At 69.1% G+C, this 55,464-nt stretch carries 52 protein-coding genes and 1 tRNA gene (2 of these 53 cut by a window edge); 29 read left to right on the top strand and 24 right to left on the bottom strand.

Annotation, left to right across the window (positions count from 1 at the left end; genetic code table 11):
• A protein-coding gene (locus tag ACEN9J_RS28680) for a valine--tRNA ligase (protein WP_413762689.1) crosses the window boundary here: on the top strand, positions 1-1,109 show its 3' portion. The gene continues 1,801 nt to the left of window position 1, outside the view; the window shows 1,109 of its 2,910 coding nt (coding positions 1,802-2,910); its start codon lies beyond the left edge, outside the window; it ends in the stop codon at positions 1,107-1,109.
• A gap of 146 nt (positions 1,110-1,255) precedes the next feature.
• Positions 1,256-2,146: a UTP--glucose-1-phosphate uridylyltransferase GalU gene (gene galU / locus ACEN9J_RS28675; RefSeq protein ID WP_413762688.1), complete on the top strand. Its 891-nt coding sequence runs from the start codon at positions 1,256-1,258 to the stop codon at positions 2,144-2,146.
• Between the two features lie 77 nt (positions 2,147-2,223).
• Here galU and ACEN9J_RS28670 read toward each other — a convergent pair whose 3' ends face one another.
• The 3 genes from ACEN9J_RS28670 to cysM all read right to left on the bottom strand — a co-directional run bounded on the left by ACEN9J_RS28670 (position 2,224) and on the right by cysM (position 4,019).
• On the bottom strand, positions 2,224-2,451 hold the full coding sequence (locus tag ACEN9J_RS28670; protein WP_057592910.1) for a sulfurtransferase TusA family protein: 228 nt from the start codon (positions 2,449-2,451) through the stop codon (positions 2,224-2,226).
• A 2-nt stretch (positions 2,452-2,453) separates the two neighbouring features.
• Positions 2,454-3,035, bottom strand: coding sequence for an NUDIX domain-containing protein (locus ACEN9J_RS28665; RefSeq protein ID WP_296737057.1), 582 nt, complete (start codon positions 3,033-3,035; stop codon positions 2,454-2,456).
• 75 nt (positions 3,036-3,110) lie between these two features.
• Positions 3,111-4,019, bottom strand: a complete 909-nt coding sequence (cysM, locus tag ACEN9J_RS28660) for a cysteine synthase CysM (protein ID WP_057592908.1) — start codon at positions 4,017-4,019, stop codon at positions 3,111-3,113.
• A gap of 129 nt (positions 4,020-4,148) precedes the next feature.
• Between cysM and ACEN9J_RS28655 the strand changes: the two genes are divergently transcribed.
• Positions 4,149-4,233: transfer RNA gene (locus ACEN9J_RS28655), tRNA-Leu, on the top strand.
• Positions 4,234-4,282: 49 nt separating this feature from the next.
• Here ACEN9J_RS28655 and ACEN9J_RS28650 read toward each other — a convergent pair.
• Positions 4,283-5,215: an NAD-dependent epimerase/dehydratase family protein gene (locus ACEN9J_RS28650; RefSeq protein WP_413762687.1), complete on the bottom strand. Its 933-nt coding sequence runs from the start codon at positions 5,213-5,215 to the stop codon at positions 4,283-4,285.
• A 64-nt stretch (positions 5,216-5,279) separates the two neighbouring features.
• Here ACEN9J_RS28650 and ACEN9J_RS28645 point away from each other — a divergent pair, with 64 nt between their 5' ends.
• On the top strand, positions 5,280-6,344 hold the full coding sequence (locus ACEN9J_RS28645) for a CDP-6-deoxy-delta-3,4-glucoseen reductase (protein WP_413762686.1): 1,065 nt from the start codon (positions 5,280-5,282) through the stop codon (positions 6,342-6,344).
• Between the two features lie 73 nt (positions 6,345-6,417).
• Positions 6,418-7,401 carry a Bug family tripartite tricarboxylate transporter substrate binding protein gene (locus ACEN9J_RS28640; RefSeq protein WP_209547380.1) on the top strand — a complete coding sequence of 328 codons (984 nt, stop codon included), beginning with the start codon at positions 6,418-6,420 and terminating at the stop codon, positions 7,399-7,401.
• 84 nt (positions 7,402-7,485) lie between these two features.
• Here ACEN9J_RS28640 and ACEN9J_RS28635 read toward each other — a convergent pair whose 3' ends face one another.
• From ACEN9J_RS28635 to ACEN9J_RS28600, 8 genes are all read right to left on the bottom strand, one after another.
• On the bottom strand, positions 7,486-8,262 hold the full coding sequence (locus ACEN9J_RS28635) for an ABC transporter ATP-binding protein (protein WP_057595015.1): 777 nt from the start codon (positions 8,260-8,262) through the stop codon (positions 7,486-7,488).
• A gap of 1 nt (position 8,263) precedes the next feature.
• Positions 8,264-9,040 (bottom strand): ABC transporter ATP-binding protein, encoded by a 777-nt coding sequence (locus ACEN9J_RS28630; protein ID WP_057595043.1) that lies wholly within the window; start codon positions 9,038-9,040, stop codon positions 8,264-8,266.
• 17 nt (positions 9,041-9,057) lie between these two features.
• Complete coding sequence (locus ACEN9J_RS28625) at positions 9,058-10,266, bottom strand: branched-chain amino acid ABC transporter permease (protein WP_296740943.1); 1,209 nt, start codon at positions 10,264-10,266, stop codon at positions 9,058-9,060.
• A 14-nt stretch (positions 10,267-10,280) separates the two neighbouring features.
• Entirely contained in the window at positions 10,281-11,210 is a 930-nt protein-coding gene (locus ACEN9J_RS28620) for a branched-chain amino acid ABC transporter permease (RefSeq protein WP_057595017.1), read from the bottom strand.
• Between the two features lie 241 nt (positions 11,211-11,451).
• The gene (locus ACEN9J_RS28615; protein WP_057595018.1) at positions 11,452-12,744 is read right to left on the bottom strand and encodes a replication-associated recombination protein A; all 1,293 of its coding nucleotides are present in this window, start codon (positions 12,742-12,744) and stop codon (positions 11,452-11,454) included.
• A gap of 28 nt (positions 12,745-12,772) precedes the next feature.
• A complete protein-coding gene (lolA, locus tag ACEN9J_RS28610) occupies positions 12,773-13,411 on the bottom strand; it encodes an outer membrane lipoprotein chaperone LolA (RefSeq protein WP_057595019.1) in 639 nt (212 codons plus the stop codon).
• 155 nt (positions 13,412-13,566) lie between these two features.
• A complete protein-coding gene (locus tag ACEN9J_RS28605; RefSeq protein WP_413762685.1) occupies positions 13,567-16,002 on the bottom strand; it encodes a DNA translocase FtsK in 2,436 nt (811 codons plus the stop codon).
• A gap of 136 nt (positions 16,003-16,138) precedes the next feature.
• Positions 16,139-16,813 (bottom strand): Crp/Fnr family transcriptional regulator, encoded by a 675-nt coding sequence (locus tag ACEN9J_RS28600; RefSeq protein WP_057595021.1) that lies wholly within the window; start codon positions 16,811-16,813, stop codon positions 16,139-16,141.
• Positions 16,814-17,001: 188 nt separating this feature from the next.
• On the opposite strand from ACEN9J_RS28600, the gene trxB reads away from it, so the two are divergent.
• The 3 genes from trxB (at position 17,002) to rpmG (ending at position 18,615) form a co-directional block, all read left to right on the top strand.
• Positions 17,002-17,961, top strand: coding sequence for a thioredoxin-disulfide reductase (trxB, locus tag ACEN9J_RS28595; protein ID WP_057595022.1), 960 nt, complete (start codon positions 17,002-17,004; stop codon positions 17,959-17,961).
• A gap of 235 nt (positions 17,962-18,196) precedes the next feature.
• Complete coding sequence (rpmB, locus tag ACEN9J_RS28590) at positions 18,197-18,430, top strand: 50S ribosomal protein L28 (RefSeq protein ID WP_028251282.1); 234 nt, start codon at positions 18,197-18,199, stop codon at positions 18,428-18,430.
• Positions 18,431-18,441: 11 nt separating this feature from the next.
• Entirely contained in the window at positions 18,442-18,615 is a 174-nt protein-coding gene (rpmG, locus tag ACEN9J_RS28585) for a 50S ribosomal protein L33 (RefSeq protein ID WP_007830291.1), read from the top strand.
• A gap of 142 nt (positions 18,616-18,757) precedes the next feature.
• Here the strand turns inward: rpmG and ACEN9J_RS28580 are convergent, their stop codons facing one another.
• The 3 genes from ACEN9J_RS28580 to ACEN9J_RS28570 form a co-directional block, all read right to left on the bottom strand.
• Positions 18,758-19,972, bottom strand: coding sequence for a fatty acid desaturase (locus ACEN9J_RS28580; RefSeq protein ID WP_057595023.1), 1,215 nt, complete (start codon positions 19,970-19,972; stop codon positions 18,758-18,760).
• A gap of 133 nt (positions 19,973-20,105) precedes the next feature.
• The gene (locus tag ACEN9J_RS28575) at positions 20,106-21,377 is read right to left on the bottom strand and encodes an RsmB/NOP family class I SAM-dependent RNA methyltransferase (RefSeq protein WP_261215652.1); all 1,272 of its coding nucleotides are present in this window, start codon (positions 21,375-21,377) and stop codon (positions 20,106-20,108) included.
• Positions 21,378-21,405: 28 nt separating this feature from the next.
• Positions 21,406-23,259, bottom strand: coding sequence for a M48 family metallopeptidase (locus tag ACEN9J_RS28570; protein ID WP_057595025.1), 1,854 nt, complete (start codon positions 23,257-23,259; stop codon positions 21,406-21,408).
• A gap of 70 nt (positions 23,260-23,329) precedes the next feature.
• On the opposite strand from ACEN9J_RS28570, the gene ACEN9J_RS28565 reads away from it, so the two are divergent.
• Positions 23,330-23,569: a DUF1653 domain-containing protein gene (locus ACEN9J_RS28565; RefSeq protein WP_413762684.1), complete on the top strand. Its 240-nt coding sequence runs from the start codon at positions 23,330-23,332 to the stop codon at positions 23,567-23,569.
• A gap of 15 nt (positions 23,570-23,584) precedes the next feature.
• Here the strand turns inward: ACEN9J_RS28565 and ACEN9J_RS28560 are convergent, their stop codons facing one another.
• Both ACEN9J_RS28560 and purN read right to left on the bottom strand, forming a co-directional pair.
• Entirely contained in the window at positions 23,585-23,854 is a 270-nt protein-coding gene (locus ACEN9J_RS28560) for an I78 family peptidase inhibitor (RefSeq protein ID WP_413762683.1), read from the bottom strand.
• 82 nt (positions 23,855-23,936) lie between these two features.
• Complete coding sequence (gene purN, locus ACEN9J_RS28555) at positions 23,937-24,533, bottom strand: phosphoribosylglycinamide formyltransferase (protein WP_413762682.1); 597 nt, start codon at positions 24,531-24,533, stop codon at positions 23,937-23,939.
• A gap of 186 nt (positions 24,534-24,719) precedes the next feature.
• Here purN and ACEN9J_RS28550 point away from each other — a divergent pair, with 186 nt between their 5' ends.
• The 4 genes from ACEN9J_RS28550 (at position 24,720) to ACEN9J_RS28535 (ending at position 29,306) form a co-directional block, all read left to right on the top strand.
• The gene (locus ACEN9J_RS28550; RefSeq protein WP_261215643.1) at positions 24,720-25,901 is read left to right on the top strand and encodes an acyl-CoA dehydrogenase family protein; all 1,182 of its coding nucleotides are present in this window, start codon (positions 24,720-24,722) and stop codon (positions 25,899-25,901) included.
• 12 nt (positions 25,902-25,913) lie between these two features.
• The gene (locus tag ACEN9J_RS28545) at positions 25,914-27,029 is read left to right on the top strand and encodes an acyl-CoA dehydrogenase family protein (protein WP_413762681.1); all 1,116 of its coding nucleotides are present in this window, start codon (positions 25,914-25,916) and stop codon (positions 27,027-27,029) included.
• 94 nt (positions 27,030-27,123) lie between these two features.
• Positions 27,124-28,503 (top strand): alpha/beta fold hydrolase, encoded by a 1,380-nt coding sequence (locus ACEN9J_RS28540; protein ID WP_413762680.1) that lies wholly within the window; start codon positions 27,124-27,126, stop codon positions 28,501-28,503.
• Positions 28,504-28,520: 17 nt separating this feature from the next.
• Positions 28,521-29,306, top strand: coding sequence for an enoyl-CoA hydratase (locus ACEN9J_RS28535; protein WP_413762679.1), 786 nt, complete (start codon positions 28,521-28,523; stop codon positions 29,304-29,306).
• A 4-nt stretch (positions 29,307-29,310) separates the two neighbouring features.
• Here the strand turns inward: ACEN9J_RS28535 and ACEN9J_RS28530 are convergent, their stop codons facing one another.
• The gene (locus ACEN9J_RS28530) at positions 29,311-29,871 is read right to left on the bottom strand and encodes an HNH endonuclease (RefSeq protein ID WP_057595044.1); all 561 of its coding nucleotides are present in this window, start codon (positions 29,869-29,871) and stop codon (positions 29,311-29,313) included.
• A 168-nt stretch (positions 29,872-30,039) separates the two neighbouring features.
• On the opposite strand from ACEN9J_RS28530, the gene ACEN9J_RS28525 reads away from it, so the two are divergent.
• From ACEN9J_RS28525 to ACEN9J_RS28475, 11 genes are all read left to right on the top strand, one after another.
• Complete coding sequence (locus tag ACEN9J_RS28525; RefSeq protein ID WP_057595033.1) at positions 30,040-31,152, top strand: bifunctional riboflavin kinase/FMN adenylyltransferase; 1,113 nt, start codon at positions 30,040-30,042, stop codon at positions 31,150-31,152.
• A gap of 122 nt (positions 31,153-31,274) precedes the next feature.
• On the top strand, positions 31,275-34,127 hold the full coding sequence (gene ileS, locus ACEN9J_RS28520) for an isoleucine--tRNA ligase (RefSeq protein WP_057595034.1): 2,853 nt from the start codon (positions 31,275-31,277) through the stop codon (positions 34,125-34,127).
• Positions 34,127-34,639 (top strand): signal peptidase II, encoded by a 513-nt coding sequence (lspA, locus tag ACEN9J_RS28515; protein ID WP_057595035.1) that lies wholly within the window; start codon positions 34,127-34,129, stop codon positions 34,637-34,639. The genes ileS and lspA overlap by 1 nt, the downstream gene beginning before the upstream one ends.
• Positions 34,640-34,791: 152 nt before the next feature.
• Positions 34,792-35,811, top strand: a complete 1,020-nt coding sequence (locus ACEN9J_RS28510; protein ID WP_057595036.1) for a LacI family DNA-binding transcriptional regulator — start codon at positions 34,792-34,794, stop codon at positions 35,809-35,811.
• Between the two features lie 51 nt (positions 35,812-35,862).
• Positions 35,863-36,876, top strand: coding sequence for an ABC transporter substrate-binding protein (locus ACEN9J_RS28505; protein ID WP_057595037.1), 1,014 nt, complete (start codon positions 35,863-35,865; stop codon positions 36,874-36,876).
• Between the two features lie 15 nt (positions 36,877-36,891).
• Positions 36,892-37,743, top strand: coding sequence for an ABC transporter permease (locus ACEN9J_RS28500; protein WP_412179952.1), 852 nt, complete (start codon positions 36,892-36,894; stop codon positions 37,741-37,743).
• Positions 37,744-37,750: 7 nt separating this feature from the next.
• Positions 37,751-38,551, top strand: a complete 801-nt coding sequence (locus ACEN9J_RS28495; protein ID WP_203204726.1) for an ABC transporter permease — start codon at positions 37,751-37,753, stop codon at positions 38,549-38,551.
• Positions 38,541-39,614, top strand: coding sequence for an ABC transporter ATP-binding protein (locus ACEN9J_RS28490; protein ID WP_057595039.1), 1,074 nt, complete (start codon positions 38,541-38,543; stop codon positions 39,612-39,614). Before ACEN9J_RS28495 ends, ACEN9J_RS28490 begins: the two co-directional genes overlap by 11 nt.
• The gene (locus ACEN9J_RS28485; protein ID WP_057595040.1) at positions 39,611-40,471 is read left to right on the top strand and encodes a phosphodiesterase; all 861 of its coding nucleotides are present in this window, start codon (positions 39,611-39,613) and stop codon (positions 40,469-40,471) included. Before ACEN9J_RS28490 ends, ACEN9J_RS28485 begins: the two co-directional genes overlap by 4 nt.
• 93 nt (positions 40,472-40,564) lie before the next feature.
• Positions 40,565-42,226 (top strand): Na/Pi cotransporter family protein, encoded by a 1,662-nt coding sequence (locus tag ACEN9J_RS28480; protein WP_057595041.1) that lies wholly within the window; start codon positions 40,565-40,567, stop codon positions 42,224-42,226.
• A 638-nt stretch (positions 42,227-42,864) separates the two neighbouring features.
• Positions 42,865-43,995 (top strand): IS481 family transposase, encoded by a 1,131-nt coding sequence (locus tag ACEN9J_RS28475; protein ID WP_413762117.1) that lies wholly within the window; start codon positions 42,865-42,867, stop codon positions 43,993-43,995.
• Positions 43,996-44,136: 141 nt separating this feature from the next.
• Here the strand turns inward: ACEN9J_RS28475 and ACEN9J_RS28470 are convergent, their stop codons facing one another.
• The 4 genes from ACEN9J_RS28470 to ACEN9J_RS28455 are packed head-to-tail and all read right to left on the bottom strand — an operon-like array spanning position 44,137 to position 48,624.
• Positions 44,137-45,786, bottom strand: a complete 1,650-nt coding sequence (locus ACEN9J_RS28470) for a rhodanese-related sulfurtransferase (RefSeq protein ID WP_413762678.1) — start codon at positions 45,784-45,786, stop codon at positions 44,137-44,139.
• Positions 45,783-46,415, bottom strand: a complete 633-nt coding sequence (locus ACEN9J_RS28465) for a cysteine dioxygenase (protein WP_413762677.1) — start codon at positions 46,413-46,415, stop codon at positions 45,783-45,785. The genes ACEN9J_RS28470 and ACEN9J_RS28465 overlap by 4 nt, the downstream gene beginning before the upstream one ends.
• Entirely contained in the window at positions 46,412-47,392 is a 981-nt protein-coding gene (locus ACEN9J_RS28460) for an ABC transporter substrate-binding protein (protein ID WP_413762676.1), read from the bottom strand. The genes ACEN9J_RS28465 and ACEN9J_RS28460 overlap by 4 nt, the downstream gene beginning before the upstream one ends.
• Positions 47,389-48,624, bottom strand: a complete 1,236-nt coding sequence (locus ACEN9J_RS28455) for an acyl-CoA dehydrogenase family protein (protein WP_413762675.1) — start codon at positions 48,622-48,624, stop codon at positions 47,389-47,391. Before ACEN9J_RS28455 ends, ACEN9J_RS28460 begins: the two co-directional genes overlap by 4 nt.
• Positions 48,625-48,765: 141 nt before the next feature.
• Here ACEN9J_RS28455 and ACEN9J_RS28450 point away from each other — a divergent pair, with 141 nt between their 5' ends.
• From ACEN9J_RS28450 to ACEN9J_RS28435, 4 genes are all read left to right on the top strand, one after another.
• Complete coding sequence (locus ACEN9J_RS28450) at positions 48,766-49,887, top strand: LLM class flavin-dependent oxidoreductase (protein ID WP_413762674.1); 1,122 nt, start codon at positions 48,766-48,768, stop codon at positions 49,885-49,887.
• Positions 49,888-50,037: 150 nt separating this feature from the next.
• Positions 50,038-50,859, top strand: a complete 822-nt coding sequence (locus ACEN9J_RS28445; protein WP_057597846.1) for a class II aldolase/adducin family protein — start codon at positions 50,038-50,040, stop codon at positions 50,857-50,859.
• Between the two features lie 25 nt (positions 50,860-50,884).
• Complete coding sequence (locus ACEN9J_RS28440; RefSeq protein WP_261210847.1) at positions 50,885-51,886, top strand: ABC transporter substrate-binding protein; 1,002 nt, start codon at positions 50,885-50,887, stop codon at positions 51,884-51,886.
• A gap of 13 nt (positions 51,887-51,899) precedes the next feature.
• Positions 51,900-52,880, top strand: a complete 981-nt coding sequence (locus ACEN9J_RS28435) for an ABC transporter substrate-binding protein (RefSeq protein ID WP_413762673.1) — start codon at positions 51,900-51,902, stop codon at positions 52,878-52,880.
• Here the strand turns inward: ACEN9J_RS28435 and ACEN9J_RS28430 are convergent, their stop codons facing one another.
• Entirely contained in the window at positions 52,881-54,377 is a 1,497-nt protein-coding gene (locus ACEN9J_RS28430) for a PLP-dependent aminotransferase family protein (RefSeq protein ID WP_413762672.1), read from the bottom strand.
• A 103-nt stretch (positions 54,378-54,480) separates the two neighbouring features.
• Between ACEN9J_RS28430 and ACEN9J_RS28425 the strand changes: the two genes are divergently transcribed.
• On the top strand, positions 54,481-55,227 hold the full coding sequence (locus ACEN9J_RS28425) for a GNAT family N-acetyltransferase (protein WP_413762671.1): 747 nt from the start codon (positions 54,481-54,483) through the stop codon (positions 55,225-55,227).
• A 6-nt stretch (positions 55,228-55,233) separates the two neighbouring features.
• On the opposite strand, the gene ACEN9J_RS28420 is transcribed toward ACEN9J_RS28425, so the two are convergent.
• On the bottom strand, positions 55,234-55,464 hold the 3' portion of the coding sequence (locus tag ACEN9J_RS28420; protein WP_413762670.1) for a LysR substrate-binding domain-containing protein. The gene runs 687 nt beyond the window's last position; the window shows 231 of its 918 coding nt (coding positions 688-918); the start codon falls outside the window, past its right edge — the gene reads right to left on this strand; it ends in the stop codon at positions 55,234-55,236.

Below are 55,464 nucleotides of genomic sequence, written 5' to 3'. Positions count from 1 at the left end.
AGAACACGCAGAAGGAATTCCCCGAGGGCATCCCGGCCTTCGGCGCCGACGCGCTGCGCTTCACCTTCGCTTCGCTGGCCTCGCTGGGCCGCAGCATCAACTTCGACAGCAAGCGCTGCGAGGGCTACCGCAACTTCTGCAACAAGCTGTGGAACGCCACCCGCTTCGTGCTGATGAACTGCGAGGGCCAGGACTGCGGCCTCAAGGAGCACACGAAGGAAGAGTGCAAGGTCGGCGGTCCGGCGCACGGCTACCTGAAGTTCAGCCGCGCCGACTACTGGATCGTCTCGCAGCTGCAGCGCGTCGAGGCCGAGGTCGCCAAGGGCTTCGAGGAGTACCGGCTCGACAACGTCGCCAACGCGATCTACCAGTTCGCCTGGGACGAGTTCTGCGACTGGTACCTCGAGATCGCCAAGGTGCAGATCCAGACCGGCGACGATGCCCAGAAGCGTGCCACGCGCCGCACGCTGATCCGCACGCTCGAAACCCTGCTGCGCCTCGCGCATCCGGTGATCCCGTTCATCACCGAGGAGCTGTGGCAGAAGGTCGCGCCGGTGGCGGGCCGCACGGGCGAATCGGTGATGGTGGCGGCCTATCCGCAGAGCCAGCCCGAGCGCATCGACGAGGCCGCCGAGGCCTACGTGGCGCGGCTCAAGGCGCTGGTGGACGGCTGCCGCACCCTGCGCGGCGAGATGAACGTCTCGCCCGCGCTGCGGCTGCCGCTCTATGCCGTGGCCGACGACGCCGAGGGCGCGGCCTTCCTGCGCGAGGCCGCGCCGGTGCTGCAGGCGCTCGCCAAGCTCAAGGAAGTGCGCGTGTTCGACGACGAAGCCGCCTGGGCCGCGGCCGCCGAGGTCGCGCCGGTGGCCGTGGTCGGCAATGCCCGCCTGTGCCTGCACATGGAGATCGACAAGGTGGCCGAGCGCGCGCGCATCGGCAAGGAGATCGCCCGCATCGAGGGCGAGATCGCCAAGGTCAACGGCAAGCTCGGCAACGAGGCCTTCGTGGCCAAGGCGCCGCCGGCCGTGATCGAGCAGGAGCGCAAGCGCCTGGCCGACTTCACGGCCACGCTGGAGCGCCTGCGCGACCAGCTTGTGCGCCTCGGCTGACATACGGGCTTGTCCGCAGGCCGGTAGGATGGGTGGCCGATGCAGAATCGGCCAGGCGGCGGACCGGTTCCGCCGCCGCAGTTCCGGACGGCCCCCGCGGCCCTCACTCCTTCCTTCATCCTGAACGAACCGACACCGAATTGCCCATGTCCACCTCCCCGACGCGCATCCGCAAGGCCGTATTCCCCGTTGCAGGCTTCGGCACCCGCTTCCTGCCGGCCACCAAGGCCCAGCCCAAGGAAATGCTGCCGGTGGTCGACAAGCCCCTGATCCAGTACGCCGTCGAGGAAGCCTATGCCGCGGGCATCCGCGACATGATCTTCGTGACCGGCCGCAACAAGCGCGCGATCGAGGATCACTACGACACCGCCTACGAGCTCGAGAGCCAGCTCGAGGCCAGCGGCAAGGATGCGCTGCTGAACATCGCACGCTCGGTGATGCCCGACGACATGACCTGCTCCTACGTGCGCCAGCCGCGCATGCTGGGCCTGGGCCACGCGGTGCTGTGCGCCGAGCACCTGGTGGGCAACGAGCCCTTCGCCGTGCTGCTGGCCGACGACCTGATGGTCGGCCCCACGGGCGGCGAACCGGTGCTGGCCCAGATGACCGCGGCTTTCGCGCGCCTCGGCGGCTCGCTGCTGGCGGTGCAGGAAGTGCCGCTCGAGCACGTGAAGCGCTATGGCATCGTGGCCGGCGACGCCATCGAGGACGGCCTGGTCAAGGTCAACCGCATGGTCGAGAAGCCGAAGCCCGAGGACGCTCCCTCGCGCCTGGGCGTGGCTGGCCGCTACATCCTCACGCCTGGTGTGTTCGCCGAGATCCGCGAGCAGCCCAAGGGCGCGGGCGGCGAGATCCAGCTCACCGACGGCATCGCCGCGCTGATGAAGAAGGAATCGGTCTACGCCTATTCCTACAAGGGCGTGCGCTACGACTGCGGCAGCAAGGAAGGCTTCCTGCAGGCCAGCGTGGAGCTGGCGCTCGCGCATCCGGAAGTGGGCGGGCAGTTCCGCGAGTACCTCAAGAGCCTGAAGCTCTGAACCGGGTCGCTCCAAATCGAAAGGCCGGGCAGCGATTCCCGGCCTTTTTGCTTTTCGATGCCGTGTCGCGCGCGGCCTCAGCGCCGCTTCAGCACATGGATGAAGTCGGTGCCAACCGTCTGCTGTTCCATCAGCGCATTGCCGGTCTGGCGCGCGAAGGCCTGGAAGTCGCGCACCGAGCCGGGGTCGGTCGAGACCACGCGCAGCAGCTGGCCGCTGGCCATGTCGTTGAGCGACTTCTTGGCCTTGAGGATGGGCAGCGGGCAGTTGAGCCCGCGGGTGTCGATTTCGCGGTCGACGTCCATGCTCAGGCTCCCTTGCCGACGGGCGGCTCGGGCGGCAGATTCAGGCCGCGGCGGCGTTCCTCGTTCTCGGCCGCGGTGAAGAACACCGGCTCATGGCCGCGCGTGCGCAGCCAGTCGGCCAGCGCATAGCCCGTGCCGGCGGGCCAGCACTTGAGGTCGGGCAGGTCGTAGAGGCGGTAGTCGACCAGCTCGGGCGAGAGCCTGACCTCGCCATCGGCCACCACGTGGTAGGCGATGATGACCTGGTTCATGCGCTGGAAGTCGTAGGCGCCGACGATCTTCGTCGCGCTCACGTCGAGGTTGGTCTCTTCCTTGACCTCGCGCGCGATGCCTTCCTCGGGCGTCTCGCCGGCCTCCATGAAGCCGGTGATCAGCGCGAACATCTTGCCGGGCCAGGCCGCGTTGCGCGCCAGCAGCACCTGGCCGCGGTATTCGACGATGGCGGCCAGCACCGGCGTCGGATTGTTCCAGTGCGTGTGGCCGCAGTTGGGGCAGCGCAGGCGCTCCTTGGGACCGCCGTCTTCCATCAGCGCGATCCATTCGAGCGGCGTGGCGCAGGCCTGGCAGAACTTGGGATGGGGCATGGGGTGGCTCTTGTTCTTTCTTGTCTCGTTCCGGGGAACCGCCGGCGCGCCGCGTGGCGCACCGGGGTGCTGGCATCAGGCGGGGAAGACGCCGGTCGACAGGTAGCGGTCGCCGCGGTCGCAGACCACGAACACGATGGTGGCGTTCTCGACCGTGTTGGCGACCTGCAGCGCCGCCCACAGCGCGCCGGCGGCCGAGATGCCGCCGAAGATGCCCTCCTCGCGCGCGAGGCGCCGGCACATCTCCTCGGCATCGTCCTGGCTCACGCTGATCTCCTGGTCGACACGGCTCGGGTCGAAGATCTTCGGCAGGTATTCGGCCGGCCACTTGCGGATGCCGGGAATGCGCGAGCCCTCGGCCGGCTGCGCGCCGACGATGCGGATCGCGGGGTTCTTCTCCTTGAGGAAGCGCGACACGCCCGTGATGGTGCCGGTGGTGCCCATGGCGCTCACGAAGTGCGTGACCTTGCCCTGGGTGTCGGCCCAGATCTCGGGGCCGGTGGTCTCGTAGTGGATGCGCGGGTTGTCGGGGTTGGCGAACTGGTCGAGCACGCGGCCCTTGCCCTGCGCCACCATCTGCTCGGCGAGGTCGCGCGCGTATTCCATGCCGCCGCTCTTGGGCGTGAGCACGAGCTCGGCGCCGAAGGCCTTCATGGTCTGGGCGCGCTCGATCGAGAGGTCCTCCGGCATGATCAGGACCATGTGGTAGCCCTTCACGGCCGCGGCCATCGCGAGCGCGATGCCGGTGTTGCCCGAGGTGGCCTCGATCAGCGTGTCGCCGGGCTTGATCTCGCCGCGCTCCTCGGCGCGCTTGATCATCGAAAGCGCCGGACGGTCCTTGACCGAACCGGCGGGGTTGTTGCCCTCGAGCTTGCCGAGGATCACGTTGTTGCGCCGCGCGTTCTCTTCGGCGTTGATGCGCTGCAGCGCGACCAGCGGCGTGCGGCCGATGGCGTCTTCGATGGTGGGGTACTTGTGGGTCATGACTGCGTCCGGTCGGCCGCGCGGAAGGCGCTGGTTGCCGCCCCGGAGGGTAGCGGATATGCAAAAGAATCAGCTTCGGGACGGTTCATCATTCCACTGTGCCATAATTTTGGGCTTCCTTCCTGCCGTGCCCGGGTGGTGAAATTGGTAGACGCAGGGGACTCAAAATCCCCCGCCGCAAGGCGTGCCGGTTCGATTCCGGCCCCGGGCACCACACACGGCGCCTTCTTTTCCGGTGTCCTTCGCGGACTCCGCCTCCCCTCTCAGATTTCCTCGCGCAGCCCGGTATGCACCGTCGGATGCGCGAGCCGCACGCGCAACTCGCGCTTGAGCCGCGTGTTGTCGAGTCGGCGCGATTCGCCCATGAAGCTCAGCAGTTGCAGCGGCAGCTGGCGCTCGGCCTCCTCGCGCGCCACGCGCGGCGGGCGCGGCATGCCGTAGAGGTCGGCCGCGAGGTCGATGTAGTCGCCCATGCGCAGCTCGGTGTCGTCCGAGGCATGCACGATGCGCTGCGGCCGGCCGCGGAACAGCGCCGCGATGCAGGCGCGCGCGAGGTCGTCGGCATGGATGTGGCTGGTGTAGACGTCGTCCTCGCGCCGCAGCACCGGCGTGCCGCGCTGCAGCCGCTGGCGCGGCGTGCCGCCTTCGCGGTCGGGCGCGTAGATGCCCGGGATGCGCAGGATGCTGGCGCGCACGCCCGTGCGGGGGCCGAACCCGCGCACGGCGCGCGCGGCATCGACGCGCCGATGGCTGCGCGGCGTGTCGGGGCGCACGGCGCGGGTCTCGCTCACGCGCGCGCCACCGCAATCGCCATAGACGCCGCTGGTCGAGCCGTAGACCAGCGCGTCGGGCAGCGCGCGCAGCCGCAGCGCGCGCACCAGCGCGGCGGTGCGCTGGTCGCGCCACCAGGCCGAGCCGCTGTCGCGCGGCGGCGGCGCCAGGTGCAGCACGCGCGTGCCCAGCGCCGACAGGCGCCGCAGGGTCTTCGGATCGTCGAGATTGCCGATCAGCGGCCGGATGCCCGCGGCGCGCAAAGCGCTCACGCGCTCGGCCGAGGAGGTGAGCGCCACCAGCGACACGCGCCCACGCAGATCGCGCGCCACGCGCTGGCCGACGTCGCCGCAGCCGACGATCAGGAGACGCGTCCGGCGGAAGCGCGCCGGCAGCGCGCCGGAGGGGCTATGGATTGAAGGCAAAATTCGGGTTCCCTTTTCTTTTTCAGCCCCCATGTAACGGGCTGATCCAAGCCGAAGAATACCGATGACTGTTGCAGCGCCGCATGAGGCGGGCTTTTCCATCACCGTCGAACCCAGCGGCCGCCATTTCGTGGCGCAAGGCGACGAAACCATCCTCGCTGCCGGCATCCGCCAGGGCATCGGCCTGCCCTATGGCTGCAAGGACGGCGCCTGCGGCTCGTGCAAGTGCCGCAAGCTCTCGGGCGAGGTCGAGCTCGGCCCGCACCAGAGCAAGGCCCTGAGCGCGGAGGAACAGCTCGCGGGTTTCGTGCTGACCTGCTGCGCCCGCGCGCGCAGCGACGTGGTGCTCGAATCGCGCCAGGTGACCGAGGCCGGCGCCCATCCGATCCGCAAGATGCCGGTGCGGGTGCTCGCGCTCGCGCGCAAGTCGCACGACGTGATGCAGGTGCGCCTGCAGCTGCCGGCCGGCGAGCCGCTGCAGTTCTACGCGGGGCAGTACGTGGAATTCATCCTGCGCGACGGCGCGCGCCGCAGCTACTCGATGGCCAATGCGCCGCACACGCTGGGCGAGCCGGGCACGGGCATCGAGCTGCACCTGCGCCACCTGCCGGGCGGCAAGTTCACCGACCACGTGTTCCTCACCATGAAGGAAAAGGAGATCCTGCGCATCGAGGGCCCCTACGGCAGCTTCTTCCTGCGCGAGGACTCGGACAAGCCGCTGATCCTGCTGGCCTCGGGCACCGGCTTCGCGCCGATCAAGGCGCTGCTCGAACACATGAAGTTCAAGGCCATCGACCGCCCCGCCACGCTCTACTGGGGCGGCCGCCGGCCCGAGGACCTCTACATGGACGACTGGGTGCGCGAGCAGCTCGCGCAGATGCCGAACCTGCGCTACGTGCCGGTGATCTCCAACGCCACGCCCGAGGACAACTGGACCGGCCGCACCGGCTTCGTCCATGCCGCCGTGCTGGAAGACTTCGCCGACCTCTCGGGCCACCAGGTCTATGCCTGCGGCGCGCCGATCGTGGTGGACTCGGCCAAGCGCGACTACGTGGCGCTCGCGGGCCTGCCCGAGGAAGAGTTCTTCGCCGACGCGTTCACCACCGAGGCCGACAAGGCACTGCCCTGAGCGTGGCCGGGCGGCGCGCCGGCTAGGGATAGCCACGCTGCAGACGCAGCGCGGCGCGCCGACAATCCGGGGCATGACAACCCGCAAGACCTTCCTCGCCACCCTCGCCCTCTCCACGCTCGCCCTGGCCACCGGCGCCCCCGCCCTGGCCCAGCAGCAGCGGCCGATCCGCCTCGTCGTGCCCTACGCGGCCGGCGGCCCCATCGACGTGACGGCGCGCGCGCTGGCCGAACGCGTGCGCGACACGCTCGGCGGCCCGGTGATCATCGACAACAAGCCCGGCGCGGGCGGCAACATCGGCGCCGACATCGTCGCCAAGGCCGCGCCCGATGGCCTGACCATCGGCATCGCCGCCACCGCCACCAACGCGGTGAACCCCTGGCTCTACAGCAAGATGCCCTTCAACGCGGCGACCGACTTCGCGCCGATCACGCAGATGGTCCGCGTGCCCAACGTACTGGTGATGAACGCCGAGACCGCGCAGCGCCTGAAGATCGCCACGCTCAAGGACCTGATCGCCTACGCCCGGGCCAACCCCGGAAAGCTCAACTACGGCAGCGGCGGCAACGGCAGCGCCGGCCATCTGGCGGGCGAGATGTTCAAGAAGGCCGCCGGCATCTTCGCGGTGCACATCCCCTACAACGGCGGCAACCCGGCGCAGTTGGCGCTGGTGTCGGGCCAGGTCGACTTCAACTTCGACAACCTCGCCACCGCCGCGCCCAACATCCGCTCGGGCAAGCTCAAGGCGATCGCCGTGACCACCCTGCAGCGCAGCAGCGCCCTGCCCGAGGTGCCGCCGGTGTCGGACACGCTCAAGGACTTCTCGATCGACACCTGGTGGGGCCTGGTCGCACCGGCCCACACGCCGCCGGACGTGATCGCCAAGCTCAACCATGCCTTCGTCGACGCACTGAACGCGCCGGAGACGAAGTCGCGCTTCGCGCTGCTGCTGGCCGAACCGGTGGCCAGCACGCCCGCGCAGTTCGGCGCCTTCATGAAGAGCGAGCTCGGCAAGTACGAGCAGGTGGTGAAGGCCACGGGCGCGAAGGTCGACTGAGCTCGCACCCACAAGACAAAGGGCGGCCGGTGCCTCGCACCGCCGCCCTTTTTTTGCGTGGCCTCGAAAGGCCAACCGTGCCGCTTACTCGCCCAGGTACGCCGCGCGCACCTTCGGATCGCTGAGCAGGCCCTTGGCATCGCCCGACATGGTGATCAGGCCCGACTCCATCACGTAGCCGCGGTCGGCCAGCTGCAGCGCGCGGTTGGCGTTCTGCTCGACCAGCAGGATGGTCACGCCCTGCGCGGCAACGGCCTGCACCACCTCGAAGATCTTGTCGCACATGATCGGCGACAGGCCCATGGTGGGTTCGTCGAGCAGCAGCACCTTGGGGCGTGCCATCAATGCGCGGCCCATGGCCAGCATCTGCTGCTCGCCGCCCGACATCGTGCCGGCCAGCTGGTCCTTGCGCTCGCGCAGCCGCGGGAAGGTCACGAAGACGCGCTCCATGTCGCTCGCGATGCCGGCCTTGTCCTTGCGGATGTAGGCGCCGATCTGCAGGTTCTCGGTGATCGTCATGCGCGTGAACACGCCGCGGCCCTCGGGCACCATCACCAGGCCCTCGCCCACCAGGTCCCAGGCGCCGCGGCCCTTGATGCTGCGGCCCAGGAACTCGATGTCGCCCGCGCCCGCGGGCAGCGTGCCGGTGATCGCCTTCATGGTGGTGGTCTTGCCGGCGCCGTTGGAGCCGATCAGCGAGACCAGCTCGCCCTCGCGCACCTCGAAGTCCACGCCCTTGACGGCCTGGATGCCGCCGTAGCCGACCTTCAGGCCGCTGACCTTGAGCAACACCTTGCCCGCGGCCTTGCGTTGCGAAGCGCCCGCCGCGACTTCCTCTTGGGTTTGCACTGCTGCGCTCATCTCAATGTCCTCCGGTGCCGAGGTAAGCCTCGATCACCTTTTCGTTCTTCTGTACATCCGCCGGCGTGCCTTCGGCGATCTGCTTGCCGTAGTCGAGCACCGTGACGCGGTCGCACAGGCCCATGATCAGCTTCACGTCGTGCTCGATGATCAGGATGGTGCGGTCGTCGCGGCGGATGCGGTCGATCAGCTCGCGCAGCTGGACCTTCTCGGTCATGTTCATGCCGGCCGCGGGCTCGTCGAGCGCGATCAGCTGCGGGTCGGTGGCCAGGGCGCGCGCGATCTCGAGGCGGCGCTGGTCGCCGTAGCTCAGGGTACGCGCCTTGTAGTCGGCGAACTTGCCGATGCCCACGTAGTCGAGCAGTTCCTGCGCGCGCTGGGCAATGGCCTTCTCCTCGGCCTTGAAGGCGCCTGTGCGCAGCATCGCGCCGACCACGCCGGAGCGGGTGCGGATGTGGCGACCGACCATCACGTTCTCGAGCGCCGTCATCTCGGCGAACAGGCGGATGTTCTGGAAGGTGCGCGCGATGCCGGCCTTGGCCACCTCGTGCACGGCCGTGGGCTGGTAGGGCTTGCCGGCGAGCTCGAAGCTGCCGCTGTCGGGCGTGTACAGGCCGGTGATGACGTTGAAGAAGGTGGTCTTGCCGGCGCCGTTGGGGCCGATCAGGCCATAGACCTGGCCGCGCTGGATGGTGATGCCGACGTCCGAGAGGGCCTGCAGGCCGCCGAAGCGCTTGGAGATGCCGCGGACGTTGAGGATGGTGTCTGCCGTGCTCATGGGATGCGTCTCCTGGCTCACGGATTGATCGACATGGAACGCGAGGCGCCACCGGGCACTTCGTCGGCCGGCGAATCGACGCCGGGCGCGTGGGTCTGCAGCGAGCCGGGCGCGACCGCAGCATGGGCCGGGTCGACCGCCGCGGCGCCCTTGCGCTGCAGCGTCTTGCCATGCTCGGGCGAGGGCCACAGGCCGCGCGGACGCACCAGCATGATGACGATCATGGCCAGCGCGATGAACAGCTGGCGCAGGATGGAGGCGTCGAGGCGGCCGTCGGTCAGCGCCTGCAGCGGGCCGGCGACGTAGCGCAGCACCTCGGGCAGGGCCGCGAGCAGCACGGCGCCCAGGATCACGCCGGGCAGGTGGCCGATGCCGCCGAGCACGACCATGGCGACGATCATCACCGACTCCATGAGGCTGAACGACTCGGGCGAGACGAAGCCCTGGAAGGCCGCGAACATCGCGCCCGACACGCCGCCGAAGCTCGCGCCCATGCCGAAGGCCAGCAGCTTCATGTTGCGGGTGTTGATGCCCATCGCCTTGGCGGCGATCTCGTCCTCGCGGATGGCCATCCAGGCGCGGCCGATGCGCGAGACCTGCAGGCGGTGCGAGATCACGATGGTGACCACTACCAGCGCGAGGAACAGGTAGTAGTACAGCGTGACCGAGGAGATCGTGAAGCCGTCGAACTTCAGCGCCTTGCCCAGGTCGAGGCCCCAGAACTTGATCGAGTCGATCGAGGTGATGCCCTTGGGACCGTTCGTGATGTTGATCGGCTGGTCGAGGTTGTTCAGGAACACGCGGATGATTTCGCCGAAGCCCAGCGTCACGATCGCGAGGTAGTCGCCGCGCAGCTTCAGCGTGGGCGCGCCGAGCAGCACGCCGAGCAGCGCGGCCAGCACGAAGGCCAGCGGTATCACGATCAGCAGCGAGGTGTGCATGCCGTTCGGGAAGGTGGCCTTGAACCACTCGAAGGTCTCGGACAGGTGGCCCGAGCCCATGAGCGCGAACAGGTAGGCACCGACCGCGAAGAAGGCGACGTAGCCCAGGTCGAGCAGGCCGGCGTAGCCGACCACGATGTTCAGGCCCAGTGCCAACAGCACGTAGAGCAGTGCGATGTCGGCGATGCGCACCCAGGCATTGCCCTGGCTTTGCAGCAGCAGCGGCAGCGCGAGCACGGCGATGACGCCGACCAGGTAGAGCGCGAGGTTCTTGCTGTTCTTCATGATGGCAAGTTCCTTCAGGCGCGGTCGGCCACACGTTCGCCGAGCAGGCCGGCGGGGCGCAGCGTGAGCATCACGATCAGCACGATGAACGCGAAGATGTCGCTGTAGTTGCTGCCGAGCACGCCACCCGTGAGGGTGCCGATGTAGCCCGAGCCGATGGCTTCGATGAGCCCCAGCAGGAGGCCGCCGACGACCGCTCCCGCGAGGTTGCCGATGCCGCCGAACACGGCCGCGGTGAAGGCCTTGAGGCCGGGAAGGAAGCCCATCGCGTGCTGCGCGATGCCGTAGTTGGAGGCGTACATGACGCCCGCGATGGCCGCGAGCACGGCACCGATGATGAAGGTGGCCGAGATGACCATGTCGGGGCGGATGCCCATCAGCGCGGCCACGCGCGGATTCTCGGCGGTGGCGCGCATCGCGCGGCCGAGCTTCGTGTAATTGACCAGCCACATGAGGATGGCCAGCGAGACCGCGGTGACGCCGAGGATCATCACCTGCGTCGGCGAGATGACGGCGCCGGCGATGTGGATGGGGTCCGAGGGCAGCAGCGTCGGGTAGGCCTTGTTGGTGGGCTTCCAGATGATCATCGCCAGCGTCTGCAGCAGGATCGACATGCCGATGGCAGTGATCAGCGGTGCGAGCTTGGGCGAGTTGCGCAGCGGCCGGTAGGCGACCTTCTCGATCACGAAGTTCAGCGTGGCGGCGACGACGCACGCGATGACCAGCGCGATGATCAATATCAGCCAGCCCGGCGTGCCGGGCATCGACGACTGCATGAGCCCGATGATGGACCAGCTCGTGAGCGCCCCCACCATGAGCACTTCACCGTGCGCGAAATTGATCAGATTGATGATGCCGTACACCATGGTGTAGCCCAAGGCTATCAAGGCGTACATGCTGCCGAGAACCAGACCGTTGATGATCTGCTGCAGCAAGATGTCCATAAAGAAGATTCCTCTGTGTTGCACCGTTGCGGGGTGCCATTCACCCACCGTGGCACCGGTTTGGCGCCTTGGCTTGACAAGCAAAAAACCAGCCAGCATGTGGTGGCTGCCGATTTAGTGGGCGGGATTGTAGTCACGGGCCAGCGCCGATTTGGTGCGCATCGACGGGGGTTTACCCGCTGACGTCATGCGCTTTGCGCTTGTATCCATGCACGCCTTGCGTGCACGCCGCAAGGGCGTATCAGTCGCCCTGTTCGGCGTTCCGGCGGCGCAGTTCGCGCAGCTTCTCGCCGATGCGGATCTCGAGTCCGCGATCGACCGGTTCGTAGAAGACCTGACCCTGCAGGCCATCGGGCAGGTACTGCTCGCCGGCCGCGAAACCGCCCTCCTCGTCGTGCGCGTAGCGATAGCCCTTGCCGTAGTCGAGCTCCTTCATTAGCTTGGTCGGGGCATTGCGCAGATGCATGGGCACGGGCCGCGTGCTGTCCTTCTTGACCAGCGCGCGCACCGCGTTGTAGGCCGTGTAGACCGCGTTCGACTTGGGCGCCATCGCGAGGTAGACCACGCACTGGGCCAGCGCGAGTTCGCCCTCGGGCGTGCCCAGGCGCTCGTAGACCTCGGCCGCGTCGAGCGCGAGCCGCAGCGCGCGCGGATCGGCCAGGCCGATGTCCTCGCTCGCCATGCGCACCAGCCGGCGCGCCATGTAGCGCGGATCGGCGCCGCCGTCGAGCATGCGCACGAACCAGTAGAGCGCGGCATCTGGATCGCTGCCGCGCACCGACTTGTGCAGCGCGCTGATGGTGTCGTAGAACTGCTCGCCGCCCTTGTCGTAGCGCCGCATGCGCTCGCCGAGCACGCGCAGCAGCCATTCGTCGCCGATGGCCTCGAGCTTCTCGGCGCGTGCCGCGACGGCCAGCGTCTCGAGCGTGTTGAGCAGCCGGCGCGCATCGCCGTCGGCATAGGCGATCAGGCGCTCGAGCGCGGCGTCCTCGATGGCGGGCAATGCGTCGATGGCCTGCGCCTTCGCGACGATCTGCTTGAGGTCGGCTTCGCCGAGCGACTGCAGCACATACACGGCGGCCCGCGAGAGCAGCGCCGAGTTGACCTCGAACGACGGGTTCTCGGTGGTGGCGCCGATGAAGGTGAAGAGGCCCGACTCGACGTGCGGCAGGAAGGCGTCCTGCTGGCTCTTGTTGAAGCGGTGCACCTCGTCGACGAAGACGATGGTGCGCCGCTGCTCGAGCCCGTCGCGCGCAGCGGTCGCGCGCTCGACCGCCTCGCGGATGTCCTTCACGCCACCGAGCACCGCGCTGATGCTCAGGAACTGCGCATCGAAGGCATCGGCCATCAGCCGCGCGATGGTGGTCTTGCCGGTGCCCGGCGGGCCCCAGAGGATGCACGAATGCGGCTGGCCCGACTCGAAGGCGATGCGCAGCGCCATGCCGGGTCCGAGCAGGTGCTGCTGGCCGATGACTTCACCGAGCGTGCGCGGACGCAGGCGCTCGGCCAGGGGTTGATGCGAGCTGACGGCCAAGGACGAAACGTTCGGGTGAGAGGGTGGATTACTGCTTGACGACGTCCGCGCCGGTGGGCACCTTGAAGTCGAAGGTGGCGGCGGGCAGCGCGGGATTGACCTCGACCTTGCTGAACTTGAGCACCGAGCGCTGGCCGAAGCTGTCGAGGATCTCGAGCGCCGCGAGCGCGTCGCCCTGGAAGCCGACCTGCACGTTCTGCAACTGGCCGTCCTTGTTCTTCGGCGTGGCCTTGACCCATTGCAGGCCGTCGCGCTCGGGCACCGCCTCGAGCGCGAAGTCGGCCTGCAGCGCGCGCAGGTCGGGCGCGGCGGCGATCAGGGCCGCGGGCGTCGAACCCAGGGCCTGCGCCTGCGCGCGCTGCGTGACCTGGTTGAGGTCGGCGTCGTAGAGCCACAGCGTCTTGCCGTCGGCCACGATGCTTTGCGCGAAGGGTTTCTTGTAGTCGAACTTGAAGCGGCCGGGTCGCTGGAATTCGAAGGTGCCGCTCGAGGTCTTGACGCGGCCGGCCTGGCCGTCGCGCGGCGGCGCGGTCACGGTCTGGGTGAAGTCGGCGCGGCCGGACTTGGCGGACTTGACGAAAGCCTCGAGGCTTTCCATGCCGCCGGCCCATGCATGGGCACCGCACGCGAGGAGAAGGCCCGCGAGGAGCCAGGGACGAGTCTTCATTCTTTCAAACCTTCGAAGCTGAACACCGCATCGACCTTACCCCGGCGGCCATGGCCGTCCTTGTAGGGCTTGATGAAGATTTGCAATGGGCAGCGAGCTTGTGCAAGCCGTATCTCAACACGTAACGGAACGGACACGGGATCGCGTGGGCGTGCCTATTCGGCGCGCGCGGGCACGAGGATCTCGCGCTGGCCGCTGCCGCTCATGGCGCTCACCAGGCCGGCCTTCTCCATGTCCTCGACCAGCCGCGCCGCGCGGTTGTAGCCGATCTTCAGGTGGCGCTGCACCAGCGAGATGCTGGCCTTGCGGTTCTTGAGCACCACCTCGACCGCCTGGTCGTACATCGGGTCCTTCTCGCTGTCGCCGCCGCCGCCGAGCAGGTCGCCGTCACCGTCGCCGTCGACCGTGCCGCCTTCGAGCACGCCCTCGATGTAGTCGGGCTCGCCCTGGCTCTTCAGATAGGCCACCACGCGGTGCACTTCCTCGTCGCTCACGAAGGCACCGTGCACGCGCACCGGCAGGCCGGTGCCGCTGGGCATGTAGAGCATGTCGCCCATGCCGAGCAGCGCCTCGGCACCCATCTGGTCGAGGATGGTACGGCTGTCGATCTTGCTCGAGACCTGGAACGCGATGCGGGTCGGGATGTTGGCCTTGATGAGGCCGGTGATCACGTCGACGCTAGGGCGCTGCGTGGCCAGGATCAGGTGGATGCCGGCGGCGCGCGCCTTCTGCGCGAGGCGGGCGATCAGCTCTTCGATCTTCTTGCCGACCACCATCATCAGGTCGGCCAGCTCGTCGATCACCACCACGATGTGCGGCTCGCGGCGCAGCGGCTCGGGATCGTCGGGCGTGAGGCTGAAGGGGTTGTAGATGAACTCCTCGCGCGCCTTGGCCTCGTCGATCTTGGTGTTGTAGCCCGCGAGGTTGCGCACGCCGAGCTTGCTCATGAGCTTGTAGCGGCGCTCCATCTCGGCCACGCACCAATTGAGGCCGTGCGCGGCCTGGCGCATGTCGGTGACCACGGGTGCGAGCAGGTGCGGGATGCCTTCGTAGACCGACATTTCCAGCATCTTGGGGTCGATCATGAGCAGGCGCACGTCGCGCGCCTCGGCCTTGTAGAGCAGGCTCAGGATCATCGCGTTGATACCCACCGACTTGCCCGAACCGGTGGTACCGGCCACCAGCACGTGCGGCATCTTCGCGAGGTCGGCGACCACGGGGTTGCCGATGATGTCCTTGCCCAGGCCCATCGTGAGCATCGACTTGCCCTCGTTGTAGACCTGCGAGCCGAGGATCTCGCTGAGCTTGATCGACTGGCGCTTGGCGTTCGGCAGTTCGAGCGCCATGTAGTTCTTGCCCGGGATGGTCTCGACCACGCGGATCGACACCAGCGAAAGCGAGCGCGCGAGGTCCTTCGCGAGGTTGACGATCTGCGAGCCCTTGACGCCGGTGGCGGGCTCGATCTCGTAGCGCGTGATGACCGGGCCGGGCGAGGCGAGCACGACGCGCACCTCGACGCCGAAGTCCTTGAGCTTCTTCTCGATCATGCGCGAGGTCATCTCGAGCGTGTCGGAGGAGACGGTCTCCTGGCGCGCCTGCGCGGCATCGAGCAGGTCGACCTGCGGCAGCTTGTTGTCGGGCAGTTCCTTGAACAGCGGCTTCTGGCGCTCCTTGGCGACACGGTCGCTCTTGGGCACCTCGGTCATCGCGGGCTCGATCTGCACCGGCGGCGATGCGGGGCGGCGCTTGGCGCGCGGCTCGATGCGCAGGTCGTCCATGTCGGGCACGGCGGCGGACTGATGCTCGCCATCGATCGAGGGCTCGACGGCGCCGCGCGGCACATAGGCCGGCTCGTCGTCGACCTCGGCGCGGCGCTCGCGCACGGCCTTCTTGCCCAGTGCGATGTCGGCGGCGACCTCGCGCTTCTCGCGCCGCGATTCGAACAGCGAATACACGCGCGCGCCGATGCGCTCGGCAATCTGGCTCCACGAGAAGCGGAACACCAGCGCCGACCCGATCACGCCGCCGGCGATGGCCACCAGCGCCGAGCCCGTGAAGCCCATCCAGCGCACGCTCGCGGGACCGACCAGCAGGCCGATGGCGCCGCCGCCCGAGCCAGGCAGGTGCGACTCGAGCCGGTACAGGCGCGACCACTCGAGCATGGTGCTCGCGCACAGCAGCAGCACGAGCCCGAACCAGAAGGCCAGGCGGCTGCGGTTGAAGCGGCCGCGCGGCGCGGGATCGCCCCGGGGGCCCTCCTCGCCGCCGCGCATCCAGCTCGCGAGCGAGGACAGCCAGGCGCGCAGCCCGGCTGCCAGGCACCACCAGACCGAGTAGCCGGCAAGGAAGTAGCTGCCGTCGGCCACCCAGGCGCCGATACGGCCGCCCCAGTTCTTGATCTCGCCGCCGGTGCCCGAGGTCGACCAGGCCGCATCGGAGGGCGTGAAGCTCAGCATGGCGAGCAGCCAGAACAACAGCGCCGCGAAACCGGCGATCAGGGTGATCTCGTGGGCGAAGCGCATGGCCCGCACACGCACGGGCGCACCTTCGCCGGCCGTGGAAGAGTGAAGCGTATTGAGCGAATAGGTCATGAAATACTGGCGGCCAGACCGGCGGGACGCGGGTCTGGCGGCACGAACACTACAACGAAAAGGGCCGCGGCTATTCTGCCGCGTCCACGGGCCGCGGCAGTTTCGCTCACACCTTCTTTCACGCCCTCGCGCCGGCTCAGGCCAGCGACAGCAGGCGCTCCTTGACGATCATCGAGCCGTCCTCGAGGGTCTGCACGAAACCGCGCTCCTCGAGATCCTTCATCACGCGGCTCACCATCTCGCGCGAGGCACCGACCATCTTCGCGAGGTCCTGGCGCGAAATCTTCTCGCGCACCTTGAGGTTGCCGGCGCCATCGTCGACCGCGAACTCGAGCAGCGAGCGCGCGACACGGCCGTAGACGTCCATCAGCGCGAGCGACTCGATCTTGCGGTCGGCATGGCGCAGGCGCTGCACCAGGCCGCGCATGATGTTGTAGGCCATCGAGGAGTTCTCGGGCAGGCAGCGCGCGAAGGCTTCGCGGCCCAGCATCAGCACGTCGCACTGGATCTCGGTGCGTACCGTGGCCGAATGCGGCTCGTCGTCGATCAGGCTCATCTCGCCCAGATAGTCGCCGGGATGCAGCGTGGCGAGGATGACCTCGCGGCCGCGGCTGTCGGCACTGGTCACGCGCGCTCGCCCGGTCAGGATGATGTAGAGCGCATCGGACTTCTTGCCCTGCTCGACCACGACCTCCGCGCGCTTGAAGCGCTTCTTGATGATCGCATCCGCAATGCTTGCGGACTGCGAAGGAGTCAGCGACGCGAACAGCGGAACGCGCCGGAGCAATTCAAGGTTGGACAGCATCGACATTCATTCAATCCCTGGTACCGCGCGCTCCTGCGGTCGGGCCATCGGCGCGCCGATGGATTACTACAATCGCGCGCATTGAAAACACCGTGCACTCGGTGGTTGATCCGAGCGGCGATACTCCCCATGTATCGCTACCACCCTCAAAATGTACACGCTGAATCAGCGCAATTCCTAGGTTTTTACGCACCATGTCCGCTTCCCAACATGCCAAGGTTTTAATTCTGGGCTCAGGTCCCGCCGGTTATACGGCCGCCGTTTATGCGGCGCGTGCAAATCTTCAGCCTTTGCTGATTACCGGCATGGCCCAGGGCGGGCAATTGATGACGACCACCGAGGTCGACAATTGGCCGGCCGATGTGCATGGCGTGCAGGGGCCCGACCTCATGCAGCGTTTCCTGGAGCACGCCGAGCGCTTCAAGACGCAGATCGTGTTCGACCACATCAACAAGGTCGACCTGAGCAAGCGCCCCTTCACGCTCACCGGCGACAGCGGCACCTACACCTGCGACGCGCTCGTGATCGCCACCGGCGCGTCGGCCAAGTACCTGGGCCTCGAATCCGAACAGAAGTTCATGGGCCGCGGCGTGTCGGGTTGCGCCACCTGCGACGGATTCTTCTATCGCGAGCAGGAAGTCTGCGTGATCGGCGGCGGCAATACGGCGGTCGAGGAAGCGCTTTATCTTTCGAATATCGCCAAAAAAGTAACGCTGGTGCATCGCCGCGACAAATTCCGCGCGGAACCCATCCTGATCGACAAGCTTCATGAAAAAGAAGCCGAGGGCAAAATCGAGTTGAAAGTACACAATACGCTCGACGAAGTTCTGGGCGACGATTCCGGCGTGACCGGCATCCGCATCAAGAACACGCAGACCGGCGCGACCGAACAGATCGACCTCAAGGGCTGCTTCATCGCGATCGGCCACCACCCGAACACGGACATCTTCCAGGGCCAGGTCGACATGAAGGATGGCTACATCGTCACGCGTTCGGGCCTGCAGGGCTTCGCCACCATGACCAGCGTGCCGGGCGTGTTCGCCGCCGGCGACGTGCAGGATCACATCTACCGCCAGGCCATCACCAGCGCCGGCACGGGCTGCATGGCCGCGCTCGATGCGCAGCGCTTCCTGGAGCAGGACGGCACGCTCTGAGTCGCCAGGCTCCTCGACGAGGCGGGCCTTGCGCCCGCCTTTTTCATGGCCCCGCCTTCGGCTTCCCTGCCGGTCCGCCAAAAGGGCTATAATCCGAGGCTTTGCCGAAATCGCACCCTCCTGGGGCCAGCGGCAATCCGGGGTACCGCCACCCGTTTCTGGCGAGGTCAAGCTGCAAAACACCCTCGGCCACTGCCGTCGAGCCGGTGCCAGCTGTTCAAGAAAGAGTGTCCTCATGGCACGCGTATGTGAAGTCACGGGCAAGGGCCCGATGGTGGGAAACAACGTTTCCCACGCCAACAACAAAACCAAGCGCCGGTTCCTGCCGAACCTGCAATACCGTCGTTTCTGGGTCGAAACGGAAAACCGCTGGGTTCGCCTGCGTGTTTCGAGCGCTGCCCTGCGCCTGATCGACAAGAACGGCATCGACGCCGTGCTCGCAGACCTGCGTGCACGCGGCCAAGCTTAAGGAGCTGAATCATGGCAACGAGCAAAGGCGGACGCGAAAAGATCAAGCTGGAATCCACCGCGGGTACCGGCCACTTCTACACGACCAGCAAGAACAAGAAGACGATGCCTGAAAAGATGTCGATCATGAAGTTCGACCCCAAGGCACGCAAGCACGTCGAATACAAGGAAATCAAGCTGAAGTAATTCAGCCTGAATTCTTTCTAAAAAGCCCGCAGCGCAAGCCGCGGGCTTTTTTATTTGTCTGGAATTTCGATCAACGGGCAAATGCGACGGGCACAAAAAAGCCGGCCACGAGGCCGGCTTTTTGACGAGAGAAAAGGCTCCCTCAGGCGCGCGCCGAGCGCAGCCGCGTCGAGAACTCGCGCAGGCCTGCGATGCCGCTGGCTTCCGCGCGATGGCACCAGGCCGCCAGGTCGGCCGCCAGTTGCTCGCGCGAGTGCGAGGTGTTGAGCCAGAGCTGGCGCAGTTCTTCGCGCATGGTCGCCATCTTGTCGAGTACCGGGTGAGCGGCACGGGCCTGCACCACGTGCGAGCGGGCCGAGGCGGGCACCTTGTCGTCGTCGCGGTGCATCCAGCGCTTGGCGGCCTTCAGCGCCGAGAGGTCGGCGCCCTTGCTCTTGAGCGCGGCGATTTCCTCTTGCGTGGCGCGGCGCATCTCGCGCGCGAAACCAGCCATCACTTCGTAGCGGTTGGCGATCACGGCCTCGAGCGTCTTCTCGTTGGCCACGGGCTGGATGTCGCCGATCAGCATCTTCGGCGGCACCTTCTTGACCTTGGCCCAGCCGATCTTCTGCATCATCTGGATGTAGATCCAGCCGATGTCGAACTCGTACTTCTTGACCGAGAACTTGGCCGAGGTCGGGTAGGTGTGGTGGTTGTTGTGCAGCTCTTCGCCGCCGATGATCAGGCCCCAGGGCATGATGTTGCGGCTGGCGTCGGGCGCCTCGAAGTTGCGGTAGCCCCAGTAGTGGCCGATGCCGTTGATGATGCCGGCGGCGGTGATCGGGATCCACAGCATCTGGACCGCCCACACGGCCATGCCGAGCGTGCCGAACAGCGCCAGGTTGAGCACCAGCATCAGGCCCACGCCCTGCCAGCTGTAGCGCGAATACAGGTTGCGCTCGATCCAGTCGTCGGGCGTGCCGTGACCGTAGCGCTCCATCGTTTCCTTGTTCTTCGACTCCGCGCGGTAGAGCTCGGCGCCGCGCCAGAGCACTTCCTCGATGCCCTTGACCTGCGGGCTGTGCGGATCTTCCTCGCTCTCGCACTTGGCGTGGTGCTTGCGGTGGATCGCGACCCACTCCTTCGTCACCATGCCGGTGCCGATCCAGAGCCAGAAACGGAAGAAATGCGACGGGATCGGACCGAGGTCCATCGCCCGGTGCGTTTGCGTCCGGTGCAGGAAGATCGTCACGGCGGCGATCGTGATGTGCGTGGTGACGAGCGTGTACAGCACGATCTGCCACCAGGTGAGATCCCACAGGCCGTTTCCGAGCCAGTCGATGGCCGCGCTCAGGATGGCGGAGTCAGGAAGCAACATTGAGTCAGGTACTCCATAACCGCACGAAGGTGCGGCTTCCAGGTAACTCGCAATTTTAAAGCCGGGGGTCAGGAATCACTCACCTTTCACCCCATGGTTTGCGCAGATTTACCCTAACTTTGGAGCCCCGTACCTATTTGCGGTTCCACACGGCGGCAAAGAAACCGTCGGTGGCGTGCAGATGGGGCCACAGGCGCAGGTAACGCCGTCCGTCGGCGCCGCCCGCGACCAGGCTGTCGCCCTGCTCCACCTTGAGGCCCTGCAGCAGTTCCGCCGCGTCCACGGGCACGAAATCGGGATTCGCGGCGCCGAAAGCCTCCGCGATGGCCTCGTTCTCTTCGGGCAGCACGCTGCAGGTGGCGTAGACCAGCCGCCCGCCCGACTTCACGAGCCGGGCCGCGCTCTGCAGGATCGCCGCCTGCTTCACGGTCAGTTCTTCCACCGATTGGGCCGATTGGCGCCATTTGAGGTCCGGATTGCGCCGCAGCGTCCCGAGCCCCGAGCACGGCGCGTCGACCAGCACGCGGTCGATCTTGCCCGCCAGCCGCTTCACCCGGTCGTCGCGCTCGTGCGCGATGGCGGCGGGATGCACGTTCGAGAGCTTGCTGCGCGCCAGCCGGGGCTTGAGCGCGTCGAGGCGGTGCGCCGAGGTGTCGAAGGCGTACAGCCGTCCGGTGTTGCGCATGCCCGCGCCGATCGCCAGCGTCTTGCCGCCGGCGCCCGCGCAGAAATCGACCACCATCTCGCCGCGCTTGGCGTCCAGCAGCAGCGCCAGCAGCTGCGAACCCTCGTCCTGCACCTCGATGGCGCCGCGCACGAAGGCATCGAGCTTGGTCAGCGCGGGCTTGCCTTCGAGGCGCAGGCCCCAGGGCGAATACGGTGTTGCTTCCGATTTGATAGCAGCCTTGGCAAGCTCCGCCTTCACATCGGCTCGCTTGTCGTGCAAGGAATTGACGCGCAGGTCGAGCGGTGCCGGCTGCTGCAGGCTCTGGACCAGCGGCCAGAAGCCGTCGCCGAGCTGGCTCTTGAGCGGCGCCACCAGCCATTCGGGCAGGTTGTGGCGATGGCGTTCGAGCAGGTCGGCCTCGCTGACCGCGTCGCAGTTGTCGAGCCAGCGCTTCTCGGTGTCGTTGAGCGCGCTCTTGAGGAAGTCGCGCGGGCCATGGAAGCCCAGGATCGCCATCCGGCGCTCCTTCGGGCCGCTGCCCGAGGGCGAAAGGTGATCGAACAGCAGCTTCTTGCGCAGCACGGTGTAGACCGTCTCGGCCAGGGTGGCGCGCTCGCGCGGACCGAACTCGCGGTGGTCGCGGAAGAAGCGCGAAACCACCTGGTCGGCGGGATGATCGAATTTCAGGACCAGGCCGACCAGATCGGCGGTGGCCTCCAACAGGGCTTTGGGGTGCATGCCCCGATTGTCTCAGCCGCCGTCCGCCTCAGGCGCCGCGCGTCCAGACCGGACCGAAAGCCTGCCGCTCGATGTCCGCCAAGGTCGGCGAATGCCCGGCCCACAGCACCAGGGCCACGCCGGGCAGGCTCAGCGTCTGCTCGAGCTGGCGGCACAGCTGCCAGCGCTCCTCGTCGTCCAGGCCCGGCAGCTCGACGAAGACGACGAAGGCGCGGCGCCACGGAAACTCGCGCAGGTTCTTGCGCACCAGCCAGGCGCGCGACACCGGCAGGTTGCGCACGAGGTCGGCCCGCAGCTCGTCGAGCTCGTGTTCGTTGAGGTCGTGCCGGCCGATCTGGGCGAAGCACGGCGTCTCGGTCAGTTCCTCCCAGGCGCGCGCCTCGGCCTCCTCGGCCTCCTTCAGGCGGCCGCGCCAGTGCTTGAGGCCCGCCTCGTCGTGCGGGCCGGCATCGGGGTTCTCGAGCACCGCCACCGCATTGCGCGCCGCCCACCAGCGGCTGGCGGAGCCCGATTCGTGCAGCCGCTCGAGCACCGCGAGCCGCGCCTCGCGCTCGGTCGGCGGAATCATCTGCGCCAGGCCGCGCAAGGCACCCGGATGCTCGGGCGCGATCCGCAGCGCGCGCTCGTAGTGCTCGCGCACGGGCGCCGAGGTGTCGAGGCGGCGCTCGGCATCGGCCCACTCGACCCACTCGTCGGGCGTATTGCGCTCGCCGCGCGCCGCCAGCACGGCGATGCGCTCGCGGATGCGCGAGCGGTGCGCGTGATGCTGCTTCCAGTCGGCGGCATGGGCCTGGCGCCACTGGGCGTCGAAGTGCGCGATCCAGCGCGGGCCGTCGACCAGCATCTCGAGCGCCGGCCGCTTCGACCAGGCCGGCACCGTCGCCTTCTGGCGCAGCGCCTCGAGCCGGTCGCGCAGCACCGGATGGGTGTCTTCCAAATCGCTGACGCGGCGCATCGCCTCGCGCAGCGCCTGGCGCGCGAACTCCGGCCCCGGCGGCGTCGCGACGCATTCGCGCAGCCCCGCGAAGGGCCCCGGCGGCAGCGGCTCGCGCTCGGCCCGGGCCCAGTGCCAGGGCCAGAACTCGTTCGCGTACCAGCTGGCCTTGATCGAGATCTCGGTCAGCGCCGCGGCCGCCACCGAGGTGCCGAGCAGCCGGCCCGAGATGCGGTCGGCCTCGTACTCGTCCTGCCGCGCGAGCGCGAAGGTCTTGGCCGCGAAGCGCGGGAAATACCAGCGGAAGAAGGCCTGCGAGACGATCGCCATCACGCCTTCGTTGCGCTGCAGGTTGGCATCGAGCTTGAGCCACGACAGCCGCGTGCGGTAGATCCAGGCGCTGAGCTTGCCGTGGTTGCCGCGCAGGTGGCCGTACTCGTGCGCGAGCACCGACAGCAGCCGCCGCCGGTCGAGCATCATCAGGAGCGGCAGCCCGATGCTCAGCGAATTGACCGCGCCGCCGAAGAGCCCGAAGCGCGGCACCTGGCGGATGCTGGCGTTGAAGTCGTCGTCGAGGTAGACATGGTGGACCGGCGGCCCCTTGATCTTGCCGCGGATGCGGTCGAGCGCCTCGAACAGCTGGGGCGCGTCCTCGCGCGAGAGCTCCAGGCCGTGCGGCTCGTCGAAGCGCACCCACAGCGCCCGCACGGTGGCCCACAGCAGGCCCAGGCCGAACAGCAGCAGCCAGCCGCGCGAGACGCTGAACCCGCCGTCGCCGAGCGACACGGCGACCCAGACGATCAGCCCCATCGCCAGCCCGAGACAGGCCAGCACCCACAGATAGCCCAGCGCCGCGAACGCCGCCACGCCGCGGCGGTAACGCGCGCTGTCCTCCGCGCTGGCATGCTCGCTCAGCCGGACGAGGTGGACAAAATCAGCGCGATCCATTCCGGTATTTCCGCCGGCCCCGGCATGCCTGCCGGCGGCCCCGACTCCTGACAAAGAAAGAAACGACCCCGTGACCGACGACGACCTGCCGCCCCTGATCGAAACCCCGCCGGGCCGCTACCGCCACTACAAGGGCGGGGAATACGAGGTGCTGGGCACCGTGCGCCACAGCGAGACCCTGGAACCGATGACGCTCTACCGCGCGCTCTACGGCGCCCGGGGCCTGTGGGTACGTCCGGCCGCGATGTTCGGGGAAACCGTGGACATCGATGGCCGGCCGCGGCCGCGCTTCGCGCGGATCGACGGCTGAAGCGGCACGGACCGCTCAGCCGCAGCGGACGTCGGTCACCCGGTTGCGGGCATCGACGTCGAGGTTCAGGCGCCCGCCATCGAGTTCGGTGGTCGCGGCATCGCCGGGCTTGAGCACGCGCACCGTGCCGGCGCCCGCGCGCACCTTGGCGGCGGCTTCGAGCTGCGGCGTGAGCTGCTGGCCCACGGCGAAACGGGCACCGTCGGCTCCGCACTGGAACACCGGGGCGGGCGGCGGCGCCGGCGCGGCGGGCGGCGGCGGGGCCGGAGCGGCACAGCCTGCCATCAGGGCGGCACCGGCGATCGTGGACAGTAGCGATTGGGTTTTCACTGCGACTCCCGAAAACCCGCGAATATAAACAAGTTCTTTACGGATTGTGTCCTGATGTATCCATCAGCCACTGGGCGATGGCGCGTGGATACAACTGGTGCTCCTGCGCGAGCACCCGGCCGGCGAGCGCCGCCGCCGTGTCGTCGGGCAGCACCGGCACCACGGCCTGGGCCAGGATCGGGCCATGGTCGAGCTCGGTCGTGACCTGGTGCACCGTGACGCCCGCCACCTTGCAGCCCGCATCGATCGCTCGCTGGTGGGTGTGCAGGCCCGGAAACGCCGGCAGCAGCGAGGGATGGATGTTCACCAGCCGCCCGGCATAGCGCTCGACGAAACCGGGCGTCAGGATGCGCATGAAGCCCGCGAGCACCACCAGTGCCGGTGCGTGCGCGTCGACCGCCGCGGCGAGCGCCTGGTCGAAGGCTTCGCGGCTCTCGAAATCCTTGTGCGGCACCACCGCGGTCGCGATGCCCTGCGCCCGGGCCAGCGCCAGGCCGCCCGCCTCCGCCTTGTTGCTGACGACGGCGGCGACGCGGGCGCCGAAACGCTCGGCCCAGCGGTCGCGCGCCGCGGCGCGCACGATGGCCTCCATGTTGGAGCCGCCGCCGGAGATCAGGATCACGATGTTCTTCATGGGAGGCGGGATTATCCGTGCCCGCGCACGGCGCCTTTTCCGGCCCCGCCCCTTGCCGCGCAAGGTCCGCGCACCCAGACTTGTCGCCGCGCGGACAGCAATTTGCAGCACGACCGTGCTAAAACTCATGGCTCCGGAGACACGCCGCGTCTGCGGTGCACCGACGATCAACACAGCGAGGCACGCATGGATTTGAGCTTCACGCCCGAAGAACAGCAGTTCCGCGAAGAGATTCGCGCATGGGTCAAAGAAAACCTTCCCAAGGAAATCTCCACCAAGGTCCACAACGCGCTGGAACTCACGCGCGACGATATGCAGACCTGGGCCAAGATCCTCGGCAAAAAGGGCTGGCTGGGCTACGGCTGGCCCAAGGAATTCGGCGGTCCCGGCTGGACCGCCGTGCAGCGCCACCTGTTCGAGGAAGAGACCGCGCTGGCCGGCGCGCCGCGCATCGTGCCCTTCGGCCCGGTGATGGTGGCCCCGGTCATCATGGCCTTCGGCAGCCCCGAGCAGCAGAAGCGCTTCCTGCCCGGCATCGCCAGCGGCGAGGTCTGGTGGAGCCAGGGCTACAGCGAACCGGGCTCGGGCTCCGACCTCGCCTCGCTCAAGACCAAGGCCGAACGCCAGGGCGACAAGTACATCGTCAACGGCCAGAAGACCTGGACCACGCTCGGCCAGTACGGCGACTGGATGTTCAACCTCGTGCGCACCAGCAGCGAGGGCAAGCCCCAGACCGGCATCAGCTTCCTGCTGCTCGACATGAAGTCGCCCGGCGTCACCGTGCGCCCGATCAAGCTGCTCGACGGCGGCCATGAAGTCAACGAGGTGTTCTTCGACAACGTCGAGGTGCCGGCCGAGAACCTGATCGGCGAGGAGAACAAGGGCTGGACCTACGCCAAGCACCTGCTCTCGCACGAGCGCACCAACATCGCCGACGTCAACCGCGCCAAGCGCGAGCTCGAGCGCCTCAAGCGCATCGCGAAGACCGAGGGCGTGTACGACGACGCCCGCTTCCGCGACGAGATCGCCAGGCTCGAGGTCGACATCGTCGCGCTCGAGATGATGGTGCTGCGCGTGCTGTCGGCCGCCACCTCGGGCAAGAACTCGCTCGACGTGGCCGGCCTGCTCAAGATCCGCGGCAGCGAGATCCAGCAGCGCTACAGCGAACTGATGATGCTCGCGGGCGGTCCGTATTCGCTGCCGCTGATCCGCGAAGCCATGGCCGCCGGCTGGCAGGGCAACTTCCCGGGCGGCAACCCGGCGCTCGCGCCGCTGTCGTCGACCTTCTTCAACATGCGCAAGACCACCATCTACGGCGGCTCGAACGAAGTGCAACGCAACATCGTCGCGCAGACGGTGCTGGGCTGAGGAGACAAAGACATGGATTTCAATTTCACCGACGACCAGGAACAACTGCGCGACGCCGTCCGCAAATGGGTCGACAAGGGCTATGACTTCGAGCGCCGCCGCGGCATCGAGGCCAAGGGCGGCTTCTCGCGCGAGGCCTGGGACGAACTGGCCGAGCTCGGCCTCGGCGGCCTCTACATTTCCGAGGACGACGGCGGCCTGGGCATGGGCCCGGTGGCCGGCATGGTCGTGATGGAAGAACTGGGCCGCGGCATCGTGCTCGAGCCCTTCGCGCAGACGCTGATCGCCGGCGCCGTGCTCGGCGGCTACGCGGGCGACGCGCTCAAGAAGGCCTGGCTGCCGCGCATCGCGGGCGGCGAGGCCATCGTGGTGCTGGCCTACCAGGAACGCAAGGCGCGCTACCGCCTCGACGTCTGCGAAGCCCAGGCGGTGAAGGCCGGCGAAGGCTGGAGCCTGACCGGCGCCAAGAGCCTGGTGGCCATCGGCGACCAGGCCGATGCCTACCTCGTGCCCGCCCAGGCCGACGGCAAGATCGCCCTGTTCCTCGTCGAGCGCAGCGCCAGCGGCGTGGAAGCACGCGGCTACGGCACGCAGGACGGCAGCCGCGCCGCCGAGGTGGTGTTCGACAAGGCCGACGCCACGCTGGTCACGGCCGATGGCCTCGCGGCCCTCGAATACGCGGTCGACGTCGGCATCGCCGCCACCTGCGCCGAAGCGGTGGGCGTGCTCGACAAGACGCTGGACGTGACGGTCGACTACATGAACCAGCGCAAGCAGTTCGGCGTGGTCATCTCGAGCTTCCAGGCGCTGCGCCACCGCGTCGCCGACATGAAGATGCAGCTCGAGCTCGCGCGCTCGATGAGCTACTACGCCACGCTCAAGCTCAACGCCCCCGCGGCCGAGCGGCGCCAGGCGCTGGCGCGCGCCAAGTACCAGCTCGGCGTGTCGATGCGCTTCGTGGGCCAGAACTCGGTGCAGCTGCATGGCGGCATCGGCGTGACCGACGAATACATCGGCAGCCACTACTTCCGCAAGCTCACGCAGCTCGAGATGAGCTTCGGCGACAGCTTCCACCACCTGGGCGAGGTGTCGGCGCGCATGCAGGACACGGCCGGCGTCTTCGCCTGACGCCGCTTTTCTCTTAGCATCCAGCGCCCGCCCGCCTTCGCGCCGGCGGGCGTTTTTCATTCGGAACGGCCGCCGCCACGCAACCACAACGACCATGCCATCCCGCCGCACCCTCCTCCTCGGCGCACCGCCGGTCCTCGCCGGGCTGCTCGCCTCTCCCGCCCTCCTGTTGACCGCCTGCGCCAACGCGCCGACCGCCATGCCCTCGCTCGCCGACCGCCCGCCCATCGTCTTCGTGCACGGCAACGGCGACTCGGCCGCGCTGTGGCAGACCACGTTCTGGCGCTTCGAGTCGAACGGCTGGCCGCGCGAGCGGCTGTTCGCCTTCGACCAGCCCCTGCCGCTGGCGCGCGACGACGACGGCGTGGCCCAGGCCGGGCGCAGCTCCACGGCCGAATCGGCCGCCTTCCTCAAGGAACGGGTCGAGCAGGTGCTGCGCGCCACCGGCGCGGCCAGGGTCGTGCTGATCGGCAACTCGCGCGGCGGCAACACCATCCGCAACTACGTGCAGAACGGCGGCGGCGCGGCCGTCGTCAGCCACGTGGTGCTCGGCGGCAACCCGGCGCACGGCATCTGGGCCGTGCCGGGCCTGCGCGAGAACAACGAGTTCTCGGGGCTGTCGCCCTTCATGCGGCAGCTCAACGCGCCCAAGGGCCCGAACGGCGACGAGGTGACGCCCGGTGTGAAGTGGCTCACGCTGCGCTCGGACAACAACGACAAGTTCGCCCAGCCCGACGGCCTGTGGGTCGGCTCGCCCGGCAAGCCGACGAACATCGGCTTCGACGGCCCGGCGCTCAAGGGCGCGACCAACATCGTGCTGCCGCGCGTGGACCACCGCGAGACCTCGTTCTCGCCCGCGGCCTTCGCGGCGACCTGGCAGTTCCTCACGGGCGAGGCGCCACGTAGCCTGGAGATCATTCGCGAGGCCAACGTGGTGCTCGACGGCCGCGCGATCGGCGCGGAGAACCAGTCGCTGGCCGGCGCGCAGGTGCTGGTGTACGCGGTCGATCCGGCCACGGGCCGGCGGCTCGGCGAGCCCGTGCACCGCAAGACCGTCGGCGCCGACGGCCGCTGGGGCCCCTTCGGCGCGCGCCCCGATGCGGCCTACGAATTCGTGCTCGATACCCCGGCCGGCATCACCCACGTCTACCGCAGCCCGTTCCCGCGCGGCAGCAGCCTCGTGAACCTGCGGCTCGACCCGATCGTGGCGGCCGACGGCAGCGCCAACGCCGTTGCCGTCTTCACGCGGCCGCGCGGCTACTTCGACGCCCAGCGCGACACCATGCGCTTCGACGGCCAGAGCCCGCCGGCCGGGGTTCCGCCCAAGGGGGCCGGCGTGTCGAGTTCGCGCCTGCGCGACACGGGCGCCGGGCCGCAGCGCGCGGTCACTGGCGAATTCAACGGCGAGCGCCTCACGGGGCTCACCTGGCCGGCGGCCCAGCGCCATGTCACGGTGCTGGAACTGACCTACTGAAGAAAAGGCGGCATGCGATGAACGACAGCTCCCCCTTCGTGCTCGAGGCCCGCGACGCCCGCGGCGTGGTCACGCTCACGCTCAACCGCCCGGGCGCGTTCAATGCGCTGTCCGAGGGCATGCTGGGCGCCCTCGAGGACGCCATCGCCGGCATCGCGGCCGACGACACGGTGCGTGCCGTCGTGATCGCGGGCGCCGGCAAGGCCTTCTGCGCCGGCCACGACCTGAAGGAAATGCGCGCCGCGCCCGCGCTCGACTACTACCAGCGCCTGTTCGCGCGCTGCGGCGAGATGATGCTGTCGCTGCAGCGGCTGCCGGTGCCCGTCATCGCGCGCGTGCACGGCATCGCGACGGCCGCGGGCTGCCAGCTGGTGGCGGTGTGCGACCTCGCCGTGGCCTCGAGCGAGGCGCGCTTCGCGGTCAGCGGCGTCAACGTCGGGCTGTTCTGCGCCACGCCGAGCGTCACGCTGTCGCGCAACCTCGGGCGCAAGGAAGCCTTCGAGATGCTCGTCACCGGCGAATTCATCGGCGCCGAGGAGGCGCGCGAGAAGGGCCTGGTCAACCGCGTGGCGCCGCCGGACCAGCTCGATGCCGCGCTCGAGGCACTGCTGGCCAGCATCGTCGCCAAGCCGCGCACCGCGCTGGCGCTCGGCAAGGCGCTGTTCTACCGGCAGCTCGAGACCGGCATCGCACCGGCGCTGGCGGACGCCAGCCAGACCATGGCCTGCAACATGATGGATGCGAGTGCGCTCGAAGGCGTGCAGGCCTTCATCGAGAAGCGCCCGCCTTCCTGGAAAGCCTGAGCAGCTAGCTGTCGTGCAGCCGCGAACTCTGCGGCAGGTGCGCCATCAGGAACTCCATCTGGTCCGCCAGGATGCGGCGGTTGCGCAGGATGAAGTCCTCCCAGAGGCTGGGCACGTAGGGCGCGTAGAGCAGCGGCATGTTGGCCTGCTCGGGGGTGCGGCTGCTCTTGCGGTGGTTGCAGGGCTTGCAGGCCGTGACCACGTTCATCCAGGTGTCGATGCCGCGCTGCGCGAACGGGATGATGTGCTCGCGGGTCAGCTCGTCTTCGTGGAAGTGGCCGCCGCAGTAGGCGCAGACGTTGCGGTCGCGCGCGAACAGCTTGCTGTTGGTGAGGCCCGGACGCTGGGTGAAGGGGTTGATGCGCGGCACGCCCTTGGTGCCGATGATGCTGTTGACGGCAATCTGCGACTGCTCGCCGGTCATCGCGTTGTGGCCGCCGCGGAACAGGGCCACCTGGCCGCCAGCCTCCCAGCGGACTTCGTCCGCTGCATAGTGGATCACCGCCTGTTCGAGCGAAATCCACGACTGGGGCAGCCCTTGGGCCGACAGCTTCAAGACCTTCACCACACGCCTCCTCGACAGAACGAAAGAAACACGGAGAGACCCGGGACACGGAGCGCGTCGGCGACCTCGCGGATCGGCGCACTGCGTCACAATATACCGGCTTTGTGACAAAACGGCCTGATGAGCCCATTCGGCGGGCGAAAGGCGCTATCAAAAAGATATTCACCCATGCAGGTTTTCCGCGGCTTCCGGCACCCGGGCGTGGCTCCGGCCTGCGCCTTGACCATCGGCAATTTCGACGGCGTCCACCGTGGCCACCAGGCCATGCTGGCGCTCCTGCAGACCGAGGCGCGGCAGCGCGGCCTGCCGAGCTGCGTGCTGACCTTCGAGCCCCATCCGCGCGACTATTTCGCCGCGCTCGCGAAAAAGCCCGAGCTGGCCCCGGCGCGCATCGGCACGCTGCGCGACAAGCTCGGCGAGCTGGCCGCCTGCGGCGTCGCGCAGACCGTGGTGCTGCCCTTCGATGCCCGGCTGGCCTCGCAGTCGCCCGAGGAATTCATCCAGAACGTGCTGGTCGACGGCCTGGGCGCGCGCTACGTGCTGGTGGGCGACGACTTCCGCTTCGGCGCCAGGCGCGCGGGCGACTACGCCATGCTCGACGCGGCCGGCGATGCCCGCGGTTTCGACGTCGCGCGCATGAACAGCTACGAGATATCGGACCCCCACGCGCGGCTTCGCCCCGCTGCCCCCCGAGGGGGTGCGCCCGTCTTGGGGCGGCCCGGCGACGGGCACGGCCTGCGCGTGTCGAGCTCGGCCGTGCGCGAGGCGCTGGCCGAAGGCCGCATGGCCGATGCCCAGACCCTGCTGGGCCGGCCCTACGCGATCTCGGGCCACGTGGTGCACGGGCGCAAGCTGGGCCGCGCGCTCGGCGCCTCGGCGCCGGGGCAGGACGACGGCTTCCGCACCCTCAACCTGCGCTTCAAGCACTGGAAACCGGCGGCCAGCGGCATCTTCGTGGTGCTGGTGCATGGCCTGTCCGAGCGGCCGCTGCCCGGCGTCGCCAACCTCGGCGTGCGGCCCTCGCTCGACCCGAACGACGTCAATGCCGGCCGGGTCCTGCTCGAGACCCATTGCCTCGAGTGGCCCTCTCACCTGGGCGCCGAAGGGGCCTACGGTAAAATCGTGCGCGTGGAACTGCTGCACAAATTGCACGACGAATTGCGCTACACCAGCCTCGAAGCCCTCACCGCGGGCATCGCGAAGGATGGACGCGACGCGCGTGCCTTCTTTGCATCCACCCACGCAGAAACCCACCGCCAGACCACGCGCGATCGAATTTAGCCCTGCACGCTCCGTGCTGCCGCCCTTCGACAAGCTCAGGGCGAACGGCTTTTCTTCCGCACCGACGCCCTTTGTGCCGTTCGGGCTGAGCCTGTCGAAGCCCACTGTTTCGCACCCCCAACATGTCTGACGCTGCCGCCCCCACCGATTACCGTTCCACGCTGAACCTGCCCGACACCCCCTTCCCGATGCGCGGCGACCTGCCCAAGCGCGAACCGGGCTGGGTCAAGGAATGGAACGACGCCGAGCACGGCACCTACCACCGCCTGCGCCTGGCGCGCCGCGGCGCGCCCAAGTTCATCCTGCACGACGGCCCGCCCTACGCCAACGGCCAGATCCACATGGGCCACGCGGTGAACAAGATCCTCAAGGACATGATCACCAAGGCGCGCCAGCTCGAGGGCTACGACGCGCTCTACGTGCCGGGCTGGGACTGCCACGGCCTGCCGATCGAGAACGCCATCGAGAAGCAGTTCGGCCGCAACCTGAGCCGCGACGAGATGCAGGCCAAGAGCCGCGCCTACGCCACCGAGCAGATCGCGCAGCAGATGGCCGACTTCCAGCGCCTGGGCGTGCTCGGCGAATGGGACCATCCCTACAAGACCATGGACTTCGCCAACGAGGCCGGCGAGCTGCGCGCGTTCAAGCGCGTGATCGAGCGCGGCTTCGTCTACCGCGGCCTGAAGCCGGTCTACTGGTGCTTCGACTGCGGCTCGTCGCTGGCCGAGTTCGAGATCGAATACGCCGACAAGAAGAGCCAGACCATCGACGTGGCCTTCAAGGCGCACGAGCGCGAGAAGGTGCTCGCCGCCTTCGGCCGGCCCGATGCGCTGGGCGACGTCTTCGCCGTCATCTGGACCACCACCGCCTGGACCATCCCGGCCAACCAGGCGATCAACCTCAACCCCGAGCTCGAGTACGCGCTGGTCGACACCGAGCGCGGCCTGCTGATCCTGGCCGCCTCGCTGGTCGAGATGTGCATGACGCGCTATGCGCTCGACGGCAAGGTGATCGCGACCGTCAAGGGCGAGGCGCTCGGCGGGCTCGAGTTCGAGCATCCGCTGTACGACGTCGACGCCGGCTACAAGCGCTTGTCGCCGATCTACCTGGCCGACTACGCCACCGCCACCGACGGCACCGGCCTGGTCCACTCCTCGCCCGCCTACGGCCTGGACGACTTCAACTCCTGCGTCGCCCATGGCCTGGCCTACGACGACATCCTGAACCCGGTGCAGGGCAACGGCAGCTACGCGCCGGACTTCCCGCTGTTCGGCGGCCAGAACATCTGGAAGGCCGTGCCGGCGATCATCGCCGCGCTGCGCGATGCCAACCGCCTGCTGACCACCGAGACCATCAGCCACAGCTATCCGCACTGCTGGCGCCACAAGACGCCGGTGATCTACCGCGCCGCGGCCCAGTGGTTCATCCGCATGGACGAGGGCGAGGGCGTGTTCACCAAGGACAAGGCGCCCAAGACGCTGCGCCAGACCGCGCTCGACGCGATCGAAGAGACCAGCTTCTATCCGGAGAACGGCAAGGCACGCCTGCACGACATGATCGCCGGCCGACCCGACTGGTGCATCAGCCGCCAGCGCAGCTGGGGCGTGCCGATCCCCTTCTTCCTGCACAAGGACTCGGGCGAGCTGCATCCGCGCACGATGGAGATCCTCGACCAGGCCGCCGACATCGTCGAGAAGGGCGGCATCGAGGCCTGGAGCCGCGTCACTGTCGAAGAGATCCTCGGCGCCGAGGATGCGCCGAGCTACACCAAGAGCACCGACATCCTCGAGGTGTGGTTCGACTCGGGCTCGACCTTCTATCACGTGCTGCGCGGCACGCACCCCACGGTGCACCACGAGACCGGCCCCGAGGCCGACCTCTACCTCGAAGGCCACGACCAGCATCGCGGCTGGTTCCACTCGTCGCTGCTGCTGGCCTGCGCGCTCGAAGACCGCGCGCCGTACAAGGGCCTGCTCACGCACGGCTTCACCGTCGATGCCAAGGGCATCAAGATGAGCAAGTCGCTCAAGAACGGCATCGATCCGCAGGAGATCAGCAACAAGCTGGGCTCGGAGATCATCCGCCTGTGGGTGGCCGCGAGCGACTACTCGGGCGACATCGCGGGCGACGACAAGATCCTCGCGCGCGTGGTCGACGCCTATCGCCGCATCCGCAACACGCTGCGCTTCCTGCTGGCCAACACCAGCGACTTCGACGTCGCGAAGGACGCGCTGCCCCTGTCGGAGCTGTTCGAGATCGACCGCTACGCGCTCGCGCGCGCCGCGCAGTTCCAGGACGAGATCCTCGCGCACTACAAGGTGTACGAGTTCCACCCGGTGGTCGCCAAGCTGCAGATCTACTGTTCGGAAGACCTCGGCGGCTTCTACCTCGACATCCTGAAGGACCGCCTCTACACCACCGCGCCCGGCTCGCGCGCGCGCCGCAGCGCGCAGACCGCGCTGTGGCACATCGCGCAGGCGATGCTGCGCTGGATGGCGCCGTTCCTGAGCTTCACGGCCGAGGAGGCCTGGAAGATCGTCGGCACCGGCCAGGCCGGCGACTCGATCTTCACCCAGACCTACAGCCGCTTCGACGCACCCGACGAGGCGCTGCTCGCCAAGTGGAGCCGCATCCGCGAGATCCGCGACGCGGTGAACAAGGAGATCGAGACGGTGCGCGCCGAGGGCCAGGTCGGCTCCTCGCTGCAGGCCAACCTGCGCGTGACGGCGCCGGCCGAGGACTTCGCGCTGCTGGGTTCGCTCGGCGAGGACCTGAAGTTCGTCTTCATCGCCTCGGCGATCGAGCTGGCCGCGGGCGAGGCGCTGGCCACGGCGGTCGTGCCGAGCACGGCGCAGAAATGCGAGCGCTGCTGGCACTACCGCGACGACGTGGGCCACGATCCGGCCCATCCGACGATCTGCGGGCGCTGCACCAGCAACCTGTTCGGCGCCGGCGAATCGAGGAGCTTCGCCTGATGGCCGCCACCCGCACCGCTTCGGCCTCGCGCTCGCGCGGCCTGGGTATCTGGCCCTGGCTCGCGCTGGCGCTGATCATCGTGATCATCGACCAGTTCACCAAGACGCTGATCCTCGGCTACTACAAGTACGGCGACTCCACCTACGTCACCAGCTTCTTCAACGTGGGACGCTGGCACAACACGGGCGCGGCCTTCTCCTTCCTGGCCGACCATTCGGGCTGGCAGCGCTGGCTGTTCACCGGCATCGGCGTGGCGGCGGCCGTGTTCATCGTCTGGATGCTGAAGTCGCACGCGGGCCAGAAGCTGTTCTCGTTCGCCATGGCCTGCATCCTGGGCGGTGCCGTCGGCAACGTGGTCGACCGGATGATGCACGGCTACGTGGTCGACTTCCTGAGCTTCCACGCGGGCAACTGGTACTTCCCGGCCTTCAACGCGGCCGACAGCGCGATCACGCTCGGCGCGATCTGCCTGATCGTCGACGAGATCCGAAGGGTGCGGCGCGGCAAGTAGCGGCCACCGTCTTTTTGCTCCCTCGAAGGGGGCGCCCGGGTCCCCGGCGCGCCCTTCGCGCATTCGGGCGCACGGGTTTTCATCGATCCCGCGCTGTCATGGCGGGGTCATACTGCCGCGGTCCAATGTAATCGATTACATAGCACCTACCCATGAGCATCCAGGCAGTCGCGGCCAAGGCCGGCGTTTCCGTCGCCACCGTCTCGCGCGTCTTCAATTTCCCCGACAAGGTCAGCGGCGCCACGCGCGACCTGGTCGAGCGCGCGGCACGCGAGCTGAACTACTTGCCGAATGCCAGCGCCCGCACTCTGCGCACCCAGCGCAGCCGCGTGCTCGGCGTGGTGCTGCCCACGCTGCTGAACCCCACCTTCGCCGAATGCCTGCAGGGCATCGCGCAGGCGGCCGTGGCCGGCGGCTACGCGATCATCCCGGTCACCACCGGCTACAAGCTCGACGAGGAGGAGCGCGCGGTCCACATGCTCTTGGCCGGCAATGTCGACGGCCTGATCCTCGTGGTCTCCAACCCCTCGACCTCGAAGGCGCTCGAGCGGCTGCGCGCCCAGCGCGTGCCCTACGTGCTGGCCTACAACCGCCATCCCGCGCATCCCTGCGTCACGGTCGACAACGAGGCCGCCGTCGCCGACGCGGTGGCGCGGCTGGTGCTGCTGGGCCACCGGCGCATCGCGATGGTCAGCGGCACGCTGGCGGCCTCCGACCGCGCGCAGCAGCGCTACCGCGGCTATCAGAAAGGCATGGCCGATGCCGGCCTCAAGCCGCAGCCGCTGGTCGAGGTGCCTTTCGTCGAGAGCGCGGTCGAACGCCTCGCGCGGCTGCTGCAGCTGCGCCACCGGCCCAGCGCGCTGGTCTGCTCGAACGACCTGCTCGCCATCCGCAGCATTCGCGCCGCGCACCGCAGCGGCCTGGCCGTGCCGGCCGACCTCAGCGTGATCGGCTTCGACGGCATCGCGCTCGGCGAGGACCTCACGCCTGCGCTCAGCACCATCGCGCAGCCCAACAGCGACATCGGCCGCCACGGCGTCGAGCTGCTGATCCAGGCCATGGCCGGCGGCGGCGCGCTCGACGCCGACGCCAGCCTGCTGCTGCCCCACGTGTTCCGCGACGGCGAATCGTGCGCCGCCGCGCCCGACGGCGATCCGGGCGACATCGCCTGACGCCCCTTTTCTCCCGACCGCTTCAACCCACCCGCCACAGGAGCTTCTCCCATGTCCTCTCCCTTGCGCCGCATCGCGCGCCTCGGCCTGCTCGCCGCCGCGCTCGTCGGCGGCAGCGCCGCCTTCGCGCAGACCGCCATCTGCTACAACTGCCCGACCGAATGGGCCGACTGGGGCACCCAGCTGAAGGCCATCAAGGCCAGGACCGGCATCACCGTGCCGCCCGACAACAAGAACTCGGGCCAGTCGCTCGCGCAGATGGCGGCCGAGAAGGCCAGCCCGGTGGCCGACGTCACCTACCTCGGCGTGACCTTCGCGGTGCAGGCCGCCAAGGACGGCCTGGTCGAGCCCTACAAGCCGGCCGCCTGGAAGGACATCCCCGACGGCCTCAAGGACCCGGCCGGCAACTGGTTCACCATCCACTCGGGCACGCTGGGCTTCATGGTCAACGTCGACGCGCTCAAGGGCAAGCCGGTCCCCAAGTCGTGGGCCGACCTGCTCAAGCCCGAGTACAAGGGCCTGATCGGCTACCTCGACCCGGCCTCGGCCTTCGTCGGCTATGTCGGCGCGGTCGCGGTCAACGAGGCGCGCGGCGGCACGCTCGACAACTTCAAGCCGGCCATCGACTACTTCAAGGCGCTGCAGAAGAACGAGCCGATCGTGCCCAAGCAGACCTCGTACGCGCGCGTGCTCTCGGGCGAGATCGCGATCCTGCTCGACTACGACTTCAACGCCTACCGCGCCAAGTACAAGGACAAGGCCAACGTCGCCTTCGTGATCCCGAGCGAAGGCACGCTGGCCGTGCCCTACGTGATGAGTCTGGTGGCCAAGGCGCCGCACGCGGCCGACGCCAAGAAGGTGCTGGACTTCACGCTGTCCGACGAGGGCCAGGCGATCTGGGCCAAGGCCTACCTGCGCCCGGTGCGCGCCGGCGCGATGCCCAAGGAGATCGAGGCCCAGTTCCTGCCCGCGAGCGACTACGCGCGCGCCAAGAGCGTGGACTACGGCCGCATGGCCGCGGCGCAGCGCGCCTTCTCCGACGAGTACCTGAAGGAAGTGCGCTGAGCCGCACCGCATGAGATGACGCAGGCCACCGCCACCATGCCCCCGGACGGCGCCGCCGGCGCCTGGACCCCGCGCTGGCGGCTGCTGGCCTGCGCCCTGCCCGCGGCCGCCTTCTTCGCGGCCTTCTGGCTGCTGCCGGTGGTGCGGCTGCTCGCGCTGCCCGCCGACAAGGGCTGGGCCACCTACTTCGCCGTGCTGACCGACGCGCGCTACTTGCAGAGCATGGCCAACACCGTGCTGCTGTCGGCGGCGGTCACGCTGGCCACGCTGGTGCTCGGCGCGGCGGTGGGCATCTACCTCGCGCGCCATGCCTTCCGGGGCCGGCGCGTGCTGCTGTCGCTGCTCACGCTGCCGCTGTCCTTTCCGGGCGTGATCATCGGCTTCTTCGTGATCCTGCTCGGCGGCCGCCAGGGCGTGGTGGCGAGCCTGAGCGATGCCCTCATCGGCGAGCGCATCACCTTCGCCTACGGCCTGCTCGGGCTGTTCCTGGCCTACCTGTATTTCTCGCTGCCGCGCGCCATCGCCACCTACGCGGCCGCGGCCGAGGCCATGAACCTGCAGCTCGAGGAGGCCGCGCGCTCGCTCGGCGCCTCGCGGCTGCGCGTGGCGCGCGACGTGTGGATGCCCGAGCTCGCCCCCACCACCCTGGCCTGCGGCGCGATCCTGTTCGCGACCTCGATGGGCGCCTTCGGCACCGCCTTCACGCTCGCGAGCAAGTTCGAGGTGATCCCGATCACCATCTACAACGAGTTCACCAACTACGCGAACTTCGCGCTCGCGGCCTCGCTGTCGATCGCGCTCGGCCTCGTGACCTGGCTGGTGCTGTTCGCCGCGCGCCGCTTCGGCGCGAACCCCGTCGCACGCTGAGGCCTTCATGCGAACCAACACCCGGCCCCAGGCGCCCTTCCTGCTCGCGATCACGCTGGTCGTGAGCCTGTTCATGATCGCGCCGATGCTGCTGTCGGTGATGGCCGGCCTGGTCAACAACTACAGCACCGGCCTGAAGAGCGGCCTCACCCTGCGCTGGCTCGGCGAGGTGTGGGAGAACTACGGCGGTACCGTCGGCTGGTCGCTCGCGCTGGCCGCGGCCTGCGTCGCCTGCACCGTGCTGCTCGGCGTGCCCTGCGCCTATGCGCTGGCGCGCAGCCGCTCGCGCGCGGCCCATGTCTTCGAGGAACTGCTGACCCTGCCGGTCGCGGTGCCGGGCCTGGCGACCGCGCTCGCACTGATCCTCGCCTACGGCCAGCTCACGGCCTTCCGCCAGAGCTTCGCCTTCATCCTGGTCGGCCACGTCGTGTTCACGCTGCCCTTCATGGTGCGCACCGTGAGCTCGGCCTTCCAGCGCCACGAGCTGCTCGCGCTCGAGGAGGCCGCGCGCACGCTGGGCGCGAGCTTTCGCCAGCGCTTCATGGGCATCCTGGTGCCGGCCGTGTTCCCCGCCATCGTGGCCGGCAGCCTGATGGTGTTCACGCTCTCGGTCGGCGAGTTCAACCTCACCTGGATGCTGCACACCCCGCTCACGCGCACCCTGCCCGTGGGCCTGGCCGACAGCTATGCCTCGATGCGCATCGAGATCGGCTCGGCCTACACGCTGGTCTTCTTCGCCGTCATCCTCCCCGTGCTGTGGGGCCTGCAATACCTCGCCCACCTGATCCAGAAACGCCATGGAACTTGAACGCGTCCCCATCGACATCGCCCGCTGCGCCAAGACCTATGCCGACGGCACGCGCGGCCTGCAGCCCACCGACCTCCAGGTGGAGGCCGGCGAGGTGCTGGCGCTGCTCGGCCCCTCGGGCTGCGGCAAGACCACGCTGCTGCGGCTGATCGCGGGCCTGGAAACGCCCGATGCCGGCAGCCGCATCGCCTTCGGCGGCCAGGACGTGACGCAGCGCCCGGTCGAGCAGCGCGGCGTGGGCATGGTGTTCCAGAGCTACGCGCTGTTCCCGCAGATGACGGTGGCGGCCAACATCGGCTACGGCCTGCGCATCCGCGGCGTGGCGCCGGCCGAGGAGCAGCGCGCCGTCGGCGAGCTGGTCGACCTGGTGCGCCTGGGCGGCCTCGAGAACAAGCGCCCGGCCGAGCTCTCGGGCGGCCAGCGCCAGCGCGTGGCACTCGCGCGCGCGGTGGCGGTGCGCCCGCGCGTGCTGCTGCTCGACGAGCCGCTGGCCGCGCTCGACGCCAAGCTCAAGGAGTCGCTGCGCGACGAGCTCGCCGAGCTGCTGCGGCGGCTGCACATCACCGCCGTGCACGTCACGCACGACCAGCAGGAGGCGCTGGCCATCGCCGACCGGCTCGCCGTGATGCAGGCCGGCCGCATCGTGCAGGTGGGCCGCGGCGAGGACCTCTACCGCGCGCCCGCCCATCCTTTCGTGGCCGAGTTCCTCGGCCGCGTGAACCGGCTCGAGCGCGCGCCCGAGGCGCTGCGCGACGATGTCGTGCGGCTCGGCGGCAGCGCCCTGCCCTGCCCCGGCGCCTGGCGCGACCGCGCCATGCTGCTGGTGCGCCCCGAGGACATCGAGGTCGGCCCCGCGCAACCCGCGCGGCCCGGCTGGGGCACCGCCACGGTCGAGCGCCGCACCTTCCTCGGCGACCGCGTGCAGCTGCAGCTGCGCGTGGCCGACCAGCCACGGATGCTCCTGGCCGACACCGCGCGCGACACGCCTTACGGCATCGGCGATGCCGTCGCCCTTCGCATCCACCCCGACCGATTGATGAGCCCGCAGGACACCCGCGCATGACGACGACCCACGACACCTTCCTGGTCCAGCTCACCGACCTGCACATCCGCGAGCCGGGCCGGCTGGCCTATGGCCGCATCGACACCGCGCCCTACCTCGCGCGCGCGGTGCAGTCGGTGCTCGCGCTGCGGCAGGCGCCCGACGCGGTGGTCATCACCGGCGACCTCACCGACTTCGGCCGCGCCGCCGAGTACGAGCACCTCGCGCGCCTGCTGGCCCCGCTCGAGGCGCGGGGCATCCCCGTCCACCTGATGCCCGGCAACCACGACGACCGCGACCAGCTGCGCCGCAGCTTCCCCGGCCACGCCTACCTCGGCGACGGCGGCGACAGCGACGGCTTCGTGCAGTACGCGTTGAACGTCGGGCCGCTGCGGCTGATCGCGCTCGACACCGTGGTGCCCGGCGCCAGCCATGGCGCGCTGTGCGAGAAGCGGCTGGCCTGGCTCGAGGCCCGGCTCGGCGAGAGCCGGCGCGAGCCGGTGGTGGTCGCGATGCACCATCCGCCGTTCCAGACCCTGATCGGCCACATGGACGAGATCGGCCTGCTCGAGGGCGCCGCGGAACTCGAGGCCCTGATCGCGCGTCATTCCAATGTGGAACGCGTGATCTGCGGCCACCTGCACCGCGCCATCGACGTGCGCTTCGGCGGCACCCTGGCCTCGACCGCGCCCGCGCCCGCGCACCAGGTCTGCCTCGACCTCGCGCCCGACGCGGCCTCGGCCTGGACGCTCGAGCCTCCGGGCTTCCGCGTGCATGCCTGGTCGCCCACGACCGGCCGGCTGGTCACGCACCTCGCGGCCTCCGGGCATTTCGAGGGGCCGTATCCCTTCCACGACAACGGCGCGTTGATCGACTAGGACCCAGGCTGGCCTGCTCCGGCCACATGTGGAGAATGGGGGGTCGACGCAAAACCGAAACAGAACGAAAAGAAAGGATCAAGCCCGACACCCATGAAGCATCTTCTGAACCTGCTGGCGGCCGTCGCCCTGCTGGTGTGGGGCACGCACCTCGTGCGCACCGGCGTTCTTCGCGTGTTCGGCGCCAACCTGCGCAAGATCCTCGTGCAGAGCATGCGCAACCGATTCACGGCCGCCCTCTCGGGCATCGGCGTCACGGCCCTCGTGCAATCGAGCACCGCCACCTCGCTGATGACCTCCTCCTTCGTCGGCCAGGGCCTGATCACCCTGCCCGCGGCGCTGGCGGTGATGCGCGGCGCCGACGTGGGCACGGCGCTGATCTCGGTGCTGTTCTCCGCCGACCTGTCCTGGCTCTCGCCGATGTTCATCTTCGTGGGCGTGGTGCTGTTCATCAGCCGCCCGGCCAGCGTGGCGGGCCGCATCGGCCGCGTCTTCATCGGCCTGGGCCTGATGCTCCTGGCCCTCCAGCTGGTGGTCGAAGCCACCGAGCCGCTGTTCTCCTCGCAGGCGGTGCGCGCGGTGCTAGCCTCGCTCAACAGCGACGTGCTGCTCGAGATCACCATCGGCTCCGTGCTCGCGATCGCCTCGTACTCGAGTCTCGCGGTGGTGCTGCTGGTGGCGACCATGGCCAATTCGAACGTGGTGCCGCTCGACGTCGCGCTCGGCCTGGTGCTCGGCGCCAACCTCGGCAGCGGCCTGCTCGCGGTGCTGACCACCGCCAAGTCGGCGATCCCCGTGCGCCAGGTGACCATCGGCAACCTGCTGTTCAAGGCCCTGGGCGTGGCGGTGGTCGCGCCCTTCGTCGGCCTCTGGCTGCGCTACGTGCAGCCGCAGCTGCCGACGCCCACGCATGGCGTGGTGCTGTTCCACCTGGCCTTCAACATCGTGATCAGCATCGGCTTCATCGGCCTCACGCAGACGGTGGCGAAGCTGGTGACGCGCATGCTGCCCGAGCCCGCGCCCTCGGCGGCTTCGCTGCGGCCGCACCACCTCGATCCCTCGGCGCTGTCGACGCCGACGCTCGCGATCTCCAATGCCGCGCGCGAGGCGCTGCACCAGGCCGACATCGTGGAGACGATGCTGATCGGCGTGCTCGACGTGATCCGCCGCAACGACCTCAAGCTGGCGCAGGAGCTGCGCCAGCTCGACGACACGGTGGACGAGCTCTATTCGGCGATCAAGTACTACATGACGCGCATCTCGCGCGAGGCCCTCGGCGAGGAGGAGAGCCGGCGCTGGACCGACATCATCAGCTTCACGATCAACATGGAGCAGATCGGGGACATCATCGAGCGGGTGATCCAGGACGTGGAGGACAAGAAGATCAAGCCGCAGCGCAACTTCTCGGAAGCGGGGATGGCGGAGATCGTCGAGCTGCACGGGCGGCTGGTGGCGAATCTGCGGCTGTCGATGAGCGTGTTCCTGAACGGGAATGTTCGGGATGCGCAGAAGCTGCTCGAGGAGAAGGCTCGGTTTCGGGATCTGGAGCGGGCTTATGCGACGACGCACCTGGATCGGTTGTCGGATCGGACAACGTTGAGCATCGAGACCAGTTCATTGCATATCGATCTGATCAGCGATTTGAAGCGGATCAATTCGCATATCTGTTCTATTGCTTATCCGATTCTGGAGTCGGCTGGGGCTTTGGCGCCTTCTCGACTGAAGGAGTCTCGGTTGGGGAAGATCGAAGGCTGAATTTCGTATTAAAGCCGTTGGCCGGGTCTCGCCCCGGCGGGCGAGTCACTTTCTCTTGTCTCGCCAAGAGAAAGTAACCAAAGAGAAGGCGACCCCGCTGTCTGTGTCCCTTCGCTTCGCTACGGGCAACCTGCGGTGCTCGGAGAAAGCGGGGGGCCGCAGAACTCGCTCCACTTCGTTGCGCTCAGACAGCTGCGGCCCTTATCCCGCTTTCTCCTGCGCTCCTCGGCACAGCCAGAGGGGATGAGGGTCAACGCGCCATGGCGCGTCCTTGTGTGGGGTGTGGGAATGCAAAGGCCCCGGGTCTTCTTCCACCGGGCCGAGCGAAGCGACGGCCCGAAGGGCTTCCTGGGCCGAGCGCAGCGATGGCCCGACCCACCCCCTCTGGCTGCGCTGAGGAGCGCAGCGTTTCGCGGATCAGGGCTCGCAGCTGTTTGAGCGAAGCGAGTTCTGCGAGACCCCGCGAAACGCGAGCACCGCAGGTTGCCCCGTAGCGCAGCGAAGGGGTCGCAGACAGTGGGTCGCCTTTTCTTTGGTTACTTTCTTTTGGCGAAGCTGTATGGACCGGGCACATGGTGGACAGGTGTGCGAGGACATGGTGGACACCATCGGGCGTATCGCCCGATCGGAAGACGACCATGCCCTGGAGCACCCGAGACACCATGAGCCTGAGAGAAGAGTTCGTTGCCCTGGCACGCCAGGAAGGTGCCAATCGGCGTGAGCTGTGCCGGCGCTTCGGCATCAGCCCGCAGACCGGCTACAAATGGCTCGCACGCAGCGCCACGCTGGGTGCCGCCGGCCTGGGCGATGCCAGTCGCCGCCCGCACCACAGCCCCGGCGAGACCTCGCCCGAACTTCAACAATCCATCGTCTCGCTGCGCCAGCAGCACCCTGCCTGGGGCGCACGCAAGCTCGCACGGCGCCTGAGTGACCTCGGACAGGGTTGCCTGGCTCCGAGCACCGTCAACTCCATCCTCAAGCGCCACGGCCTCATCAGCGTCCAGGCCAGCAGTGCGGCCACCGCCTGGCAGCGCTTCGAGCACGAGGCGCCCAACAGCCTCTGGCAGATCGACTTCAAGGGCTACGTGTCCACCGCAGCGGGGCCCTGCCATCCGCTGACGCTGCTGGACGACCACTCTCGCTACAACCTGGCCCTGCGCGCCTGTGCCCGCCAGCAAACGGCCAGCGTGAAGGAGCAGTTGCAGGACGTCTTCTCCCGCTACGGTCTGCCGGTGCGCATCAATGCGGACAACGGCGCACCCTGGGGCAGTCCGCGCGAGCCGGGCCAGCTCAGCGAACTCGCGCTGTGGCTCATCCGCCTGGGCGTGCGGGTGAGCTTCAGCAGCCCCTATCACCCGCAGACCAACGGCAAGGACGAGCGCTTCCATCGCAGCCTGAAGGCGGAGTTGCTGGCCGGGCGCAGCTTCCAGGATCTGGCGCAGGCACAGCAGCAGTTCGATCGCTGGAGGCGTATCTACAACCATGAGCGCCCGCACCAGGCGCTGGGCATGAACACCCCGGCGAGCCGGTATCGCGCCAGCGAGAGGGCCTATCCGAGGACGCTGCCACCGCTCGAGTACGGCCCGAACGACACGGTGGTGAAGGTCGGCTGGCTGGGGGAGGTGCGCTTCAAGAGCAAGCGCTTCAAGGTGTCCGCAGCACTTAAGGACCACGAGATCGCGCTGCGCGCGCAGCCCGGGCGAGAGGGCTGCTACGACGTCTACTTCGTGCACCACAAGCTGCGCGAGATCGACCTGCGCGAGGCCTGAGCCACCATGCAGAATGTGTCCACCATGTCCTCGCACATGTGTCACCCATGTCTCCGGTCCATACAGGCGAGACAAAAGAAAGTGACTCGCCCGCCGGGGCGAAATCCCGGCCGACAGCCTCAGCAAAAAGCCACCCCAAATTCAGACCACGACAAACCGATGCGTCCCATCCCGCCCCAACTGCTCGACCAGCCCAAACTCCCAATCCAGATACCCCTGCATAGCCTCCACGGAAGCCGAGGTCCCTTCATAAGGCCTCCGATACCGATCAGTCCTCTCACTACCCAGGCGAGTCTCACCAGCCTCGGAAGGCAGCCCGGCAGAAAACCAGGCCGCATTCCCGCCACGTAGCACGAGCACTTCCACATCCAGCTCCCCACGGGAATCGAGCCACTCCCTCAGATCCGAAGCCGCATACCGAGCCAGCAAACTGCTCCCACAAGTCAGCACATAGCGCCGAGCCAAAGGAATGACGCCGGCCACCGCATCCAAGAGCTGCGCCCGAATCGCAAACCACGCCCCCGGCACATGCCGCTTCACGTAATTCGCACTGGCCGTCACATCGATCACCGCGGTCGATGAAGCATCCCCGTCGAGCAACCGAGCCAGGTCCAGCGGCTCGATCTCTCCAACGGCCCGAGCCACTTCCGGATACACAGCGGCCAGAGCACCGCGTTCGCTCAACGCATCAGCAGCAGGCACCGGCTCCACCACATAGACCTCCCACCCCATCTGTGCCAGCCAGGACGCAGACATCGAAGCCCGCACCCCATCGTCATCCGCCAGCACGATCCGCGCATGCCGCACCGGCACCTGGTGATCCGTCTCCTGCACCAATTGCCCGCCGGGCGCTCCCACAAAGCCGGGAAGATGACCCGCCGCGTATTCCTCGGGCGTGCGCACATCGAAGCGATAGACCGTCCGCCCCGCCTCCTCGAGCGCGTCCACGGCATCGGCAGCCACCCACCGCACCCCCGCCTTCTCCGCCACACGCCGCGCATCGGCACGCGCCTGCGAACGATGCGCCTCGCTCACCGCCTCGGGCGCACGCCGCACCGCCCCATGGTCGAGCACCTGCCCCGCGAGCTTCCACCCGATCGTGCCGTTGCGCAGCGCGGCCACGGGATTGGGAATGCCGGCATTCACCAGCGACTGCGTACCGATGATGCTGCGCGTGCGCCCCGCGCAATTGACGATCACGCGCGTGGCCGGATCGGGTGCGAGCTCGCGCACGCGCAGCACCAGTTCGGCGCCCGGCACGCTGGTGGCGCCCGGGATGCTCATGGTCTGGTACTCGTCGAAGCGGCGCGCGTCGAGCACGACCACGTTGGCGCGCTCGTCGATCAGCGCCTTCACCTCGGGCGCCGAGAGCGAGGGCGTGTGGCGCTCGTGCTCGACCAGTTCGCCGAACGATTTGCTCGGCACGTTGACGTCGCGGAACAGCTCGCCGCCGGCCGCGCGCCAGCCCTCGAGGCCGCCCTCGAGCAGGTGCACCCGGGTGTAGCCGAGGCCCGCGAGCCGCCGCGCGGCCAGCGGCGCGAGGTCGGTGCCGCGATGCTCGCCGAACAGCACGATCAAGGTGTCGCGGCGCGGGATGCGGCGCCAGGCCTCGATCTCGATGCGCGACAGCGGCAGGTTCGCGGCCCACAGCGGATGGGCCTGGGCGAAGGGGTCTTCCTCGCGCACGTCGAGCAGCGCGATCTCGGCGCCGGGCGTGAGCAGGCGTTCGCGCACGGCGGCGAACGAGAGGACGGGGAAGGCGGAGGTGGCTTGGAGCGTGGCGTCGGTCATGGCGTGGTGGCGGGCGGGACCGCCCGGAGTTCGGCGGACCGGTCCCAGAGATTGGGCAGCAGCGTGTTGGTGTAGCCCGAGACGAAGGGCTTGCGCCCGCCCTCGGCCGGGTAAGTATGCCGCCGCACAGCGCCGATGTTGGCGCCATAGACATGGATGCTGATCGACACGCGGTCCGCATGCGCGTTGTGCACGCGGTGCAGGTCGCCGACGGTGGGCGAGACGGCCTCGACGTCGCCTGCGTCGAGCCGCACCGCATCGCCCACGGGCCGCGCCTGGCCGTCGTCGCCGAAGGCATGGGGCTGGCTGTACTCGGCGCCGCGCAGCATGCCGATCAGGCCCCATACGGTGTGGTCGTGCACCGGCGTGGCCTGGCCCGGTCCCCAGACGAAGCTCACGACCGAGAAGCGCTCGGTGCTGTCGGCATGCAGCAGGTACTGCTGGTAGCGCGCGGGGTCGGGCTGCGCGAAGGCCTCGGGCAGCCAGCCGTCGCGCGCCCCCAGCCGGCGCAGCAGCGCACCGCCCTCGGCGAGGATGGCGCGCTCGTCGGGCCGGCCGTCGAGCAGGCGGCCGAAATCGACCACGAACTCGCGCAGCGGCGCGATCGATGCGGGAATGGCGGCGCTCACGCCGCGCGCTTCCAGAGCTGGGTGTCGGAGATCGCGCGCACGTCGACGCGCACCGGCAGGATGCCGTCGCGCGCGGAGCGGTCGGCCACGGCCTGCAGCGCCACGATGTCGGCCTCGCTCACCGGCCGCGCGGCCACCGAGGCGCGCGCGGTGATGAGCCGGGCCGATTCGATCGGCAGCCGCGTGAGCTGGCTGTAGGCCTGCGCGTAGGCCTCGGGATTGGCCAGCGCCCAGTCGCCCGCGCGGCCCAGCCGGTCGAGGAACTGCACGATGGCGGCGCGCTTGGCGGGATCGGCCAGCGAAGGTTCGCTGGCGGTGATGAAGCCCAGCGCGGTGTTGATGCCGCGGCCGTCGCGCAGGATGCGCCCGCCCTGCTGCAGCGCGATCGTGTAGTAGGGATCGAAGATGGCCCAGGCGTCGATCTGGCGCGAGGCGAAGGCGGCGGCCGCGTCGGTCGGCAGCACGAACTTCACCGTGACCTCGTCGCGCCGCACGCCGGCCTCCTCGAGCGCGCCGTAGAGCTGGTACTGCGAGATGCTGCCGCGCGCCGACGAGACGACCACGGTCTGGCCGCGCAGCTCGGCCACGCTGCGCAGCTTCGAATCGGGCTGCACCACGATGCCGAGCGAGTCGGCCTTGCCGACGCGCGTGGCGACGATCTTCAGCGGCGTCCTGCCGACGGCCGCGGCGAGCACCGGCAGGTCGCCGGCCATCGCGGTGTCGACCGCCGCGCTGCGCTGCGCCTCGAACAGCGGCGCGGCGCCCTGGAAATTGGCCCAGCGGTAGGCGAAGGGCGCGCCCTCGAGTGCCTTCGAGGCCTCGAACAGCGAGCGCAGGCCACCGGCCTGGTCGCCGAGCACCAGCGAAGTCTGCGGCTGGGCCCCGCCGCGCAACGAGGCCGTGGCCGCGATGGAGAGCGCCGCGCCCTGCTGGAGCCAGCGGCGGCGCGATGCCTTGGAAAACAGCAGGTCGGTCATGCGGCGGCTCCCGTCGACAGCAGCGCGCGCTTGCCCGCGCCGACCAGGATCGCGTCGTTCTGCGGCGTGTGGATGCGGCTGCACAGCACGTCGCGGTAATGGCGCTCGAGCGGGTTCTGGCGCGCGAGGCCATGGTTGCCCGTGAGCTGCAGCGCGAGCTCGACGGCACGCACCGCGTTGCCGGTGACGGTGTGCTTGAGCAGCCCGCTGTCGACCGCCGATGGCGTGCGGCCGCCGTCGACGGCCTCGCTGGCCGCGTCGAGCAGCACGCGGCTGGTGCGCAGCAGCGCCTCGATCTCTCCCACCGTCTCCTGCACGCGCGGCAGGCTCGAGAGCGGCGCGCCCAGGCTCCCGGGCGCGCGCTGGTTGAGGAAGCCCACGAGCCAGTCGCGCGCCGAACGAGCGACCGCGTCGTACAGGCTGCCCAGCAGCACCACCATCCAGGCCTGCTGCGAGGCCTGGGCGTCGATGTCGGTCTGGCTGCCGGCATCGGGCGCCCAGTCGGCCGGCACGCGCAGGTCCACCGCATGGTCGAGCGGGATCGCGACGTTCTCGAACACCACCTCGTGGCTGCCCGATGCGCGCAGGCCCAGGTGGTCCCAGCTCGCGATCACGCGCACGCCCTCGGCATGGCGCGGCACCAGGAACACGCCGGTGCGCGGCGCGGGTTCGTCGGTGCGGGCCCACACGGCGAGCCAGCCCAGGCCCTCGATGCCGGTGGTGTAGAGCTTGTGGCCGTCGATGCGCCAGCCCTCGCCGTCGCGGCGCGCCACGGTGGCGGGCAGGCCACCGCGCGCGGGCGAACCGAGCGCGGGCTCGACGCGCAGCGCATTGATCAGCGCACCCTGCTCGACCGCGTCGCGCAGCACGCGCTCGCGCAGGTGCGGCGGCCAGCGGCTGTCGCCGCGCGCCAGCCCATGGTGCTGCAGGTAGGTCATGGTGAGGATCAGCGCGGTGGCGGGCTCGCCGCGCGCCACCGCGGCGATCACCTGCCGCGCCGACGCCAACGTGGCGCCGCCGCCGCCAAAGGCGCTCGGCGCGACCAGTCCGATGAGGCCGTGCGAGTGCAGCGCCTCGAAGTTCTGCGCGGGAAAGGCGCCGCTGCGGTCGTGGTCGGCGGCGGTGCTCGCGAAGCGCGCCGTGAGGCTGGCCAGCAGCGCGGCGTCGGGCAGGCCGGAGGAATCGCGGGAATTCAGGCCGGCCGCGGGCCGGCGCAGGGGGATGGCGCTCATGGTCCCGGCACGTTAGCGAGCCCCAGTGCGCGCGAAAACGACGCATCGCGCATATCCAAACTCGTTTTTCTGCGTTCGCATCGGCGGCGCGGCTGGTTAGTTTCGCGGTGGTCCCGCCCTTCCCACCATCGCACACACACCATGAGCCAGAACCCCACCGACAACGGCGTCGAATTCATCGGCATGATCCAGGGCCAGAAGGTCTCGGAGATCCATACCGCCCAGGGCCCGGCGATCGACCGCGACTACGTGCGCGCCTTCGCCCAGGCGCACGAGCAGGCCGGCTTCGACCGCGTGCTGGTGCCGCACCACTCGACCGGCCCCGATGCCACGCTGACCGTGGCCTACGCGGCCTCGGTCACCGAGCGCATCCACTTCATGCTCGCGCACCGCCCGGGCTTCGTGGCGCCCACGCTGGCGGCGCGCCAGTTCGCCTCGCTCGACCAGTTCAGCGGCGGGCGGCTCGCGGTGCACTACATCTCGGGCGGCTCCGACGACGAACAGAAGCGCGACGGCGACTGGCTCGACCACGACCAGCGCTATGCGCGCACCGACGAATACCTCGATGTGCTGCACAAGGTCTGGCAGGCCGACAAGCCCTTCGACCACGAGGGCGCGCACTACCGCGCGCTCAACGCCTTCTCGGAGGTCAAGCCGCTGCAGACGCGCAACGGCCGCCCGCACGTGCCGGTGTATTTCGGCGGCGCCTCGGAAGCCGCGATTCCCGTGGCCGGCAAGTACGCCGACGTCTACGCGCTGTGGGGCGAGTCGCTCGAGCAGGCGCGCGAACTCACGACCCGCGTGCGCGCCGAGGCCGCGAAGCATGGGCGCAGCGTGCGCTTCTCGGTCTCGTTCCGCCCGATCCTGGCCGAGACGGAGGAGCAGGCCTGGGCCCGCGCCGACCACATCCTGGCCGAGACGAAGCGGCTGCGCGTGGTGCAGGGCTACAACCGCGGCGGCCCGCAGCAGAGCGAGGGCGCCAGGCGCCTGCTGGCCGCGGCCGGACAGGGCACGCGGCTCGACAAGCGGCTGTGGACCGCGGTCGCGCAGGAGATCGGCGGGCGCTCCAACAGCACCGCGCTGGTCGGCACGCCCGAGCAGGTCGCCGATGCGCTGCTCGACTACTACGACCTCGGCGTGACCACCTTCCTGATCCGCGGCTTCGATCCGCTGGAGGACGCGGCCGACTATGGGCGCGAACTGATCCCGCGCACGCGCGAACTGGTGGCGCAGCGCGCGGCTTCGGTCCGCAAGGCCGCCTGACCACCCTGCCTTCCTCCCTCCCCCGCTGGGGGAGGGCCGGGGTGGGGGCACGCGGCGCATCCACCGCCCCACCCCGCCGCCACCGCCGCGTGCCCCCATCCCGACCTTCCCCCAGAGGGGGAAGGAGCAGATACCCAAAAGGACATCCCCATGAGCGCCGTTCTTTCCATCGACCGCAACGCCTCGGCCCTGAAGCTCAACCCGGTGCCGACGCAGAAGTACTGGTTCGACCCGATCCCGCCGCGCACCAGCGTGCAGGCCGAGCGCCGCCACCGCCAGGAGCGCCTGGCGGGCGCCTTCCGCCTGTTCGCGCGCTTCGGCTTCGCGCAGGGCCTGGCCGGCCACATCACCGCGCGCGATCCCGAGCTGGCCGACCACTTCTGGGTCAACCCGCTGGGCATCCACTTCTCGCGCATCAAGGTCTCCGACCTGCTGCTGGTCAATGCCAGGGGCGAGACCGTGATCGGCGACCGCCCGCTCAACAAGGCGGCCTTCGCGATCCACGCGGCGATCCACGAGCACAACCCCAAGATCGTCGCGGCCGCCCACACCCACTCGACCTACGGCAAGGCCTGGTCGACCCTGGGCCGCAAGCTCGACACGCTGACGCAGGACAGTTGCGTGTTCCACGACGACGTGGCGCTGTTCGACGACTTCACCGGCATGGTGGTCGACACCAGCGAGGGCGAACGCATCGCGCGGGCACTGGGCGACAGGAAGGGCGCGATCCTCAAGAACCACGGCATCCTGACCGCGGGCCCGACGGTGGAGGCCGCGGCCTGGTGGTACATCGCGCTCGACAACGCCTGCCACACGCAGCTGCTGGCCGAGGCCGCCGGCACGCCGCAACCGATCGACGAAGCCACGGCGCGCCACACGCACGGCCAGATCGGCGGGCCCGAGGGCGCGATCCATTCCTTCGACAGCCTCTACCAGGGGCTGGTCGAGGCCGAGCCCGAGCTGCTGGACTGACTCCTTCTTTCTCCTGGAACCGCCGATGAACGCATCCCTCTCCCGCCGCCGCCTCCTGCGTGCCGGCGGCGCCGCCGCCGTGGTCGCCTCGGGCGGCCTGATCGCCTCGCAGGCCTTCTCGCAGTCCACGCGCAAGCTGACCTTCGCCTGGAACGCCGCGGCCTTCTGCCTCTCGCCGGTGGTGGTGGCGCAGGAGCGCGGCTACTTCGAACGCAACGGCCTGCAGGTCGAGCTGATCAACTACACCGGCTCGACCGACCAGTTGCTCGAATCGCTGGCCACGGCCAAGGCCGACGCGGCGGTGGGCATGATCCACCGCTGGCTCAAGCCGCTGGAGTCGGGCTTCGACGTGAAGATCGTCGGCAGCTCGCACGGCGGCTGCGTGCGCCTGGTGGGCGCCAGGGCCGCGGGCGCCACCAGCCTCGCGAGCCTCAAGGGCAAGATCATCGGCGTGTCGGACATCACGAGCCCGGGCAAGAACTTCTTCTCGATCCTGCTCGCCAAGAACGGCATCGACGCCGAGCGCGACGTGACCTGGCGCCAGTACCCGGCCGACCTGCTCGACCTCGCGGTGCAGAAGGGCGAGATCCACGCCATCGCCGACGGCGACCCGAACGTCTACCTGATCGAGAAGCGCAACAAGGGTGCGTTCGTCGAGATCGCGAGCAACCTCACGGGCGAGTACAAGGACAAGGTCTGCTGCATCGTCGGCGCGCGCGGCGAGCTGGTGCGCAAGGACAAGGCCACCGTGGCGGGCCTGGTGCGCGCCATCTCGCAGGCCTCCGACTACGTGGCCGAGAACCCGAACGAATCGGCCAGGCTGTTCGCCAAGTATTCGCCCAAGGTGCCGGTGGAGGACCTGCGCGCGCTGCTGGGCACGCTCACGCATGCGCACCATCCGCTGGGCCGCAGCCTGCGCGACGAGGTCGCGTTCTACGCGGCCGACTTCCGCAACGTGGGCGTGCTCAAGAAGAGCACCGACCCGGCGCGCTTCGCGGACCACGTGTCGTACGACCCGCTGGCCTGAGCACGGTCACGCCATGACGAACCGCATGCCATCCGCCAGCCGCCGCCGCTTCATCGCCCAGGGCGGCGCCGCCGCGACCATCGCCGCCCTGCCCGCCTTCGCGCTGCAGGCCCGTGCCCAGGCGCGCCCGCTGCTCAAGGCCGGCGACCAGAAGGGCGGCCTGCGCGCGCTGCTCGAGGCTGCGGGCGGGCTCGAGGGCCTCTCGTACGACATCCAGTGGTCGGAATTCCCGGCCGCCGCGCCGCTGGCCGAGGCCTTGAACGCGGGCGCCGTCGATTCGGGCCCGATCGGCGATGCGCCGCTGATCTTCGCGCTCGCGGCCGGCACGCGCGTGAAGGCGATCGGCGCCAACCGCTCCGACTCCTACGGCACGGCCGTGCTGGTGCGGCCCGATTCGCCGCTCAGGAGCGCGGCCGAGCTCAAGGGCAAGAGCGTGGCCACCAACCGCGGCTCCATCGGCCACTATGTGACGCTCAAGGCCATCGTCGCGGCCGGGCTGAAGCCCGAGGACATCAACCTGCGCTTCCTCGCGCCGGCCGACGCCAAGCTCGCGCTCACGCAGGGCTCGGTCGATGCCTGGGCCACCTGGGAGCCCTACACCGCGCTGGCCGAGACCAGCGGCCATGCGCGCGTGCTCGCCAGCGGCCGCGGCTTGCTGCCGGGCCTGAGCTACCTCGCGGCCACCGACGCGGCGATCGCCGCCAAGCGGCCGGTGCTGCAGGACTTCCTGCAGCGCGTGGTGCGCGCGCAGCAATGGTCCTATCGCAACGTCGATGCATTCTCGGCCACGCTCGCGCGCATCATCGGCATCCCGCCCGAGGCCGCCAGGCTGCAGTTCGAGCGGCGGCAGCAGAAGTGGGTGCCGATCGATGCGCAGGTGGTCGCCGACCAGCAGGGCACGGCGGACTTCTACCGGCAGGTGGGGCTGATCAAGCAGGGGCTCGATGTGAAGACCACCTTCGATACCGGCTTCGGGATCGGCATCGCAGCCTAGCTAACCGGCATCCACCGCGCGCGCCAACTGCGCCAGCCGCTTCGCCATCGGCTCGAACAGCTCGGCCGAGGTGTTGCCGTAGCCCAGCACCAGCCCGTTGCAGTCCGGCCCGAGCCGGATCGCGGCGGCCGACAGCGGCATCGGCGCCATGCGGTGGCGCCGCGCCTCGGCGGCGATGCGGCGGTCGTCGAAGCGCGCGGGCAGGCGCAGGGTGAGGTGCATGCCGCAGTGACCGCCGTCGATGGTGTGCGGCAGCCTGAAGTGGCGCTCGAGCGCGGCGCGCAAAGCCTGCTGGCGCTCGCGGTACAGGCGCCGCATGCGGCCCAGGTGGCGGCTGAACTGGCCGCTCTCGATGAAGTCGGCCAGCGCGAGCTGCTCGTGGCGATGGCCGCCGCGCAGCATCTCCTCGAGCGGCGCGCGCACGGTGGCCAGCAGGTCCTCGGGCAGCACCAGGAAGCCCAGCCGCAGCGAAGGGAACATGGTCTTGCTGAAGGTGCCCACGTAGAGCACCGGCGCCTGCGGCACCAGCCCCTGCATGGCGGCGATGGGATCGCCGGTGTGGCGAAACTCGCTGTCGTAGTCGTCCTCGATGATCCAGGCGCCGTGCGCGCGCGCCTGCGCAATCAGCGCGAGCCGCCGCGCGATGCCGAGCACCACGCCCGAGGGGTACTGGTGCGAGGGCGTGGCATAGACCAGCCGCGGCGTTTGCAGCCGCCAGTCCTCCTCGCTCGCGCGCAGGCCGCCGGCATCGACCGGCATCGGCACGATGCGCAGGTCGCCCGCGTGCATCGCGGACTTGGCGCCGCGGTAGCCGGGGTCCTCGACCCAGGCGGTGTCGCCCGGGTCGGTGAGCAGGCGCACGCACAGCGCGATGGCCTCCTGCGCGCCTTCGGCGATCACCACCTGCTCGGCCGTGCAGCGCACGCCGCGCGCCAGGCCCAGGTGCTGCGCGATGGCGGCGCGCAACGCGGGCTCGCCGAAGGGATTGCCATAGCCGAGCGCGGCATGGCCGGCGCCGCGCAGCGCGCGGTCGAGCGCGCCGCGCCAGGCCGCGATCGGGAAGTGCGACAGCGCGGGCACGCCGGGGCGCAGCGCGAGTTCGGGCTCGGCGCGGCTTCCCATGGGATGGATGCGCGCGAGCCGGCCCGCGGTGGCGGGCACGGCCGGCGCGCGCGGGCCGCGGCGCGGCGGCGCGGGCGCGGCCAGTTCCATCACGCGCGTGCCCTGGCGGTCGGGCCGCAGGTAGCCCTCGGCCGCGAGATGCTCGTAGGTGGCCGTGACGGTGTTGCGCGACACCGCGAGCGCCTCGGCCAGCGCGCGCGAGCCGGGCAGCCGCGTGCCGGGCGCGAGGCGGCCGTCGAGGATGGCGCGCTTCAGGCGCTCGTGGAGCTGGCGCTGCATCGAGCCGGCCTCGCGCTCGCGTGTGAGCGGCGCCTCGAGCAGCACGCGGCGCACGGGGTCGGACAGGGTGGCGGAGGAGTCGGCGGCATCGGTCATCGGGCGTTTCTCGTGGCACCATGAAATGCTTCTACGGTGGCACTTCTCGTGGCGCCACGGCGGGCGTACTGTAGCGCCTGTCGTCACCGAAAGAGAGTTCCCCATGCCCGCCTCCCCCACCCCGCACACCCCACTCACCCCGCGCACCAACCAGTTCGGCCAGACCATCGGCGCCGCCCTGCCCGGCTGGTCGCCGCGCCCGAAGCCGCCGCGCACGCCCATCGAAGGCCGCCTGTGCCGGCTCGAACCCTTGTCGGCCGAGCGCCACGCGGCCGACCTGCATGCCGCCCATGCGCTGGCACCCGACGGCCGCGACTGGACCTACCTCTCGGTGGAGCGCGCGCCCGACGCCGCGAGCGCGCGTGCCTACGTGGAGCTGCTCGCGCAGAGCGCGGACCCGATGCACTTCGCGGTGATCGACAAGGCCACGGGCCGCGCCGTGGGCAGCCTCGCGCTGATGCGCATCGAGCCCAACCATGGCGTGATGGAGGTCGGCCACGTGACCTTCTCGCCGCTGCTCAAGCGCACGCCGCTGTCGACCGAGGCCCAGTACCTGCTGATGCAGCTGGTCTTCGACGAGCTCGGCTACCGGCGCTACGAATGGAAGTGCGACAACTTCAACGCACCCTCGAAGAAGGCGGCGCAGCGCCTGGGCTTCCAGTTCGAGGGCGTGTTCCGCCAGGCGATCGTCTACAAGGGCCGCACGCGCGACACGGCCTGGTTCTCGATCGTCGACGGCGAATGGCCGGCGCTGCGCGCGGGCTTCGAGCAATGGCTCTCGCCCGCCAACTTCGATGCCGACGGCAGGCAGCGTCGGTCGCTCGAACAGGTGCGTGCGGCCGCGGCCTGAAGCGCCTCAGGCCGCGGCGGGCGCGGGCAGTTGCTCGCCGAGGAAGGCCAGGAAGGTCTTCACCACCTCGGGCAGGGTGCGGCCCGCCAGGGTCTGCAGTTCGACCGCGCGGCCGCGCATGCCGCGCTCGCGGATCTCCGCCGCGTGCAGCTCGCCGCGCCGCACGCGGTCGCGCACCGTGATCTCGCCCGCGATCGTGAGGCCGCCGCCGTGCAGCACGAAGCTGGCCAGCGACTC

This window comes from Variovorax sp. Varisp41 (assembly GCF_047325085.1).
In the GTDB taxonomy this organism is placed as follows: Bacteria; Pseudomonadota; Gammaproteobacteria; order Burkholderiales; family Burkholderiaceae_C; genus Variovorax.
The sequence above is the reverse complement of the archived record's forward strand: the minus strand, read 5'-3'. Positions and strand labels throughout refer to the sequence as shown.

Excerpts from the sequence above, each read along its gene's own strand:
- lolA (WP_057595019.1), bottom strand. The coding sequence starts at position 13,411 with ATGAAGACTCGTCCCTGGCTCCTCGCGGGCCTTCTCCTCGCGTGCGGT.
- ACEN9J_RS28665 (WP_296737057.1), bottom strand. The coding sequence starts at position 3,035 with ATGCCCCATCCCAAGTTCTGCCAGGCCTGCGCCACGCCGCTCGAATGG.
- ACEN9J_RS28510 (WP_057595036.1), top strand. The coding sequence starts at position 34,792 with ATGAGCATCCAGGCAGTCGCGGCCAAGGCCGGCGTTTCCGTCGCCACC.
- ACEN9J_RS28600 (WP_057595021.1), bottom strand. The coding sequence starts at position 16,813 with ATGTCGATGCTGTCCAACCTTGAATTGCTCCGGCGCGTTCCGCTGTTC.
- ACEN9J_RS28490 (WP_057595039.1), top strand. The coding sequence starts at position 38,541 with ATGGAACTTGAACGCGTCCCCATCGACATCGCCCGCTGCGCCAAGACC.
- ACEN9J_RS28485 (WP_057595040.1), top strand. The coding sequence starts at position 39,611 with ATGACGACGACCCACGACACCTTCCTGGTCCAGCTCACCGACCTGCAC.
- galU (WP_413762688.1), top strand. The coding sequence starts at position 1,256 with ATGTCCACCTCCCCGACGCGCATCCGCAAGGCCGTATTCCCCGTTGCA.
- ACEN9J_RS28545 (WP_413762681.1), top strand. The coding sequence starts at position 25,914 with ATGGATTTCAATTTCACCGACGACCAGGAACAACTGCGCGACGCCGTC.
- ACEN9J_RS28570 (WP_057595025.1), bottom strand. The coding sequence starts at position 23,259 with ATGGATCGCGCTGATTTTGTCCACCTCGTCCGGCTGAGCGAGCATGCC.
- ACEN9J_RS28475 (WP_413762117.1), top strand. The coding sequence starts at position 42,865 with ATGCCCTGGAGCACCCGAGACACCATGAGCCTGAGAGAAGAGTTCGTT.
- ACEN9J_RS28450 (WP_413762674.1), top strand. The coding sequence starts at position 48,766 with ATGAGCCAGAACCCCACCGACAACGGCGTCGAATTCATCGGCATGATC.
- ACEN9J_RS28535 (WP_413762679.1), top strand. The coding sequence starts at position 28,521 with ATGAACGACAGCTCCCCCTTCGTGCTCGAGGCCCGCGACGCCCGCGGC.
- cysM (WP_057592908.1), bottom strand. The coding sequence starts at position 4,019 with ATGACCCACAAGTACCCCACCATCGAAGACGCCATCGGCCGCACGCCG.
- ACEN9J_RS28640 (WP_209547380.1), top strand. The coding sequence starts at position 6,418 with ATGACAACCCGCAAGACCTTCCTCGCCACCCTCGCCCTCTCCACGCTC.
- ACEN9J_RS28445 (WP_057597846.1), top strand. The coding sequence starts at position 50,038 with ATGAGCGCCGTTCTTTCCATCGACCGCAACGCCTCGGCCCTGAAGCTC.
- ACEN9J_RS28440 (WP_261210847.1), top strand. The coding sequence starts at position 50,885 with ATGAACGCATCCCTCTCCCGCCGCCGCCTCCTGCGTGCCGGCGGCGCC.
- ACEN9J_RS28505 (WP_057595037.1), top strand. The coding sequence starts at position 35,863 with ATGTCCTCTCCCTTGCGCCGCATCGCGCGCCTCGGCCTGCTCGCCGCC.
- ACEN9J_RS28580 (WP_057595023.1), bottom strand. The coding sequence starts at position 19,972 with ATGTTGCTTCCTGACTCCGCCATCCTGAGCGCGGCCATCGACTGGCTC.
- ACEN9J_RS28635 (WP_057595015.1), bottom strand. The coding sequence starts at position 8,262 with ATGAGCGCAGCAGTGCAAACCCAAGAGGAAGTCGCGGCGGGCGCTTCG.
- ACEN9J_RS28630 (WP_057595043.1), bottom strand. The coding sequence starts at position 9,040 with ATGAGCACGGCAGACACCATCCTCAACGTCCGCGGCATCTCCAAGCGC.
- rpmG (WP_007830291.1), top strand. The coding sequence starts at position 18,442 with ATGGCAACGAGCAAAGGCGGACGCGAAAAGATCAAGCTGGAATCCACC.
- ACEN9J_RS28460 (WP_413762676.1), bottom strand. The coding sequence starts at position 47,392 with ATGACCGACCTGCTGTTTTCCAAGGCATCGCGCCGCCGCTGGCTCCAG.
- ACEN9J_RS28670 (WP_057592910.1), bottom strand. The coding sequence starts at position 2,451 with ATGGACGTCGACCGCGAAATCGACACCCGCGGGCTCAACTGCCCGCTG.
- ACEN9J_RS28575 (WP_261215652.1), bottom strand. The coding sequence starts at position 21,377 with ATGCACCCCAAAGCCCTGTTGGAGGCCACCGCCGATCTGGTCGGCCTG.
- ACEN9J_RS28550 (WP_261215643.1), top strand. The coding sequence starts at position 24,720 with ATGGATTTGAGCTTCACGCCCGAAGAACAGCAGTTCCGCGAAGAGATT.
- lspA (WP_057595035.1), top strand. The coding sequence starts at position 34,127 with ATGGCCGCCACCCGCACCGCTTCGGCCTCGCGCTCGCGCGGCCTGGGT.
- ACEN9J_RS28500 (WP_412179952.1), top strand. The coding sequence starts at position 36,892 with ATGACGCAGGCCACCGCCACCATGCCCCCGGACGGCGCCGCCGGCGCC.
- ACEN9J_RS28560 (WP_413762683.1), bottom strand. The coding sequence starts at position 23,854 with ATGGCAGGCTGTGCCGCTCCGGCCCCGCCGCCGCCCGCCGCGCCGGCG.
- ileS (WP_057595034.1), top strand. The coding sequence starts at position 31,275 with ATGTCTGACGCTGCCGCCCCCACCGATTACCGTTCCACGCTGAACCTG.
- ACEN9J_RS28625 (WP_296740943.1), bottom strand. The coding sequence starts at position 10,266 with ATGAAGAACAGCAAGAACCTCGCGCTCTACCTGGTCGGCGTCATCGCC.
- ACEN9J_RS28480 (WP_057595041.1), top strand. The coding sequence starts at position 40,565 with ATGAAGCATCTTCTGAACCTGCTGGCGGCCGTCGCCCTGCTGGTGTGG.
- ACEN9J_RS28620 (WP_057595017.1), bottom strand. The coding sequence starts at position 11,210 with ATGGACATCTTGCTGCAGCAGATCATCAACGGTCTGGTTCTCGGCAGC.
- ACEN9J_RS28435 (WP_413762673.1), top strand. The coding sequence starts at position 51,900 with ATGACGAACCGCATGCCATCCGCCAGCCGCCGCCGCTTCATCGCCCAG.
- rpmB (WP_028251282.1), top strand. The coding sequence starts at position 18,197 with ATGGCACGCGTATGTGAAGTCACGGGCAAGGGCCCGATGGTGGGAAAC.
- ACEN9J_RS28425 (WP_413762671.1), top strand. The coding sequence starts at position 54,481 with ATGCCCGCCTCCCCCACCCCGCACACCCCACTCACCCCGCGCACCAAC.
- ACEN9J_RS28455 (WP_413762675.1), bottom strand. The coding sequence starts at position 48,624 with ATGAGCGCCATCCCCCTGCGCCGGCCCGCGGCCGGCCTGAATTCCCGC.
- ACEN9J_RS28430 (WP_413762672.1), bottom strand. The coding sequence starts at position 54,377 with ATGACCGATGCCGCCGACTCCTCCGCCACCCTGTCCGACCCCGTGCGC.
- ACEN9J_RS28470 (WP_413762678.1), bottom strand. The coding sequence starts at position 45,786 with ATGACCGACGCCACGCTCCAAGCCACCTCCGCCTTCCCCGTCCTCTCG.
- ACEN9J_RS28605 (WP_413762685.1), bottom strand. The coding sequence starts at position 16,002 with ATGACCTATTCGCTCAATACGCTTCACTCTTCCACGGCCGGCGAAGGT.
- ACEN9J_RS28495 (WP_203204726.1), top strand. The coding sequence starts at position 37,751 with ATGCGAACCAACACCCGGCCCCAGGCGCCCTTCCTGCTCGCGATCACG.
- purN (WP_413762682.1), bottom strand. The coding sequence starts at position 24,533 with ATGAAGAACATCGTGATCCTGATCTCCGGCGGCGGCTCCAACATGGAG.
- ACEN9J_RS28540 (WP_413762680.1), top strand. The coding sequence starts at position 27,124 with ATGCCATCCCGCCGCACCCTCCTCCTCGGCGCACCGCCGGTCCTCGCC.
- ACEN9J_RS28525 (WP_057595033.1), top strand. The coding sequence starts at position 30,040 with ATGCAGGTTTTCCGCGGCTTCCGGCACCCGGGCGTGGCTCCGGCCTGC.
- trxB (WP_057595022.1), top strand. The coding sequence starts at position 17,002 with ATGTCCGCTTCCCAACATGCCAAGGTTTTAATTCTGGGCTCAGGTCCC.
- ACEN9J_RS28645 (WP_413762686.1), top strand. The coding sequence starts at position 5,280 with ATGACTGTTGCAGCGCCGCATGAGGCGGGCTTTTCCATCACCGTCGAA.